The organism is Pseudoxanthomonas indica (genome assembly GCF_900167565.1).
Taxonomy (GTDB): Bacteria; Pseudomonadota; Gammaproteobacteria; order Xanthomonadales; family Xanthomonadaceae; genus Pseudoxanthomonas_A; species Pseudoxanthomonas_A indica.
The window spans coordinates 1,944,308-2,000,075 of the sequence record NZ_FUZV01000001.1 but is presented as its reverse complement, the minus strand read 5'-3'; the positions used below and the strand labels follow the sequence as shown (position 1 = coordinate 2,000,075).

General features: G+C 65.5%; 51 protein-coding genes and 3 pseudogenes (2 of these 54 cut by a window edge). 22 read left to right on the top strand and 32 right to left on the bottom strand.

Annotated features, from left to right (window positions below):
* A protein-coding gene (locus B5X78_RS09280; protein WP_079724115.1) for a TonB-dependent receptor crosses the window boundary here: on the bottom strand, positions 1–1,536 show its 5' portion. 735 nt of this gene lie to the left of the window's left edge; only the first 1,536 of its 2,271 coding nucleotides appear in the window; it begins with the start codon at positions 1,534–1,536; its stop codon lies off the left edge, out of view.
* Between the two features lie 428 nt (positions 1,537–1,964).
* On the opposite strand from B5X78_RS09280, the gene B5X78_RS09275 reads away from it, so the two are divergent.
* Positions 1,965–2,996 carry a patatin-like phospholipase family protein gene (locus B5X78_RS09275; RefSeq protein ID WP_139381479.1) on the top strand — a complete coding sequence of 344 codons (1,032 nt, stop codon included), beginning with the start codon at positions 1,965–1,967 and terminating at the stop codon, positions 2,994–2,996.
* Positions 2,997–3,010: 14 nt separating this feature from the next.
* Here B5X78_RS09275 and B5X78_RS09270 read toward each other — a convergent pair whose 3' ends face one another.
* The 4 genes from B5X78_RS09270 to B5X78_RS09255 all read right to left on the bottom strand — a co-directional run bounded on the left by B5X78_RS09270 (position 3,011) and on the right by B5X78_RS09255 (position 5,125).
* A complete protein-coding gene (locus tag B5X78_RS09270) occupies positions 3,011–3,502 on the bottom strand; it encodes a hypothetical protein (RefSeq protein ID WP_079724113.1) in 492 nt (163 codons plus the stop codon).
* Complete coding sequence (locus B5X78_RS09265) at positions 3,499–4,143, bottom strand: HD domain-containing protein (protein ID WP_079724112.1); 645 nt, start codon at positions 4,141–4,143, stop codon at positions 3,499–3,501. The genes B5X78_RS09270 and B5X78_RS09265 overlap by 4 nt, the downstream gene beginning before the upstream one ends.
* 78 nt (positions 4,144–4,221) lie before the next feature.
* Positions 4,222–4,593: a VOC family protein gene (locus B5X78_RS09260; RefSeq protein WP_079724111.1), complete on the bottom strand. Its 372-nt coding sequence runs from the start codon at positions 4,591–4,593 to the stop codon at positions 4,222–4,224.
* Between the two features lie 55 nt (positions 4,594–4,648).
* Positions 4,649–5,125, bottom strand: coding sequence for an Lrp/AsnC family transcriptional regulator (locus tag B5X78_RS09255; RefSeq protein ID WP_079724110.1), 477 nt, complete (start codon positions 5,123–5,125; stop codon positions 4,649–4,651).
* 123 nt (positions 5,126–5,248) lie between these two features.
* Between B5X78_RS09255 and phhA the strand changes: the two genes are divergently transcribed.
* Both phhA and B5X78_RS09245 read left to right on the top strand, forming a co-directional pair.
* A complete protein-coding gene (phhA, locus tag B5X78_RS09250) occupies positions 5,249–6,145 on the top strand; it encodes a phenylalanine 4-monooxygenase (RefSeq protein WP_079724109.1) in 897 nt (298 codons plus the stop codon).
* Positions 6,146–6,193: 48 nt separating this feature from the next.
* Positions 6,194–8,299, top strand: coding sequence for a TonB-dependent receptor domain-containing protein (locus tag B5X78_RS09245; protein ID WP_079724108.1), 2,106 nt, complete (start codon positions 6,194–6,196; stop codon positions 8,297–8,299).
* Here B5X78_RS09245 and B5X78_RS09240 read toward each other — a convergent pair.
* Genes B5X78_RS09240 through B5X78_RS09230 form a run of 3 tightly spaced genes read right to left on the bottom strand, consistent with a single transcriptional unit; the run spans position 8,296 to position 10,397 of the window.
* Complete coding sequence (locus B5X78_RS09240; RefSeq protein ID WP_079724107.1) at positions 8,296–8,991, bottom strand: helix-turn-helix transcriptional regulator; 696 nt, start codon at positions 8,989–8,991, stop codon at positions 8,296–8,298. The two genes, B5X78_RS09245 and B5X78_RS09240, sit on opposite strands and share 4 nt — an antisense overlap.
* A gap of 48 nt (positions 8,992–9,039) precedes the next feature.
* Complete coding sequence (locus tag B5X78_RS09235; protein ID WP_217698657.1) at positions 9,040–9,798, bottom strand: NIPSNAP family protein; 759 nt, start codon at positions 9,796–9,798, stop codon at positions 9,040–9,042.
* Positions 9,795–10,397, bottom strand: coding sequence for a hypothetical protein (locus B5X78_RS09230; protein ID WP_217698656.1), 603 nt, complete (start codon positions 10,395–10,397; stop codon positions 9,795–9,797). Before B5X78_RS09230 ends, B5X78_RS09235 begins: the two co-directional genes overlap by 4 nt.
* On the opposite strand from B5X78_RS09230, the pseudogene B5X78_RS09225 reads away from it, so the two are divergent.
* The 4 genes and pseudogenes from B5X78_RS09225 to B5X78_RS09210 all read left to right on the top strand — a co-directional run bounded on the left by B5X78_RS09225 (position 10,396) and on the right by B5X78_RS09210 (position 14,525).
* Positions 10,396–11,653: pseudogene (locus B5X78_RS09225) on the top strand (sensor histidine kinase). The gene B5X78_RS09230 and the pseudogene B5X78_RS09225 sit on opposite strands and share 2 nt — an antisense overlap.
* Positions 11,640–12,293 carry a response regulator transcription factor gene (locus B5X78_RS09220; RefSeq protein ID WP_079724105.1) on the top strand — a complete coding sequence of 218 codons (654 nt, stop codon included), beginning with the start codon at positions 11,640–11,642 and terminating at the stop codon, positions 12,291–12,293. The pseudogene B5X78_RS09225 and the gene B5X78_RS09220 overlap by 14 nt, the downstream one beginning before the upstream one ends.
* A gap of 89 nt (positions 12,294–12,382) precedes the next feature.
* On the top strand, positions 12,383–13,423 hold the full coding sequence (locus tag B5X78_RS09215; protein WP_079724104.1) for a class 1 fructose-bisphosphatase: 1,041 nt from the start codon (positions 12,383–12,385) through the stop codon (positions 13,421–13,423).
* A gap of 262 nt (positions 13,424–13,685) precedes the next feature.
* Positions 13,686–14,525, top strand: coding sequence for a transporter (locus B5X78_RS09210; protein ID WP_139381478.1), 840 nt, complete (start codon positions 13,686–13,688; stop codon positions 14,523–14,525).
* 38 nt (positions 14,526–14,563) lie between these two features.
* Here B5X78_RS09210 and B5X78_RS09205 read toward each other — a convergent pair.
* Positions 14,564–15,639, bottom strand: a pseudogene (locus B5X78_RS09205) (PA0069 family radical SAM protein).
* Positions 15,640–15,698: 59 nt separating this feature from the next.
* On the opposite strand from B5X78_RS09205, the gene cls reads away from it, so the two are divergent.
* The 3 genes from cls (at position 15,699) to B5X78_RS09190 (ending at position 18,279) form a co-directional block, all read left to right on the top strand.
* On the top strand, positions 15,699–17,153 hold the full coding sequence (gene cls / locus B5X78_RS09200; protein WP_079724102.1) for a cardiolipin synthase: 1,455 nt from the start codon (positions 15,699–15,701) through the stop codon (positions 17,151–17,153).
* 66 nt (positions 17,154–17,219) lie between these two features.
* Positions 17,220–17,486 carry a hypothetical protein gene (locus tag B5X78_RS09195; protein ID WP_079724101.1) on the top strand — a complete coding sequence of 89 codons (267 nt, stop codon included), beginning with the start codon at positions 17,220–17,222 and terminating at the stop codon, positions 17,484–17,486.
* Positions 17,487–17,511: 25 nt separating this feature from the next.
* Complete coding sequence (locus tag B5X78_RS09190) at positions 17,512–18,279, top strand: pyridoxine 5'-phosphate synthase (RefSeq protein ID WP_079724488.1); 768 nt, start codon at positions 17,512–17,514, stop codon at positions 18,277–18,279.
* Between the two features lie 9 nt (positions 18,280–18,288).
* Here the strand turns inward: B5X78_RS09190 and B5X78_RS09185 are convergent, their stop codons facing one another.
* The 12 genes from B5X78_RS09185 to dnaA form a co-directional block, all read right to left on the bottom strand.
* Complete coding sequence (locus B5X78_RS09185) at positions 18,289–18,678, bottom strand: ExbD/TolR family protein (RefSeq protein ID WP_079724100.1); 390 nt, start codon at positions 18,676–18,678, stop codon at positions 18,289–18,291.
* A 147-nt stretch (positions 18,679–18,825) separates the two neighbouring features.
* Entirely contained in the window at positions 18,826–19,236 is a 411-nt protein-coding gene (locus B5X78_RS09180) for an ExbD/TolR family protein (protein WP_079724099.1), read from the bottom strand.
* Between the two features lie 3 nt (positions 19,237–19,239).
* Positions 19,240–19,665 carry an ExbD/TolR family protein gene (locus B5X78_RS09175; protein ID WP_079724098.1) on the bottom strand — a complete coding sequence of 142 codons (426 nt, stop codon included), beginning with the start codon at positions 19,663–19,665 and terminating at the stop codon, positions 19,240–19,242.
* Between the two features lie 50 nt (positions 19,666–19,715).
* A complete protein-coding gene (gene exbB / locus B5X78_RS09170; protein WP_079724097.1) occupies positions 19,716–20,477 on the bottom strand; it encodes a TonB-system energizer ExbB in 762 nt (253 codons plus the stop codon).
* Positions 20,478–20,550: 73 nt separating this feature from the next.
* Entirely contained in the window at positions 20,551–21,225 is a 675-nt protein-coding gene (locus B5X78_RS09165; protein ID WP_079724096.1) for an energy transducer TonB, read from the bottom strand.
* A gap of 160 nt (positions 21,226–21,385) precedes the next feature.
* Positions 21,386–22,462: a tetratricopeptide repeat protein gene (locus B5X78_RS09160; RefSeq protein WP_139381477.1), complete on the bottom strand. Its 1,077-nt coding sequence runs from the start codon at positions 22,460–22,462 to the stop codon at positions 21,386–21,388.
* 305 nt (positions 22,463–22,767) lie between these two features.
* The gene (locus B5X78_RS09155) at positions 22,768–23,574 is read right to left on the bottom strand and encodes a M48 family metallopeptidase (RefSeq protein WP_079724095.1); all 807 of its coding nucleotides are present in this window, start codon (positions 23,572–23,574) and stop codon (positions 22,768–22,770) included.
* Positions 23,575–23,646: 72 nt separating this feature from the next.
* Entirely contained in the window at positions 23,647–24,465 is an 819-nt protein-coding gene (locus B5X78_RS09150) for a CPBP family intramembrane glutamic endopeptidase (protein WP_079724094.1), read from the bottom strand.
* A 2-nt stretch (positions 24,466–24,467) separates the two neighbouring features.
* Positions 24,468–26,909 (bottom strand): DNA topoisomerase (ATP-hydrolyzing) subunit B, encoded by a 2,442-nt coding sequence (gene gyrB, locus B5X78_RS09145; RefSeq protein WP_079724093.1) that lies wholly within the window; start codon positions 26,907–26,909, stop codon positions 24,468–24,470.
* Between the two features lie 104 nt (positions 26,910–27,013).
* Positions 27,014–28,117 carry a DNA replication/repair protein RecF gene (recF, locus tag B5X78_RS09140; protein WP_079724092.1) on the bottom strand — a complete coding sequence of 368 codons (1,104 nt, stop codon included), beginning with the start codon at positions 28,115–28,117 and terminating at the stop codon, positions 27,014–27,016.
* Positions 28,118–28,291: 174 nt separating this feature from the next.
* A complete protein-coding gene (gene dnaN / locus B5X78_RS09135) occupies positions 28,292–29,392 on the bottom strand; it encodes a DNA polymerase III subunit beta (protein ID WP_079724091.1) in 1,101 nt (366 codons plus the stop codon).
* A 228-nt stretch (positions 29,393–29,620) separates the two neighbouring features.
* The gene (gene dnaA, locus B5X78_RS09130) at positions 29,621–30,955 is read right to left on the bottom strand and encodes a chromosomal replication initiator protein DnaA (protein WP_079724090.1); all 1,335 of its coding nucleotides are present in this window, start codon (positions 30,953–30,955) and stop codon (positions 29,621–29,623) included.
* A 283-nt stretch (positions 30,956–31,238) separates the two neighbouring features.
* Here dnaA and rpmH point away from each other — a divergent pair, with 283 nt between their 5' ends.
* The 5 genes from rpmH to B5X78_RS09105 all read left to right on the top strand — a co-directional run bounded on the left by rpmH (position 31,239) and on the right by B5X78_RS09105 (position 36,324).
* Positions 31,239–31,379 (top strand): 50S ribosomal protein L34, encoded by a 141-nt coding sequence (gene rpmH / locus B5X78_RS09125; RefSeq protein WP_079724089.1) that lies wholly within the window; start codon positions 31,239–31,241, stop codon positions 31,377–31,379.
* An 88-nt stretch (positions 31,380–31,467) separates the two neighbouring features.
* Positions 31,468–31,899: a ribonuclease P protein component gene (rnpA, locus tag B5X78_RS09120; protein WP_079724088.1), complete on the top strand. Its 432-nt coding sequence runs from the start codon at positions 31,468–31,470 to the stop codon at positions 31,897–31,899.
* Between the two features lie 13 nt (positions 31,900–31,912).
* Positions 31,913–33,634, top strand: coding sequence for a membrane protein insertase YidC (gene yidC, locus B5X78_RS09115; RefSeq protein ID WP_079724087.1), 1,722 nt, complete (start codon positions 31,913–31,915; stop codon positions 33,632–33,634).
* 109 nt (positions 33,635–33,743) lie between these two features.
* On the top strand, positions 33,744–35,081 hold the full coding sequence (gene mnmE, locus B5X78_RS09110; RefSeq protein WP_425478701.1) for a tRNA uridine-5-carboxymethylaminomethyl(34) synthesis GTPase MnmE: 1,338 nt from the start codon (positions 33,744–33,746) through the stop codon (positions 35,079–35,081).
* Between the two features lie 232 nt (positions 35,082–35,313).
* On the top strand, positions 35,314–36,324 hold the full coding sequence (locus B5X78_RS09105; RefSeq protein ID WP_079724085.1) for an energy transducer TonB: 1,011 nt from the start codon (positions 35,314–35,316) through the stop codon (positions 36,322–36,324).
* Between the two features lie 74 nt (positions 36,325–36,398).
* On the opposite strand, the gene B5X78_RS09100 is transcribed toward B5X78_RS09105, so the two are convergent.
* The 4 genes and pseudogenes from B5X78_RS09100 to B5X78_RS09085 form a co-directional block, all read right to left on the bottom strand.
* On the bottom strand, positions 36,399–37,580 hold the full coding sequence (locus B5X78_RS09100; protein ID WP_079724084.1) for an ABC transporter permease: 1,182 nt from the start codon (positions 37,578–37,580) through the stop codon (positions 36,399–36,401).
* Positions 37,577–38,323 carry an ABC transporter ATP-binding protein gene (locus B5X78_RS09095; protein WP_079724083.1) on the bottom strand — a complete coding sequence of 249 codons (747 nt, stop codon included), beginning with the start codon at positions 38,321–38,323 and terminating at the stop codon, positions 37,577–37,579. The genes B5X78_RS09100 and B5X78_RS09095 overlap by 4 nt, the downstream gene beginning before the upstream one ends.
* A 52-nt stretch (positions 38,324–38,375) precedes the next feature.
* The gene (locus B5X78_RS09090) at positions 38,376–39,899 is read right to left on the bottom strand and encodes an alpha/beta hydrolase (RefSeq protein ID WP_079724082.1); all 1,524 of its coding nucleotides are present in this window, start codon (positions 39,897–39,899) and stop codon (positions 38,376–38,378) included.
* Between the two features lie 117 nt (positions 39,900–40,016).
* Positions 40,017–40,825 (bottom strand): annotated as a pseudogene (locus B5X78_RS09085) (ferredoxin--NADP reductase).
* Between the two features lie 52 nt (positions 40,826–40,877).
* Between B5X78_RS09085 and B5X78_RS09080 the strand changes: the two are divergent.
* From B5X78_RS09080 to panE, 3 genes are read left to right on the top strand one after another with little or no spacing between them, the layout of a single operon-like run.
* The gene (locus B5X78_RS09080; protein WP_079724081.1) at positions 40,878–41,843 is read left to right on the top strand and encodes an ABC transporter ATP-binding protein; all 966 of its coding nucleotides are present in this window, start codon (positions 40,878–40,880) and stop codon (positions 41,841–41,843) included.
* Complete coding sequence (locus B5X78_RS09075; RefSeq protein ID WP_079724080.1) at positions 41,840–42,634, top strand: ABC transporter permease; 795 nt, start codon at positions 41,840–41,842, stop codon at positions 42,632–42,634. The genes B5X78_RS09080 and B5X78_RS09075 overlap by 4 nt, the downstream gene beginning before the upstream one ends.
* Position 42,635: 1 nt before the next feature.
* The gene (panE, locus tag B5X78_RS09070) at positions 42,636–43,574 is read left to right on the top strand and encodes a 2-dehydropantoate 2-reductase (RefSeq protein ID WP_079724079.1); all 939 of its coding nucleotides are present in this window, start codon (positions 42,636–42,638) and stop codon (positions 43,572–43,574) included.
* A gap of 4 nt (positions 43,575–43,578) precedes the next feature.
* Here panE and B5X78_RS09065 read toward each other — a convergent pair whose 3' ends face one another.
* On the bottom strand, positions 43,579–44,373 hold the full coding sequence (locus tag B5X78_RS09065; RefSeq protein WP_079724078.1) for a TatD family hydrolase: 795 nt from the start codon (positions 44,371–44,373) through the stop codon (positions 43,579–43,581).
* Between the two features lie 70 nt (positions 44,374–44,443).
* Here B5X78_RS09065 and hrpB point away from each other — a divergent pair, with 70 nt between their 5' ends.
* The gene (hrpB, locus tag B5X78_RS09060) at positions 44,444–46,936 is read left to right on the top strand and encodes an ATP-dependent helicase HrpB (RefSeq protein ID WP_079724077.1); all 2,493 of its coding nucleotides are present in this window, start codon (positions 44,444–44,446) and stop codon (positions 46,934–46,936) included.
* 159 nt (positions 46,937–47,095) lie between these two features.
* Complete coding sequence (locus B5X78_RS09055) at positions 47,096–47,485, top strand: hypothetical protein (RefSeq protein WP_079724076.1); 390 nt, start codon at positions 47,096–47,098, stop codon at positions 47,483–47,485.
* Between the two features lie 115 nt (positions 47,486–47,600).
* On the opposite strand, the gene B5X78_RS09050 is transcribed toward B5X78_RS09055, so the two are convergent.
* Both B5X78_RS09050 and B5X78_RS09045 read right to left on the bottom strand, forming a co-directional pair.
* A complete protein-coding gene (locus B5X78_RS09050) occupies positions 47,601–48,146 on the bottom strand; it encodes a pseudouridine synthase (RefSeq protein ID WP_079724075.1) in 546 nt (181 codons plus the stop codon).
* A gap of 64 nt (positions 48,147–48,210) precedes the next feature.
* Entirely contained in the window at positions 48,211–49,056 is an 846-nt protein-coding gene (locus tag B5X78_RS09045; protein WP_079724074.1) for a class I SAM-dependent methyltransferase, read from the bottom strand.
* 108 nt (positions 49,057–49,164) lie between these two features.
* Here B5X78_RS09045 and B5X78_RS09040 point away from each other — a divergent pair, with 108 nt between their 5' ends.
* The gene (locus B5X78_RS09040; RefSeq protein ID WP_079724073.1) at positions 49,165–49,869 is read left to right on the top strand and encodes a hypothetical protein; all 705 of its coding nucleotides are present in this window, start codon (positions 49,165–49,167) and stop codon (positions 49,867–49,869) included.
* On the opposite strand, the gene B5X78_RS09035 is transcribed toward B5X78_RS09040, so the two are convergent.
* The 3 genes from B5X78_RS09035 to B5X78_RS09025 are packed head-to-tail and all read right to left on the bottom strand — an operon-like array spanning position 49,866 to position 55,223.
* Entirely contained in the window at positions 49,866–52,586 is a 2,721-nt protein-coding gene (locus B5X78_RS09035; RefSeq protein ID WP_079724072.1) for a bifunctional acetate--CoA ligase family protein/GNAT family N-acetyltransferase, read from the bottom strand. The two genes, B5X78_RS09040 and B5X78_RS09035, sit on opposite strands and share 4 nt — an antisense overlap.
* Before the next feature lie 52 nt (positions 52,587–52,638).
* Positions 52,639–54,348 (bottom strand): bifunctional isocitrate dehydrogenase kinase/phosphatase, encoded by a 1,710-nt coding sequence (gene aceK, locus B5X78_RS09030; protein WP_079724071.1) that lies wholly within the window; start codon positions 54,346–54,348, stop codon positions 52,639–52,641.
* Positions 54,345–55,223 carry a LysR substrate-binding domain-containing protein gene (locus B5X78_RS09025; protein WP_079724070.1) on the bottom strand — a complete coding sequence of 293 codons (879 nt, stop codon included), beginning with the start codon at positions 55,221–55,223 and terminating at the stop codon, positions 54,345–54,347. The genes aceK and B5X78_RS09025 overlap by 4 nt, the downstream gene beginning before the upstream one ends.
* A 183-nt stretch (positions 55,224–55,406) precedes the next feature.
* Between B5X78_RS09025 and B5X78_RS09020 the strand changes: the two genes are divergently transcribed.
* Positions 55,407–55,631, top strand: coding sequence for a hypothetical protein (locus B5X78_RS09020; protein WP_079724069.1), 225 nt, complete (start codon positions 55,407–55,409; stop codon positions 55,629–55,631).
* 110 nt (positions 55,632–55,741) lie between these two features.
* Here the strand turns inward: B5X78_RS09020 and icd are convergent, their stop codons facing one another.
* Positions 55,742–55,768, bottom strand: the 3' end of a protein-coding gene (gene icd / locus B5X78_RS09015) for an isocitrate dehydrogenase (NADP(+)) (protein ID WP_079724068.1). It continues 1,302 nt past the right edge of the window; only the last 27 of its 1,329 coding nucleotides appear in the window; the start codon falls outside the window, past its right edge; it ends in the stop codon at positions 55,742–55,744.

Below are 55,768 nucleotides of genomic sequence, written 5' to 3'. Positions count from 1 at the left end.
CTGCACCGACGGGGCGCGGAAGCCGGTAGCCACGCGGGCGAACAGGTTGATGTCGTCATTGGCGGCGTAGACTGCGCTCAGATCCCAGCTGACATTGTCCTTGTCGGTGTTGACCGTGTACGGGCCGCCCACCGGCGCGCCGAACGGGGCGCCTTCCAGCACGCTGGCGCTGAAGTCCTTCTCGTCCTGGGTGTAGCGCACGCCGCCACGCAGCTTGAGCTTGTCGGTAGCCTGGTATTCGCCGGAGGCGAACACCGCCCACGCATCGTTCTTCTGGGTCTGGATCGCATGGCCGGCCTGCGGATTGCCGTTGCTCAGCGAGTCGTAGTTGAAGCTGTCGATGGTGATGTCTTCCTTGTAGAAGAACAGCCCCGCCTGCCAGTTGAACGCGCCCTGGTAGTCCGACTCGATGCGGAATTCCTGGGTGATCTGCTTGTGATCCGGCAGGCCGTCGGCCGATTCGGAAGCAAACGGAATCACGCCCGGGCCGGAGACCGGCAGGAACACGGCGCCGTAGCCACCGTCGATGTCGCCGCGGTTGAGCGACTCGGCGGTTTCATAGCCGGTAATCGAATACAGGTTGTAGTCGCCCAGATCCCAACGCAGGCGCGCGCTGCCGCCCCAAGTGTCGAGTTCGGAGAAGTTGACGCCGTCGGTGCTGACCTTGTCCTTGTCGAAGCCGGGCACGAAGTTGTTGGTGCCCTTCTGGATGATGTTGGCGCGGAACAGGCGCGCGGTGCCGTTGAGGTGGCGCTTGTGCAGGTTGAACAGCGCTTCGAACGCGTCGCCTTCGTACAGGAACTGCACGCGGGCGGCGGTTTCGTCATAGCCTTCGGCGCCGCGATCCGGGCCCGGCTCGTAGGTGTTGGTGACCCAGTCTTCCTTGCGCTGGTACAGCGCCGACACGCGCGCGGACCAGCGCTCGCTCAACGGACCGCCAATGGCGCCTTCGAAGTTGTACATGTCGTCGGTGCCGTACGAGAGCTGGGCGTAGCCGTCCAGTTCGCGGGTCGGCTTGGCCGATTCGAACTTGACCACGCCAGCCGGGGTATTGCGGCCGAACAGGGTGCCCTGCGGGCCGCGCAGCACTTCGATGCGCTCCAGGTCGAACACCGGGAAGCCCTTCAGAAGCGGGCTTTCCTGGACCACTTCGTCATAGATCAGCGAGACCGGCTGCGAGGCGTTGAGATCGAAGTCGGTATTGCCCAGGCCACGGATGTAGAAACGCGGGAAGGCGCGGCCGTAGGAGGATTCGATGTTGAGGCTGGGCACGCGTGCGGACAGGAAGCGCACGTCGTTGCCACCGGAACCCAGCACGTCAAGCTTCTCGCCGCTGACGCTGGAAATGGAGACCGGCACGTCCTGGATGTTCTCGACCTTGCGCTGCGCGGTCACCTGCACGGCGTCCAGGGTCGAAGCTTGGGGCGTGGTGGCGGGCGGTGCAGCGTCCTGGGCCAGGACGGGGCCGAACGGCAACAGGGCGGCGATGGCGAACGCAAGACGATGCGGTCGCGCGGCAAGGCGGGACTGGGACATGGCGGTGGCTTTTCCGGAGGGTGGTCGGAGGCGGCAGGCTGGCCGCATTGTTAATGTTGCATTACAGCAACCCACCCCGGCAATGGCCGGAAGTCCTGATCGTTACAACCGTAATCGTGATGTTGCCAATTCAGTTTCATAAGCCGGGCACGGCCGTACGCCAGAGGCCGCGCGGGTATGTTCCGCGGCCTTGGCCGCCCTCGCCTTCCCTGCTTCCCAGCCCTTCCCCCGCGAGCGGGGAACGTGCCCTCTTTCCTTCCCCCGCGAGCGGGGGAAGTTGCCCGAACGGCGGATGGGGGGCAGACGCGCGCGCCATGCCGGACGACAACCGCGCTTGTCTGAATCAACGAAACGACCAGCCACCTGCCCGCCGCCGCCCGCGTAATGCCCGCGTTATGCTGCGCGGCCTCACATTCCTGCGCGCCCCGATGAAACGCCGACCTCTGTTGCTGCTGCTGCCGCTGGCCCTGCTCGCCGCGTGTGGCGACAACGCGAAGCCGACAACGCCTGCCGCCACCGTGGTGGCACCGCCGGTGACCGCTGCGCCGCTGCCGAAGATCAAGGTGGGCATTGCCCTGGGCGGCGGCGCTGCCAAGGGCTTCGCGCATATCGGCGTGATCAAGATGCTGGAAGCCAACGGCATCCAGCCGGTGGTGGTGTCCGGCACCAGCGCCGGCAGCGTGGTCGGCGCGCTGTACGCCAGCGGCATGGACGCGTTCCAGATGCAGCGCGTGGCGTTTGATCTGGATGAGTCGCGGATCCGCGATGTGCGCCTGTTCTCCGGTGGCCTGGTGCAGGGTCTGGCCTTGCAGGATTACGTCAACGAGCAGGTGGGCAAGCGACCGATCCAGGATTTGAAGAAACCCTTGGCGGTGGTGGCCACCCAGCTGGAAACCGGCGAGCGCGCGGTGTTCGTGCGCGGCAATACCGGCCAGGCGGTGCGCGCCTCCAGCAGCATTCCCGGCGTGTTCGAACCGGTGACGATCGGCAAGGCGACCTACGTGGATGGCGGCGTGGTCAGCCCGGTGCCGGTGGACGCGGCGCGCCAGCTGGGCGCGGACTTCGTCATTGCGGTGGATATATCCAGCAAGGCGCCGGGTACGCGCCCGGGCAACATGCTGGGCATCGTCAACCAATCCATCAGCATCATGGGTCAGAAGCTGGGCGAGCAGGAGCTGGCGCGCGCCGACGTGGTGATCCGGCCCAAGGTCAACGAGATTGGCGCGGCCGATTTCGCGCAGAAGAACAACGCGATCCTGGAAGGCGAACGCGCCGCGCTGGCGGCGCTGCCGCAGATCCGCGCGCGCCTGGAGCTGCTGCAGAAAAACCGCCTGGCCGCGCAGGCCGCGCGCAAGGCCCCGCTCGCGCCCCCTCCCCCGCCGCCCTGCGACGACAGCAAGTTCCGTCTGGGCAAACTGTGGGGATCGGACAAATGCGAAGACAAGGCGACCGTGCAGTAACGGCGGCCTGAGAATCAGCCCAGCGCGCGGATGGCGCGCGGAATGGACAAGGCCAGGACCAGCGCCGACACACCGAATCGCCAGAGCGCGCCGACCAGATCCACGCCGTCGGCCAGCCACCACAGCGCGGTGGCTGCGGCCAGCGCGACCGAAACAAAGGTGACCATGGCTATGGCATTCATTGCCAGGCTGAAGCGTCGCTCGCTTGCCGTGGTCGGCACGCGCGCCTGACGTGGATCGCGAACGCGCTGGATCAGTTGCAGCACCGCCCAAGGCGCCAGCACGGTGGCCACCAGCACGCGCACCGAGCCGTACGCGCAGACCAGCGCGGTCAGCAGCAACACCGACCCCATCCACGCCGCACCGTGCAGCTGCGGCGCCGCCGCCTTGGCGGCCCACGCGCCCGCCATCAAGGTCAACACGGCCTGCCCCAGCAGCAGGAAAAGATCGGTGCGCGCCTGCTGCGCGGCCGCTTCGCTGCGCGATTCAACGGTAGGCGGAATCATGCCGAGGCCCCTGCCCTGACACGGCGACCGGCAATGGCGGCGCTCAGGTTGGCACGCGCACGTTGTTCCAGCGCATCGTGGAAAAGCGCGGTGCTGTAGAGACGCGGGCGATCCAGGAACGATGACAGGATGGCGCGGCGCTTGCGCTTGAACAGCCAGCCGGGCACGAAGGCGTATTCGCGCCGGATTTGATCTTCGTATTCCGCGAAGCGCTCGGCGTCGGCGCCGAGGATCGACAAATCGATATCAATCAGCAATTGCTCGTCCTGGCCGGACGGGATGGCGGTATGGCGGGTGGCCATGATCAGTGCATGCACGCGATCGGCCGCGGCCGCTTCCACATCGGCGCCACGCAGCACCTCGCGCGCCCAGTCGGCGCTGCGCTGCTCGTTGTCGGCGGCGCGGACTTCATAGATGGCATCGTGAAACCACAGGGCCATCTCCACTTCATGCGGATGCGCCGCTGCAGCGCGGACATGCTCGAAATGAGTGAGGCATTCCTGGAGGTGCTGCAGCGTGTGGTAATGCCGCTGCGGCTCGACGTAGCAATGCAGCAGCTGGGCAAACCAGGCACGACCGTCACCGCTGGCGGCCAGACCATGCCAGGCGCGGTTCCAGGAAGGCAGCAGGGAGTGGTCCATGCCGGCAGTGTACGCCGGCCGCTGCACGCCACCTGCACGTCGGTCACCGGCTGTCCGCGCTGCCCTGCCCTGTCGTTTTCAGCTATGCGCCAGCAGCAGCACGTAGTCGTCGGGATCGTGCAGGCGGAACTCGCCCTGCGGGCAATAGAACGGAAACCGCAGCGGCCCGACCGGCAGGCCTGCGGCAGCCAGTTCGGCGTGGGTCGCTTTGACGTCTTCGAAGTAGAGGTAGAACAGCACCGCTTGCTGACCCGCGTCGATGGGACCACTGGACTGACCCAACATCAGCTGGCCGTGCCCGCCTTCGAGCCAGGCCCAGATGGGCTGGGTGGTGCCGGGTTCGGCATGGGTCTTCTGCAGGACGAAGCCCAGCTTTTCGTAGAAGGCGATTGAACGCGCAACGTCCTGCACGTGGACGAAGGGAACCAGGTTACGCAAGCCAGCCGTCATGTCGGGGATCTCCGGGTCGCGACTGATGATGGACCGATCCGGCCCGCCGCGCAGCTTAGGACCGCGGCAGCGGCCAACCGGCAAAGCCCTTGACCGTGCGCAGCACAAAACTGGAGTTGACGTCGGCCACGCCACTGGAGTTGAGCAGGCGATCGAGCAGGAAGCGCGAGAAATGCTCCAGGTCGCGCACCACCACATGCAGCAGGTAGTCCATGTCGCCGGTCAGCGCGTGGCAGGTGACCACTTCTTCCCAGGCCTGCATGTTCTCGGCGAAGCGGTCGATGCTGTCGGGGCCATGCTTTTCCAGCTGCACGCGTACGAACGCCTGCAGACCCAGCCCCACCGCCTGCGGGCTGACCCGCGCCGCATAGCCATCGATGACGCCGGCCGATTCCAACCGCTGGATGCGGCGCAGGCAGGCCGAGGGCGACAGGTTCACCTGTGCGGCGATGTCCGAATTGGCGGCGCGGCCCTGGGTCTGCAGCAGCGCCAGCAGGCGCAGGTCGATTCGGTCCAGCGGGGTCGATTCCATGGTTTGTTGCCTCGCAGCACGCAGTCACGCAATAGTATTGCGTGAAATCTCATTTGTCGCGCAACTTTGCAAGCCTATTGCGTGCCTGCGGGGCTAGCATGGTTTGTCCTTTGGAGCCCCGCCATGAACGAACCGCGCCGCGTCGAACGCCAGCAGACCGACAAGGGCTACGTGCCGGTCTATACGACGGCGATCATCGAGCAGCCGGCCGATTACCCGGCCGCCGACCACGACACCTGGGGCAAGCTCTACGAGCGCCAGCGGGAGCTGCTGGTCGGGCGCGCCAGCGACGAATTCCTGCAGGCGCAGGACGCGATGGGCATGAGCCCGGATCGGATTCCGCGCTTCAGCGAGCTCAATGAAATCCTCGGCAGGACGACCGGCTGGACCATCATCGGCGTGGAAGGCCTGCTGCCGGAACTGGATTTCTTCGAGCACCTGGCCAACCGCCGCTTCCCGGTCAGTTGGTGGATTCGCCGCCCGGATCAGATCGACTACATCGCCGAACCGGATCTCTTCCACGATCTGTTTGGCCATGTGCCGCTGCTGATGAACCCCGTGTTTGCCGACTACATGCAGGCCTACGGCGCAGGAGGCGTGAAGGCGCATGCCATCGATCCGCAGGCGCTGGTGCATTTGACCCGCCTGTACTGGTACACGGTGGAATTTGGCCTGATCAACACGCCGCAGGGCCTGCGCATCTACGGTGCGGGCATCGTCTCGTCCAAGGGCGAATCGCTGTATTCGCTGGAAGATGACGCCCCCAACCGGATCGGCTTTGATCTGGAGCGCATCATGCGCACGCGCTATCGCATCGACACCTATCAGAAGACCTACTTCGTCATCGACAGCTTTGAACAGCTGATGCAATCCACCGCGCCCGACTTCACCCCGATCTATGCGCGCCTGCATGCGCGCCTGCATGCGCAGGACGCCATTCCGGCTGGCGAGGTGCAGGGCACGGATCATGTCTTCCATCGCGGCTCGGGCGAAGGTTGGGCCACCGACGGCGACGTCTGAAGCATCGGCTTCATCGAGTGCGCGCGGATTCTTGCCTAGAATCCGTGCATGACCCGCTCGCCCCGCGCCTTGTTGGCGCTCGCCATCGCCGCCGCCGTTCCGGCCCAGGCGCAACAAACTCCCTCCACCTTGCCGCGTGTCACCGTTGAAGCCGCGCGTTTGCAAGGGGTATCGGCATTCGATACGCCGGCATCGCTGGATCGCGTGGATCTGCGCGCCGCCAACGCCTCGCCCGGAGTGAACCTGTCCGAACGACTGGCCGGCATGCCCGGCCTGTTGGCGCGTGATCGCCAGAACTATGCGCAGGACACCCAGCTCTCCATCCGCGGCTTCGGCGCCCGCGCCACGTTTGGCGTGCGCGGCGTGCGGCTGTACGCCGATGGCGTGCCGGCGACCATGCCGGACGGGCAGGGCCAGCTCTCGCATTTCAACCTGATGGGGGGCGACCGCGTGGAAGTGCTGCGCGGCCCGTTCTCGGCGCTGTACGGCAATTCGTCCGGCGGCGTGCTGCAGTTCTTCAGCGCCGATGGCGCCAGCCCGGATGAAGTGGACGTGCGCGCCGGCGCCGGCAGCCACGGCAGCCGCAGTCTGGGCGCGCGCTGGCTGGGTCGCCAGGGCAGGGTGGATTACAACCTCGCCGCCAGCGTGTTCGATACGGACGGCTATCGCGAACACAGCGCGGCGCGGCGCGAATCGTTCAACGGCAAGCTCGGGGTGAGCCTGGGCGAGCAGGGTCGCCTGCAGCTGGTGGGCAATCATGTGAACTTGCCGGATGCGCAGGACCCGCTCGGCTTGAGCCGTGCGCAGTGGCAGGCCGATCCGCGCCAGGCCACCGGGGTGGCCCTGCAGTTCAACACGCGCAAGTCGGTACGCCAGGATCAACTCGGGCTGGTGCTGGATCTTCCCGTTGCGCAGCGCCAGAAGGTGCACGCCGTGGCCTACGGCGGCCAGCGTGAGGTGCGCCAGTACCTGGCGCTGCCGGTCGCGGCGCAGGCCAATCCGTTGAACAGTGGCGGCGTGATCGATCTGGCCAACGACTATGGCGGGCTGGATGCGCGCTGGTCCTGGCAGGGGCAGTGGGCCGGGCGCGACGTGGAGGCCACTGCAGGCGCCAGCGCGGATCGGCAGATCCAGCAGCGCCGCGGCTACGAGAATTTCGTCGGCGATCAGTTGGGCGTGCAGGGCGCGCTGCGACGCGACGAGCGCAACCGGGTGGAGAATCGCGACTTGTATGCGCAGCTGTGGTGGCAGCTGGCGCCCGCCTGGTCCGTGCTGGTGGGCGCGCGCCGTAGCGCAATCGATTTTGCTTCGGTGGATCACTACGTCCGCGGCGCCAATCCCGATGACAGTGGCAGCGTGCGCTACGCCGAGACCACGCCCGTGGCCGGCGTGATGTTTGCGCCGACCGCAGACTGGCGCGTGTACGCGTCGCTCGGTCGCGGCTTCGAAACACCGACCTTCAACGAAGTGGGCTATCGCGCCGACGGCGGCGCCGGTCTCGCGCTCGATCTGCAGCCGGCGATCAGCCGGCATGCGGAGCTGGGCAGCAAGTGGCGCGGCGATCAGTGGGAATGGGATCTGGCGCTGTTCCGTGCCGATACCGATGACGAGCTGTCGGTGGCCAGCAACCTGGGCGGGCGCAGTACGTATCGCAATGTCGGACAGGCACGCCGGCAAGGCATTGAGACGGCCGTGAACCTGTCGTTCGGCCAGGACTGGCAATGGCAGCTGGCTTACACGTGGCTGCAGGCCGAGTTCCGCGATGGCTTCCTGACCTGTGCACGCAGCGGCTGCGCCACGCCCGACACGCCGGTGGCCGCGGGCGCGCGCATACCTGGCACCGCGCGACATCAGTTCTTCAGCCGACTGGCCTGGCAGCCCGCGGTCTGGTCAGCGGCGGCGGAAGTCATTGCGATCGGCGATGTGTCGGTCAACGATATCGGCAGCGAGTCGGCGCCAGGCTACGCGCTGGTCAATCTCGAAGCTGGCCGGCGCTGGCAGTGGGGCGCATCTTCACTACGAGCCTTTGCCCGCGTGGACAATGCGCTGGATCGCGATTACGTGGGCTCGGTGATCGTCAACGAAGGCAATGCGCGTTACTACGAGCCCGGCCCCGACCGCAGCGTCTGGCTGGGCCTGGAGTGGCGACGCTAGCCTTGCCCGGGCGGCGGCGCGACCCGTTCGAAGTAGGCCTGCAGGCCGCGCGCGGGATCTTCGTCGAAGGTCTCACCCGGCTCTTCCAGTTGTTCGATGCGGTCCGGACGGAAACTGCGGAAGTCGGCGCGATGGCGACACCAGGCACCCAGTGTCCAGCTGCCGCCCCAGAAGGCCAGGCACAACGGTTCGATATCGCGGCGTGAGGGCTCGCCGGATTGATCCCGGTAGAGCAGCCGCAGCACCCGACGCGCCTCGATGGCTTCATGCAGGCGATCCAGCAGGCCGCTGGACTCGAAGCGGTCCTTGAGTTCCGGCGCGTAGATGCGCGTCCGCTCGGCGCGCGCCTGCAGTTCGGGCGGTAGCACGGCCTGGATCTTCAGCAGGGCCGAGCGCGCGCCTGCCGCCAGGCGCTGGCCACCAAACGCACGCACGAAGCGCGTGCCCACCACCAGCGATTCGAGTTCGTCGGCGTTGAACATCAGCGGCGGGATATCCGCACCCTTGCGCAGCAGGTAGCCGACGCCCGCCTCGCCCTCGATCGGCACGCCGGACAATTGCAGGTCGGCGACGTCGCGATAGACCGTGCGCAGCGAGACGGCAAGCGTCTCGGCCAGGGTCCGGGCGGGCAGGGCAGTGCGGCGTCCACGCAGGGCATGGATGATCAGGAAGAGGCGGTCGGCGCGGCGCATGTCGGCATCATCGCGTGTCGACGGCGCTGCGTGCAAAGACGGTCCATGTCAGCGTCCCAGTCGCGAAAGCGAGGTGGGGGCCAGCCGCAGCAGCTCGTGCCGGCGCGGTTGCGAACCAATGTGCCAACTCGCCTGCAGCTGGCGGTCGCAGCGCTCGTGGTCGGCTTCGCTGGCAAAGCGCAGCACGCAGGCAAACACGTGCTCGCCTTCGCGCACCGGCAGCGCGGGAAAGTCGTTTGGCGCGTACTCGCTGACCAGCGTGGCTACCACCTGAGCGCGCAGATCCTCCAGCCAGGGGCGTTGCACCTGCTCGAAGTGGCTCAGCCAATCCTCGCCGACCGGTGCGTCGAAGTAATGCAGACCAATGACGATGCGGCTTTCATCGGGCTCGCCGGACTGGCGCAGGGGCAGGGCGATGCCCGATGCGATGTCGGCGCCCGGACGCAGCAGCAGCACGTTGTCGGAATCGATCATGGTGGCGTTGGCGGCGTTGCGGTGCTGCTGCCAGGCGGCGCCTTGATAGAACGCGGCGAGCGATTCGCGGCGATGGTCCATGTCGGCAAAACCGCGCAGCCAGACGAAGCGATCCGGATCGTCCAGATCACGGAACTGCCCCAGCAGGGTCATGCCGGTGGCTTCCTGCGTGTCGATGAACTCGGACTCGAACAGGGAGATGAGCTCATCGCGACGACCGGGATGCAGCGTGTACTGACGCAGCTCGATCACGCCCAGCGCGTGCTGGCTTGTCGCGGCGGCACCGGCCCGCATGCGCGGGGCGACGGCCATGTCCTGAAGTTGCGCGTTCATGCCGCCACCCGGCTGAAATGCATGTGCCAGTTGGTTTCCCAGGTATCGCCACGATCCGTCGAGAAGGCCTGCTCCCAATGCGCGCTGTCGGGCTGGATGTCATGCCAGCGGAAACGCACCTGGACCTCGCGGCCGTGCACGCGATCGCGACCAAAGAACCGGCCCACGCCATGCTCGAAGCGACCGACCACGGGCGGCTCCAGCACGCCGTCTTCGCGATTGGCCCAGTACAGGCTCCATTGACGCTGGTGCGGGTCGTACAGGCGCAGCGTCATGCCGCGATAGCCGCCCGCCCAGTCGGTGACGAACTGCTCCTGGTTGCCGCCGCCGTCGAGCACGGGTCCGCAATCGACCCGGGCCTGGAACTCGTCCCAGTCGGTGCAGCCGACCAGGCGTTCGCGCAGGCGCACGTTATGGACCTGCCAGCGGCCATGCAGGAAATCGAAGTCGTGGCGGCCGTCGGCGATGACGTCGCGGGTTCCAGCGGGATAGATCAGTTGCTCGCCGCTGACCAGGCTGCGCTGCAGGCCCGCCACGTAGCCGCCCAGTACGCGCGGCCACCAGCCGGCGCGCGGGGCAGGGATGGATGATTGCGACATGGCACACCTCCTCCGTGATGGGAGGTCATCGTGCGCGGGGCCTGCTGACAGCGTGGTGTCAGCAGGCCAGTGCGACCTGCCGGAAGTCATCATTTGCCGTGCAGGCATTGCTGCGCGGGCTTCGGGACGGGCAGCATGGACGCATGATCGAACGCCTCCGACATCTGCTGCAGCCCTTGAACCTGGCCGGCCTGCTGACGTGGACAGCCGTCCTGCTGTCCTTGCGCGCAGAAGCCGGTGGCTTTACCCCGGAGCGGCTGGGGTTGATGGTGATCTTTCTGGCTGGCTTCCTGGTGCTGGACCTGCCGGGCCTGCGCAGGCGCGTGCAGAATCTGTGCGTCTGGGTGGAACTGCTGGCGGCGCTGGGCGTGATTGCCGCGGCCCCGCGCACCGGCACCGCCGCGGTATTGCTCGTGATCCTCGCAGCCCAGGTCGCGATGTTGTGGCAGGCGCGGCAGGCGCTGTTGATGATGGCGCTGGCCAATCTCGGCTTCATCGGCTTGGTGCTGCATGCGCATCATCCGGCGCCGTGGTTGTTCATCACCATCTACCTGGGCTTCCAGGCCTTTGCCGCGCTGACCGGCCACTACGCCCGCAACGCCGAGCGCACCCGCGATCAACTGGCGCTGGTCAACGCCGACCTGCTGGCCACGCGCGCGTTGCTGGCCGACAGCGCGCGCGATGCCGAGCGGTTGCGTGTGGCGCGTGAGCTGCATGATGTGGCCGGACACAAACTCACCGCGATGAAGTTGAACCTGCGCGCGCTGGCGGCCGACCCTGCGCTGGCCACGCACCCGCATGTGGCCACCAGTGAGCGCCTGGCCAGCGAACTGCTCGAGGACATCCGCAATGTGGTGCAGGCATTGCGCGATTCGCGCGGTGTGGATCTGCAGACCGCCTTGCGTGCACTGGCGGCGCCGTTGCCGTCACTGCAGCTGTCCTTGCGGATTGACGATGCCATCACCGTGCGCGACCCGGCGTTGGCCGAGACGCTGCTCAGAGTCGTGCAGGAAGCGCTCACCAATGCCGTGCGCCATGCACATGCCTCGTTGTTGTCGGTGCACCTGGCGCAAGCCGATGATGGACTGGCCTTGCGTATTCACGACGATGGTCAGGCGCCGGCGGTGATGCGCGAGGGCAACGGTCTGGCCGGCATGCGCGAGCGGGTGGAGCAACACGGTGGCCGCTTGTCGATTGAACGCGGCCATCTCGGTGGCCTGGTCCTGGAAGCGAGGTTTCCGCATGAATTCCTTTGATCGTGCCACCCCGGTACGGGTCGCCCTGGCGGACGATCAGGCCCTGGTTCGCGCCGGCCTGCGCGCCCTGCTGGAAGGGCAGGCCGGCATCGTGGTGGTGTTCGAGGCCGAAGGCGGCGGCGAGTTGCTGGAACGCCTGCACGACACGCCGGTGGATGTCGTCCTCAGCGATATCCGCATGCCCGGCATGGACGGCATCCAGGCGCTGCAGGCACTGCGCGCCCGCGGCGATGCCACGCCCGTACTGTTGCTCACCACCTTTGACGACAGCGATCTGTTGCTGCGCGCCAGCGAAGCCGGCGCGCAGGGTTTTCTGCTCAAGGATGCCGCACCCGCCGACCTGAGCCAGGCGATTCGCCAGGTGGCGGCAGGGGCCACGCTGCTGCAGCCGGTCAGCACCGACCCGGTGCGCGCGCGCTTCCAGTTCCAGGATCAAACCCAACCCAGCGAACCCTTCAACGAGCGCGAGGTCGCCATCCTGCGACTTCTCGCCGGCGGCTATTCCAACAAGGAAATCGCGCGCACCATTTTCCTGGCCGAGGGCACGGTGAAGAACTACGTCTCCAACATCCTGGACAAGCTGGGCACCCGCGACCGCACCCGCGCCGTGCTCAAGGCGATCACCCTGCGGATCATCTGAGCCCGGGGGCACCGCCCGCCCCTGGATTGGTATTGCATTGGTAGTGGCAATCCGGACAATGCGCGGGTCGCCGCCTTCCGGACCCTGCCATGCCCCAGCTGCACGCCCAGACTGTTTCCCTCAGCCGCTACCTGATTGAGGAACAGCGCGCCGGCCGCATCGACGCCGAGTTGCGCCAACTGATTGCGGTGGTGGCACGCGCCTGCACCAGTATCGCCATTGCGGTGGGCAAGGGGGCGCTGGGCGGCGTGCTGGGCGATGCCGGCACCGGCAACGTGCAGGGCGAGGCGCAGAAAAAACTGGATGTACTGAGCAACGACATCCTGCTGGAAGCCAACGCCTGGGGCGGACACCTGGCCGCCTGTGCATCGGAGGAAATGGATCACAGCCAGCCGATTCCGGACGCCTATCCGCGCGGCGGCTTCCTGTTGTTGTTTGATCCGCTGGATGGCAGTTCCAACATCGACGTCAACGTCTCGGTGGGCACCATCTTTTCCGTGCTGCGCTGCCCGGAGGGTGTGACTCGACCTGGCGACGAGCATTTCCTGCAGGCGGGTCGCCAGCAGGTGGCAGCCGGCTACTGCATCTATGGGCCGAGCACGATGCTGGTGCTGAGCACCGGCCACGGCACACACGCCTTTACCCTGGATCGCGAGCAGGGTGTCTTCGTGCTGACCCAGCGCGGCATGTGCATTCCCGGGCAGACGCGCGAGTTCGCCATCAACGTGTCCAATCGCAGGCACTGGGAGCCGGCCATGCAGGCCTATGTGGATGACCTGATGGCCGGCAGCGAAGGACCGCGCGGCAAGGACTTCAACATGCGCTGGATCGCCAGCATGGTGGCCGACGTGCATCGCATCCTGACCCGCGGCGGGATCTTCATCTACCCGTGGGACAACAAGGACCCCGGCAAGGCCGGCAAGCTCCGGCTGATGTATGAGGCCAGTCCCATGGGCATGCTGGTGGAGCAGGCCGGCGGCGCCGCCAGTACCGGACGCGAGGCAATCCTGGAACTGCAGCCGCAGCACCTGCATCAGCGCGTACCGGTGTTCCTGGGCTCACGTCAGGAGGTGGAAGAAGCAGTGGCGTACCACCATCGCCACGATCTGAGCATGCCGCGCCGCGCGTAAGCGCCGGGGTTTTTCGGAGCATTCCTATGCAAGGGCCGGCAGACGCTCGGCATGGTCGGTCAGACCACCCTTGCCGGAGTGCCCCATGTCGCATCGATGCTTACCCACTTGCCGTGCAGGCTTCCCGCCGTTGCACCTGTCCATCGCCGCTGCGCTTGTCCTGGCTGCGAGCTGCGTCACCACGGGCGAATGCCGGGCCGAGGATGCCGCAACGGCCCACGAACTTCGCTTCACGGGGCCGTTGGTCAGCTCTTCGCCGCCGTTGCCCACAGGCGTCTGGATCATCGAGCCCTATCTCATCCAGACGCATGTCACCGGGCGCTACGACACCGATGGCCACTATCAGGGAGCACCGACGCTGCGCGACGATTGGCAGGTGGCGTTACCCATCATGTATGGCGTCAGTGATCGCCTGACCCTCAGCCTGGGCCTCAATGCGGTGCAGGCGCGCGAGGAAAGCGGCAACTGGCATTGGGCCACCAGCGACTCCAGTGTGAGCGCGAACTGGTTGCTGGCGCAGGGCAAGGGGCCGCACACGCCGGCGGTGACGCTGGTGCTCAAGCAGAATCTGCCCACGGGCGAACACGACCTGCTGGAGCAGGCGGGCCTGCTCGGCGCCACCGGCAGCGGCGCATACACCACCACGGTCGGCGTGTACGGACAGGCCTACTTCCTGCCAGGCAGAAACCTGCGCGGTCGCCTCAACCTGACCTGGCGCCTGCCCGGCGCCGACGTCAACGTGGATGGCCGCAGCGCCTATGGCACGGAGGTGGGATTTCATGGCAGCGCCACCCTGGACGACGCCATCCAGGCCACCGGCTCGCTCGAGTACAGCATCAACCCGCAGTGGGTGCTGGCGACCGACCTGGTGTACGAAAAGGAACATGGCGCACGCGTACGCGGCACCGGGATCGGCAGCGGAGTTGAGCGGACACCGATCGATCACCGTCTTGCATCGTCATGGCGCCTCTCGCTGGCGCCGGCCGTGGAGTACAACTGGTCGGATCGTGGCGGGGTCATCGTGGGGGCGCTGGTGTCATTGCGAGGTCGCAACAGCGCCGCCATCGTGTCGCCGCAGGTGGCCGTCAACCTGGCCTTCTGAACGGTCGGTCGTGGCGAGGTGAGGGACCGGCGAGTGGGCTAGAACAGCTCGCCTTGTGCCGCAGGGGCCCGGGGCGGGGTGAACTGGCTGCTGTCCAGGCCTTGACGCTTGCGGCGATCAAAGCCCAGTCGCTGGCTGGCAAGGGCGAAACGGCGGGCCAGCAAGTCCGCATAGACGCCGTCGCCACTGAAGCGTTTGCCAAATCGCGCGTCATAGTCCTTGCCGTCGCGCAGCTGCTGGATGGTGCTCATGACGTGATCGGCGCGCTGGGGCAGGTGGGTCTGCAGCCAATCGCGGAACAGCGGCGCAACTTCGTGCGGCAAGCGCAGCAGCACATAGCCGGCGGAGTCTGCGCCCGCATCACGCGCGGCTTCCAGGACGGCTTCCAGCTCGGCATCGTTGACCCAGGGAATGACCGGGGCAAACATCACGCCCACCGGCACACCGGCCTGGCTGAGGCGCCGCATCGCACGCAGGCGGGCATGTGGCGCCGAGGCACGTGGTTCCAACCGCGCCGACAAACCATTGTCCAGCGTGGTGACCGAGAAATAGACCTGCACCAGGTTCGCTTTGGCCAGCGGTTCCAGCAGGTCCAGATCGCGTTCCACCAGGGCGTTCTTGGTGATGAGCGAGAACGGGTGGCGGGTTTCCGCCAGCACTTCGATGATGCGCCGGGTCAGCTGCAGCTTGCGTTCGCTCGGCTGGTACGCATCGGTGTTGATGCCCAGCGCGATGGGTTCGGGCCGGTAACCGCGGCGGGAGAGTTCCCTGCGCAACTGCTCCGGTGCATTGGTCTTGGCGAAGATCCGGGTCTCGAAGTCCAGGCCCGGCGACAGGTCCAGATACGCGTGGGTGGGCCGCGCGAAGCAATACGAGCAACCGTGCTCACAGCCGCGATAGGGATTGAGTGATTGCGAGAACGGGATATCGGGCGAGCTGTTGCGGCTGATGATGCTGCGCGCGCGTTCCTCGTGAGCTGGGTCCGGGGTGAACTGGCGATCTCGTCTTCGCGGTCACGTTCGTGCCAGCCATCATCCGCCGCTTGGGCGGTGGTTGCGGCAAACCGCCCGGGCAGATAGCCCGTTGACCCTCGACCCTTGATGACATCGCCCATGGTGGGCGAGGCTGCTCTCCAACCGTCTCAAATCATGAGACTACGCATAGAATCGGCGCATGCTCGAAACCGCCCGACAGTGGTGGGACGCCCTGGCGTCGCTGCCCAATCTGCAGACCTGGCTGACCGTGGCCTGGCTGCTCTATCTGATTCCACTCTGTGCCTGGATCGTGCTGCAGAAGCGCGAACCCGTAGCGACGTTGAGCTGGGTGTTGTCGCTTTCGTTGCTGCCCTATCTGGGCTACCTGATCTACTTCCTGCTTGGCCCGCAGAAGATCAAGCGCCAACAGCTGCGCCGCCATCTATCCCGCACCGGTCTGGATACTTACGAGACGTTCTGCCCCGCCGACCAGGACTGCACCGAGCTGGCGATGCTGGCGCAGACCACCACCGGTCTGCCGCCTGCTACCGCCACCTCCGTGCAGTTGCTGGTGGATGGCTCGGCAACCTACGACGCCATCGTCGATGCGGTGAAGCAGGCGGAAAACCATATCCACCTCGAGTACTACATCTTCAATCCCGACCGCTGCGGACAGCGTCTGCTCGACGCGCTCGTGGAGAAGGCCAGGCAAGGCGTGACGGTTCGCTTGCTGCTCGATGCGGTGGGCTCGTCCCGGGTCGGCAAGCGGTTCCTGCAACCGCTGCACGACGCCGGTGGCCAGAGCGCGTGGTTCCACCCCACCCGGCTGCGTCCTTTCACCCGTCCCTGGGTCAACCTGCGCACGCACCGCAAGATTGTGGTGGTGGATGGGCGCATCGCCTTTACTGGCGGCATCAACATCACGGACGAAGAGGACGAGACGCTGCGCGCCGACGCCTACCGCGATTTGCATCTGCGCCTGGAAGGGGAAGTGGTGCGGAGCATCCAGCAGGTGTTCGTGGAGGACTGGGTCTACGCCACGGGGCAGACGCGCAAGGACTTCCACGGCACCCGCTTGTGGAGTGCGCTGGAGGCCAACATCCAGGGGGGCATCAATGCGCAGACCCTGGTATCGGGGCCGGATTCGTCGTGGGAGCCCATCCATCGCCTGCAGGTCTCGGCGATTCATGACGCCCGCTCGCGGGTCTGGCTGGCCACGCCGTACTTCGTTCCGGGCGAGGCGGCGCGGATGGCGTTGACGTCGGCTGCATTGGGTGGCCTGGACGTACGTCTTCTGGTGCCCAAGCTGAGTGATTCGCGGCTGGTGACGTTGGCGGCGCGGTCGTATTTCGATGAGCTGCTGGCGGCAGGCGTCAAGGTCTATGAATACGGACCGCGCATGCTGCATACCAAGGCGCTGCTGTGCGACGACAATCTCGCGCTCATCGGCAGCGCCAACTTCGATCACCGCAGTTTCCGGCTCAATTTCGAGATTTCCATGTTGTTCCGCGATGCCGGCGTGGCCGGCACGCTGACGCAGCTGCTGGAGGGTGAGCTGGCCATCTCGCAGCCGGTGGACACCTCGCGCAAACGTTCGCTGTGGCGCCATCGCCTGCCCGAAGCCTTGGCCCGGCTGACCTCGCCGTTGCTGTGAACCAGCGCCGGTTCCGCGGCGCTCCGGACGCGGTACACTCGCGCCGATCCCGGGGAGGTAACGTCCATGCATTGGCTCTATTTGCTGCTGGCCATCGGCGCTCTGCTGTTGTCGATGCGGACGACGTCACTGCTGCTGATGGCGCTTTGCCTGCTCACCTCGTTGGGGCTGATGGTGGCCTGGATCATGGGCTGGTATGCCTCGCGCATGGGCGACCGGCAACGCGACGAATCACAGATGATTGACCCCGCCGAGCTGCGCCGCTTGCGTGAGCTTGCGGAAGCGCGCAAACGCGGCGATCAGTCGACACCTCCGGGGCCGCCGCCGCTGTGAGACCATGGCGCACATGGAAGTCGGCATGACGGCGCTTAGCGTCAACGTCAACAAGATTGCGGTCTTGCGCAACTCGCGTGGTGGCGACGAGCCGGATGTGGTGCGCGCCGCCCGCGCCTGCCTGTACGCGGGCGCGCACGGAATCACCGTCCATCCGCGACCCGACCAGCGTCATGTTCGCGCTGACGATGTGGATGCCTTGGCGGACCTGACCCGCGAGGCCGGCGTTGAACTGAACCTGGAGGGCAATCCCTTCGCGCCGCCGCGCGAGGGCTATCCGGGATTCCTGGAGTTGTGCGAGCGCGCGCGGCCGGCACAGGCGACGTTGGTGCCGGATTCGGATGGTCAGATCACCTCCGACCACGGATTCGATTTCGATCGTGATGCCGACCGACTGCAACCGCTGATTGCCCAGCTCAAGGCGCTGGGGAGCCGGGTCAGTGTCTTCGTCGATTCCGACTGCGCGTCGTTGGAGAAGGCGGCTGCGGCCGGTGCGGATCGGATTGAAATCTATACCGGCCCCTTTGCCGAGGCTGTGGACAAGGGAGATGCTGAGGCGGAGCTGGCCCGCTGTCGCAACGTCGCCCGGCAAGCCCAGTCCCTGGGTATGGGCGTCAATGCCGGCCATGATCTTAGCCAGGCAAATCTGCAGGAGTTCCTCGAAGTGGTACCTGGCGTGCTGGAAGTGTCCATCGGCCACGCGCTGATCAGCGAGGCGCTCTACGCCGGCCTGCATCGCACCGTGCAGAACTACCTCGCGATCATCGAAGCGGTGCGTAGCGGCAACCGCTGAACCCCGGGTTCAATCCAGCCAGCTGACCTGCTCGACGCCTGCCCGTCGAACGACGGACAGTGCGCTGACCACCTCCTGGTAGTCGGCATCGGGTGACGCTCGCAGGGTCAATACGGTGCGCGGGTCGCTGCGCAAGGCATCCTGCAGGCGCTCGTCCAGTTGGGTTCGCGACAGCGGCCTGTCATCGAGCGTGAGGTCGCCTTGGCTGCCTACCTGCAAAGTCAGGATGCTGGCCTTCGATGGATGGTCCGATCGCTGTGGCAGCGCCAGATCCAGGGGGCGGGACAGCAGTGGCGCGGTGACCATGAAGATGATCAACAGGACCAGCATGACGTCGACCAGCGGCGTGACATTCATTTCCGCCAGGGCGGCGGGACGGGCGGATGCGGAGAAAGCCATGGCGTACTCCTTTCGCGTGGGTCGATTCCACGCTACGCCCGGGCGCCCCGGTCTGGCAAGCCCCCCACCCGGGTCCGGCTCAAGATGCCTGGGCCACAAAAAGAAACGCCGCCCGAAGGCGGCGTTCAAAGGTAAGTGTCGTGCGTGTTACTGGACGAAGCCGATTTTTTGCATCTGCGCGTTCTTCGCAGCTGCCAGGACTTTCGCCATTACGTCGTACTGCGACTCGGGGTCCGCATCAATGCGGAGCTCCGGCTGGTTGGTTGGATCGCGCTGGATTTCGGTTTCCATGCGCTGCTGCAGATCCTGCACGTTCACCGGCGACGCGTTCCACGTGACCGAACCACCCGCGTCGATGCGCAGGTCGATCGGCGGCGGCGGTTCGCGCAATTGCGGCGGCGGGTTGATGACTCGCTGCGGCAACGCCACGTCGATCGGGTACGTCATGATCGGCGCAGTCACGATGAAGATGATCAACAGCACCAACATCACGTCCACGAGGGGCGTGACGTTGATGTCGGCCATCGGGCCCTTGCTTCCACCACTACTGAATGCCATGGCTTACTGACCCTTCTGCTTGGTGGCGACGTAGCCGATGTCCAACATGCCCTGGCTCTGCGCGATCTTGGTGACTTCGGCGATCGTGCGCATCTTGGTGGTGCGATCACCACGCAGATTGAGCTTGGGCTGCGGCTGCAGCTGTGCGGTGCTGGACAGACGCGATTCCAGGATTTCCTTGGTGATCGCTTCGTCATTCCAGAACAGCGATCCGTCTTCCTTCACCGAAACGGTGATCGGCGGAACGGGTGGCGCAACCTGATCCTTTTCCTGGATGAGGTTGGCTTCCGGCAACTCGATCTTCACCTTATGCGACATCAGCGGCGCGGTGATGATGAAGATGATCAGCAGAACCAACATCACGTCCACGAGGGGCGTGACGTTGATCTCGGCCATCGGGCCACTGCTATTACCACTACTGAAAGCCATTTTCGGGCTCCGTCAATGCTTGTCGATATGCGGGGACTGACGACGCTGGCTTAGCGAACGCGCGAGCCGGTGGCGAAGAAGTCGTGCAGATCGTGGGCGAACGTATCGAACTTGGCGATCGTCGTGCTGTTGGTCTTGCTGAAGAAGTTGTAGGCGAACACCGCCGGGATGGCGACGAACAGACCGATGGCGGTCATGATCAGCGCTTCACCCACCGGGCCGGCGACGGCGTCGATGGAGGCCTGGCCGGTGGCGCCGATGCGGATCAGGGCGCCGTAGATGCCCCACACCGTACCCAGCAGACCCACGAACGGAGCGGTTGCGCCGACGGTGGCCAGCAGGGTCATACCGCTCTGCAGGCGCGAGCTTTCGCGGGTCACGGCCTGACGCAGGGCGCGATCAACGAATTCCGAACGGCTCAGCGACTCGCCAACGCCAGTGCCGGTACCTTCGGCGCGCTGGTGGTGGGCGGCAGCCTGGGCGGCGTCCAGGGCGATCTTGGAGAACGGCTCGTTCTTCGGCTGCTCTTCCATCAGACGGATGGCGTCTTGCGCGTTCGGGGTTTCCCAGAACGTGCTGACGACGCGGTCAGCCTGGCCCTTCAGGCGGGCGCTCTTCAGTGCATTGATGACGGTCCAGTACCAGGACATGGCCGACATGGCGACCAGAATCAGAAGCACAGCCCAGGAGACGGCGTACTCGCCGGGCTTTTGCACCATTTCGGTGATCAGGTGCTCGAAGCCCATATTGGTCAGGGCGCTTGCAGCGTTGTTGCCCCCGGCTGCGGCGGCGATGATGGTTTCCTGCAGCATGACGCTTACCTTTATTTAAGTGTTGATTGATTGGAAGTGTTGCGGGTGACGTAACTTTTACGGAATGGGCGGCTTAGCCGCCCATCTTGAAGTCCACCGGGACGCGGACGCGACCGGCGGCTTTCTGACCGTTGACGACCGACGGATTGAAGCGCCACTTGCGGGCAGCTTCCATCGCGGCGCGATCCAGGTCGCGATTGCGGCTGGACTTCTCGACCGAGACATTGGTGACGTTGCCGCCAGCGTCCACGTCGATGATGAGGATGACAGTTCCTTCGATGCCTGCACGTGCCGCGGCCGGCGGGTAGCGCGGCGGGTTCATGTTCTTCGAGGAAATGTCGACGCTGGCGCCGATGTCCGACACGGCCGCCGGCGGGGCCGGCGGTGACGGCGGCTGGTAGACGTCAGCCGGGCGGGGTTCGGAAACCTCGATCGGCGGCGCTTCCGGCGGCGGCGGCAGCGGGGTGGTCTTGGGCGGCGCCAGGTTCTTGACCGGCGGCGGCGGGGTGTCCTGCTTCGGCGGCGGCGGCGGCGGCGGCGGCGGAGGCGGCGGCGCGTCGATGATGGTCACCGTCACGCGGTCCTTCTGTTCCTTTTCCGCCGGCGGGGCCACAGCCGGGATGAGCAGCAGCAGCAGTGCGGCCGCGTGCAGCGCGATCACGAAAGCAATGCCGATGATCCGGGGCCAGTTGAGGCTGTTGTCCTCTTCTTCTTCCCGATATCGATTAATGACCAGTTGTTCAGCCATGCGCCAATTAACTCAAAGTTGGGGCTGGACGCAGAAACGTCCGCATCGTGTTAGGCCCCCGGACGTCGTTTCGTCAGGGGGAACCCTCAGCTTATAACATTCTCAGTGCCTAAAACCATAATTTCTTGTGGTTTTTGACCTGCGATGTGAAGTTTTCCCGTTAGGGTAGAGCCAGAATCTTCTTGGCCTCTTCGGGCTTCTTCAGGCCCTTGGCCAGGCCAGCCTTGGCGGCTTCCTTGGCTTCGGGAATGCGGTCTTCCTGCCACAGCACCTTGGCAAGGTTCAGGTAGGTCTCGCCGTCCTTGGACAGGGGTGCCGCTTTCCGCCAGGCCTCGATGGCCTGTGGGATCTGCTCGGAGTAGTAGTAGGACTGGGCCAGGGCCAGGTTGACCTGGTAGTCATCCTGCTTGAGGACGCCCTTCTGCAGGCCTTCGTTGATGACCGAGATGACTTCCTTTTCCTTGCCGTCCAGGTTGGCGTACATGGTGTAAAGCTGCTTGTACTCACGCTCGTCGGTCAGCTGACCGCCCGTGCGCAGCTTTTCCATCACGCCTGCAGCCTTTTCGGTCTGGTCCGCTTGCGAGTACACGGAGGCCAGATTGATTTGGGCCTTCTTGTCGGTGGGATTCTTGGCGGCCAGCGACTCGGCCAGCTTGACCGCCGCATCGTTCTGGCCCGCTTCCGCGTAGCTGGCCAGCAGCAGCTGCATCCACTCGTTCTTCGGCTCGGGCGAGGATTCCACCGCCTGCTTGAGCACCGGAATCGCGTCCTGGTAGCGCTCCATGCGATAGAGGATGTTGCCCTTGACCACCAGTTCTTCCGGCTTCTGCGACTTGGTTTCGGTCAGGAAGCGGTCAATCGTGCTCAGGGCTTCGTTGTACTGGTCATCCTGGCTGTACAGCTGGGCCAGGAACAGCATCGTGCCGTAGTGGTTGTTGTTGTCGAGGCCGTTGAAGTCGATGACCTTCTGGGCCAGTTCCTTGGCACCCTTCGTGTCATCGGTGTTGTAAGCGGCCTGAGCAGCGAGCTGGGCTGCCACCGATTTGTCGTAGGGGCCGGCCTTGTCGCTGGCCATCAGTTCATTGGCCAGGGTCAGCACTTCGGCTTCGTTGCCTTCTTTCTCGTTGGCCTTGAACAGCTTGCTCAACTGACTCTGGGCTTTGGACGTGGTCTTCGGCGCTTCGCGAGTTGCTTCCGGGTATTTTTCGGCTTCCGCACCACCTCTTCCATCGCGCATGCTGCGTTTGTTGCGATTGTTATCTGGGTTTTGCGCGCTGCGGGCATTGTTCGTCTTGTTGCGCTCCGAAGTTGCGGCGTCTCGCCCAGATTGCGAAGAAGACTGAGCAATCGAGCTTGCGGGAGCCAAGAGACCCGCGATGACGACGGAGAGCACAACGAATTGGTACTTACGCAGCATGAAGTTCACCTCGGGGGAGCCAGCAACTCGGACCCGGAAAGTCGTCCGGGGGCGGCAAAACTACCAGAAAGTGTGACGGAACTGGTAAGGATTTTGTTGCTGCGAAGCAGCAATGGCGGGCCTTTTCAGCCGCATTTGGGGGTGTTGCCGGCCTTGCGGGCGGCTTCGTAGGTGGGCAGCAGGGCGGGCGCGTCCCGCTCCAGTTCGCGGATGCGATTGGTAGGGTCGGGGTGGGTGGACAGCCACTGGGGTTGGCGGGCGCCGCCGGCCGAGATCATGTTCTGCCACAGGTTGACGGCCTGCCGGGGGTCGAAGCCTGCCTGGGCCATGATGCGCTGGCCGACGATATCGGCCTCGCTTTCTTGGGTGCGGGAATTGGGCAGCAGGATCAGACCTTGCGCTCCCAGGCTGCCGAACTGGCTGACGGCATCCATGCCGGTCTGCCCATACTTGGCGCCGGCCAGGGCACCGAGGATGCCGAGCCCCGTTTGAGTCCCCATTTGCCGCGTAATCCTCTCCTCATGGTGGCGACTGATCACGTGCCCGATTTCGTGACCAAGCACGGCGGCGAGTTGGTCCTGGTTCTTGGCTACGGTGAAGATGCCCGTGTTGACGCCTACCTTGCCGCCCGGCAACGCGAACGCATTGGGTTCGGCATCGACGAAAACCGCGGTTTCCCAAGCGACCTGGCGCTGCTCTGGCGGTAGCTGGCGGACAAGTGCATTGACCACGCAGGTGACATAGGCGTTCTGCTTGGCGTCACGGCTGGCCTGTTCCTTCGCCTTGGTTTCGGCAAAAGCCTGCGCACCCAGTTGATCCAGCTGTTGCTGCGAGACGCCCCCTACGACCTGCGTGCGTCCGGTCGGCGAGGTGGTGGTGGCACAGGCGACAAGCAAGGCCGCGATGGACGCGGACAGCAACCAAGGCTTCATGACGGCACTCCATTCCGGGATGGCGATAGTGTCGGCAAGAAAGTCTTAACTTCCCGTCAATCCGGGTTGAACTCAGGGACCGGAGACCAGCAGCACGGACAGGGCCAGGGCGTTGTTGACCGCGTGAGCCAGGACCGCCGCCCACAAGCTGCCCGTTTTCTTGTACAGCCAGGCAAAGCTCGCCCCCATGGCCGCGTAGACCAGCAGCAGGCAGAGGGTTGCGGCCAGCGGACCCTGCCCCAGGCCAGGGACCTCGTGCGACAGGGCAAAGGCGAACCCGCTCAACCACATCCCCAGGACCGGCCTGCCGGCCTTCCACAGGCGCCCGAACAAAACCCGGCGGAACAACAACTCCTCATACAGGGGCGCCGCCACGACGGTGAAAAGCACGACAAAGGTCGGGCTCTGCGCGAGCGCCGCACGGATCACGGCGAGGTTGGCGGGGCTGGGTGCCATGCCCCATGTGTGCAGCAGCCACGTGACCAGGGTGGTGCCAGCGAACAAGACGACGGCCGTTGCAATCGCGAGCGCCCAGGTCTGAGGTCGGCGCATTTGCTGATACGCGTACCGGCGCTCGGCGGACGTCGCCGGTTGACGCCACACATAGATGAGCAGCGCGGTCGTGGCGGATGCCAGCAAGACCATGCCGATTTGCGCCAACGCGCCTGGCGATGCGATGGCCGCTCCCACTGCGTCGGCATCCGCGCCTTGCAGCGCGGAGCGAGTGCCCGTCAGGACACCCCACATCAGGCCTGCCAAGGTCATCAAGGCAAACCCGATGACCAGCGTCAGTACCACATCGAGCAACCATCGCGGCAACACGCCGCGCAGGGGTTGCACGGCGTGGGTGGGCGTCACGCGCCCGTCGAAGGAGGCGGGCGTGTTGTCCATCCTCAAACGTCGAGGTTGGAAACCTTCAAGGCATTGGCTTCAATGAAGTCGCGGCGCGGCTCCACCACATCACCCATCAAGGTGCTGAAGATTTGATCCGCAGCCACGACGTCTTCGATCCGAACCTGCAGCAGGCGACGCGAGTCCGGATTGACCGTGGTGTCCCAGAGCTGCTCGGGATTCATTTCACCCAGGCCCTTGAAGCGCTGGATGCTACGACCCTTCTTGGCTTCCTCGAGGAGCCAGGCCTGGGCCTCGGCGAAACTCTCGATGGCCTGGGTCTTGTTGCCGCGCACGATGGTCGCGCCTTCGCGAACCAGACCATGCAGGAGCACGGCCGCTTCGCGCAGTGCGCGCAGCTCGCCCACTTCAAACACGGAAAGCGGAAGGACCTGGGTCAACTCTTCGCCCATGTGGCGGCGCTTGGCGAGCAACGCAGCGGGGCGCTGATCGTTGCCCGGCTGCAATTCGAGCGCGTAACGCGGGCTGCCCAGGTTGCCACGATTGAGCTTGGCTTCCAGCGCTGCCAGATCCTGGCGCTCATCCTGGTTGCGCGCCACGAAGTCCGCATCGAGAGGGGCGAAATCGAGCAGGGTTTCGAGCAATTGCGGATCAAACCGGTGCGCATTGCGTGCAATGGCATCGCGTGCATTGGCGTAGACCAGCAACAATTTTTCCAGCGCTTCGCTCGCGATCGGCGGTTCGCCATCAGCCGGAATCAGGGAAGCCCCTTCGACCGCGCTGTTGGCAAGGTAGACATTGAGTGCCGCGTCGTCTTTCAGGTACAGCTCCTGCTTGCCCTGCTTCAACTTGTAAAGCGGCGGCAGGCCGATGTAGACGTGTCCACGCTCGATCAGTTCCGGCATCTGACGGTAGAAGAACGTCAGCAACAAGGTGCGGATATGCGAACCGTCCACGTCGGCGTCGGTCATGATGATGATGCGGTGGTATCGCAGCTTGTCCGGGTTGTATTCGTCCTTGCCGATACCCGTGCCAAGCGCGGTGATCAGCGTGCCGACTTCGGCCGACGAGAGCATGCGATCAAAACGTGCACGCTCGACGTTGAGGATCTTTCCGCGCAGCGGCAGCACCGCCTGGTTCTTGCGATTGCGACCCTGCTTGGCCGAACCGCCTGCGGAATCACCCTCGACGATGAAGAGTTCGGACAACGCCGGATCCTTCTCCTGGCAATCGGCGAGCTTGCCCGGCAATCCTGCGATATCCAGGGCGCCCTTGCGTCGGGTCAGTTCGCGCGCCTTGCGTGCGGCCTCACGTGCGCGCGCCGCGTCGACGACCTTTTCCGCAATGGAACGGGCTTCCTGCGGGTGTTCCTGCAGGAACTCCTCCAAACGTGCACCGAACGTGGCCTCAACTGCCGGCTTCACGTCGGAACTGACCAACTTCTCCTTGGTCTGCGAGGAGAAGCTGGGATCCGGCACCTTCACCGACAGCACTGCAATCATGCCTTCGCGCATGTCGTCGCCGGACAGGTTGACCTTGGCCTGCTTGGCGATGCCGTTCTGTTCGATGTAGTTGGTCAGTGTGCGCGTCAGAGCTGCACGGAATCCAGCCAGGTGGGTGCCGCCATCCTTCTGCGGGATGTTGTTGGTGAAGCAGAACATCGTTTCCTGGTAGGCGTCGGTCCATTGCAGCGCCACATCGACCACGATGCCGTTGGCTTCGCCACTCACCGAGATGACGTTGGGGTGCAAGGGTGTCTTGAGCTGGGCCAGATGCTCGACGAAGCTGCGGATGCCGCCTTCGTACTGGAACAGGTCCTGCCGGCCCTCACCGCGCTCATCGATCAGAGTGATCTTGACGCCGGAGTTGAGGAACGAAAGTTCGCGCAGGCGGCGCGCCAGGATGTCGTAGTGGAACTCGACGTCCGAGAAGATTTCCTGCGCAGGCTTGAATCGCAGGGTGGTACCGCGCCGGTCCGAGGCTTCCAGCTGCTTGAGCGCGTAAAGCGGCTCACCCAGCGAGTATTCCTGCTGGTAATGGAACCCGTCGCGCCAGATATCCAGCCACAGATGCTCGGACAGGGCGTTGACCACCGATACACCGACGCCGTGCAGGCCGCCGGAGACCTTGTAGCTGTTGTCGTCGAACTTGCCGCCCGCGTGCAGCACGGTGAGGATGACTTCTGCGGCCGAACGGTTTTCTTCCTTGTGGATATCCACCGGGATGCCGCGGCCGTTGTCGGAGACCGAGACCGAGCCGTCCTCGTGGATCTTGACCACCACGTCGTCGGCATGTCCGGCGAGCGCTTCGTCAATCGAGTTGTCGACGACCTCAAACACCATGTGGTGCAGGCCGGTGCCATCGTGAACGTCGCCGATGTACATACCGGGACGCTTCCGGACCGCTTCCAGGCCCCGGAGGACGGTGATCTTGCTGGAGTCGTAGTTGCCGTTCGGTGCTGCAGGAATCGTTTCGTCGGTCATTCGCTTCTGGTCGGATGCACAGCCAACGCTCGCCTTCTGCCAGTGCGGCGGAAGGGCATGCCAGCTGTAGGGAATCGTGCGGAAATTATAGCACTGACGGGGCTTTAGCCGCCCGATGCCGGGGATTGGGGCCCGCTTACCCGTCCCTGTTCCACGTGAAACACAATGGGACTCGCCGCGAGGTCTTCCAGAGCGGCCGGGGCTTCGGTACCCGTAATGAAAACCTGGGCGCCACTGGCCACTAAGCGGTCCAGTACCCGCCTCTGGTGTTGCCTGTCAAGCTCGGATGCCAGATCGTCCAGGGCAATGACCGGCCACTCCGCGCGAAGCAGGGCATAGTCCTCGGCTTGCGAGAGAAGACAGGCCAACGCGGTCAGCTTGGCCTGGCCCCGGGAGAGCGCCTCACCGTTGGGGGTTGACGCGTATTCCACCTTCCAGTCCGCTCGATGTGGACCCAGGGAGGTGTAGCCCATTTGGCGATCGCGCTCCCGGGCCAGCAACAGCGCATCTGCCAGCGACAATTCGTGACGTTTCCACCCCGGCAGGAACTCGATGCTGGCCGCGCCCAGGCTGGGCACGAGCTCACGGGCCGTGATGACGAGCCGGTCCTGCAGACGCTCCATGTAGTGCGCGCGTCGTTCGGTCAGGGGTTCACCCGCTTCCGCCAGCTCGTTGTCCCAGGCGTTGAGCTGCGCTCCCGCCACCCCGGACTTCAAAAGGGCGTTGCGTTGCTTGAGCGCCCTTGAATATCGGCGCCACAGGTTCAGGAAATCCTGTTCCACGTGGAACAGGCCCCAGTCCATGAACCGGCGCCTGGGCTCGCCGCCGCCGGTGACCAAGGCGTGGCTACCGGGCTCGAAGCTGACTACTGCCAGTGCGGCACACAAATCGCCGAGGTGCTGCACGTTGTCACCGTCAAGCCGGCCGACCCAGCTCTGGCCGGTGTGCCGCAGGCCGGCACGGCGAGCGCGCCCCGCCGCCTCGTTCCATTCCACAAAAACTTCCACGGCTTCCGCGCCCGTGCGCACCAGCCCGTCCCGCACCCGCCCCCGAAAGCTGCGGCCATACGCCATCAAATGCAGGGCCTCAAGCAAACTTGTCTTGCCCGCACCGTTGTCGCCCACAAGCAGGTTCAAGCCTGCTGCGGGACGAAGCTCCACCTGCTCAAGCTTGCGGAGGTGTGAAACAGACAGACGCACCACCCTCATGCCGGTCGCCCATACTGCAAAGAGTCAAAGCGCGACGCCAGGAGGCAATAACAGGCGGGGGAATGGGTAGGCATCAAGGAATTCTACTTAGGGACTCGCAGCCATGCGGGTTTCGAATCTACAAAAGAAAACGCCCGGCGATGCCGGGCGTTCCATGTTTCACGTGAAACCCAATCAGAGTCGCAAGGGCATGACCACGTGGCGGGACTTTTCGCTGCTGGCTTCGCGCACCAAAGCCGAAGAATTGGCGTCGCGAAGCTGGATCACGATGTGCTCATCACGCAGGGCGCTCAATGCATCCAGCAGGTAGTTCACGTTGAAGCCAATGGCCAGGCCATCCACCTTGGTGTCAGCCTCGATCTCTTCCTGGGCTTCTTCCTGTTCGGGATTGTGCGCGCTGATCTTGACCTGACCTGGCGAGACTTCCACACGGACGCCGCGGTACTTCTCGTTCGACAGGATGGCCGCACGCTGCAACGCCGCCCGCAGCACCTCGCGGTCCAGACGCACCTCCCGGTCGGCGCCGATCGGAATCACCGCGCCGTAATCCGGGAATCGGCCGTCGATCAGCTTTGATGTAAAGCTGACGTCGTCGCGCTTCACGCGGATGTGACTGCGGCCGACTTCCAGTTCCAGCGCGCGGTCGCCGCCTTCCAGCAAGCGCTGCAGTTCGGTCACGCCTTTGCGGGGCACGATCAGCTGGCGCTTGGAGAGCGGCGCGCCCTCCAGCTCGGCTTCGCACAATGCGAGGCGATGTCCATCGGTTGCCACGCAGCGCAGGGTCCGGTCCGCCAAATCGAACAGCAGGCCGTTGAGGTAGTAACGAACGTCCTGCTGCGCCATGGCGAACGCAGTGCGCTCAATTAGTTCCTTCAACGTGGCTTCGGTGACATCGATGCGCTCGGTTGCCTCGACTTCATCCACCGAGGGGAAGTCATTGGCTGGCAACGTCGCCAGGCTGAAGCGGCTGCGTCCAGCCTGCACGGTCACCTTGTCGCCCGTCTGGCTGACGGTGACCTTGCTGCCGTCGGGCAGGGCTCGCACGATCTCGAACAACTTGCGCGCCGGGATGGTGGTTTCGCCATCCTGCGCGTCATCGACTGCGCAGCGCGCAATCATCTCGACTTCCAGATCGGTACCGGTCAGTGACAACTGGCCGTTCTGCACCTGCACCAGGAAGTTTGCCAGGACCGGCAGGGTCTGCCGGCGTTCGACCACATTGACCACTTGGGCCAGCGGCTTGAGAAAGGCTTCGCGCTGAAGGCTGAAACGCATGTCGGTGGTTGCCCCTTGTGCCTTGTGCTTCTAAAAGAAGGAAAGATCTTAAAAACTGGTGGTGATGGTTTCGGCCAAATCGGTGGGAAAGCATCACAAACAGCTGAATTACAAAGATTTTCCGCTAGTTCTAACCCTTGGACAAGCCCGGCGGAAGGTGTACTGAAACCTGTGGATAAAAATCACCGGAATTTCCAACCACAGATTGTCCACAGGACTGCAGGTGGCTTACTCACTGAGTTTACGGATCAACTTATCCCAATCCTCGCGGAGTTTGCCATCGGTCTCCATCAGGCTGCGGATCTGGCGGCAGGCGTGCAGCACGGTGGTGTGATCACGGCCGGCAAAGGCATCTCCGATTTCGGGAAGACTGTGCTCGGTCAGTTCCTTGGCCAGCGCCATCGCGACCTGGCGCGGGCGCGCCAATGAACGAGTACGGCGCTTGGACAACAGGTCCTTCATCTGCAGGCCGTAGTAATCGGCCACGGTCTTCTGGATGTTGGGAATGCTGATCGCCTGCTGCTGGGCGCGCAATAGATCGCGCAGTGTCTCCTGTGCGAATTCCGGGGTAATCGCGCGGCCGGTGAAATTGGCACGCGCCGCCAGCGTGTTGAGCGCCCCTTCCAGGTCGCGCACGTTGCTGCGCATCTTCTTGGCCAGCAGAAACGCCACTTCGTCCGGTATCTCGGTGCCGCGCTCATGGGCCTTGGCCAGCACGATTGCCGCGCGGGTTTCAAAATCCGGCGGTTCGATGGCGACCGACAAGCCCCAGGCAAGGCGCGACTTCAAGCGCGGCTCCAGGCCTTCGACTTCGCGCGGATAGCGATCGCAGGTCAGGATGATCTGCTGGCGACTGTCGAACAATGCGTTGAAGGTGTGGAAGAACTCTTCCTGCGTGCGGTCCTTGCCGGCGAAGAACTGGATGTCGTCGATCAACAACGCATCCACCTGCTGGAAGCGTCGCTTGAACTGATCCATCGACTTTTCAATCAGCGCCTTGGTCATCGCGCTGAAGAACTGCTCGGAGCGCAGGTACAACACACGCGCGGCCGGATTGTGGCGACGCAACTCGTTGCCCGCGGCGAACATCAGATGGGTCTTGCCCAGGCCGGTGCCGCCGTACAGCAACAGGGGATTGTGGGCGCGGTCGCCCGGCTTCTGCGCGGCTTGCCAGGCGGCGGCACGTCCGAGCTGGTTGCTGCGGCCTTCGACGAAATTGTCGAAGGTGTAGTGCGTATCCAGATTGCCAGCAAACGCCTCCGCCGGCGCGACCGAAGCATTCGCTGCCGCAGAAGGGGCGGTGGCAGGCTTGCCGGCATCGGCTGCGCGCACACGCGAGCCAATTTCCAGCGACACGTCCGAGGCGCCGACGAAGTAGTCCAGCAACTCGCGAATCCGTCCCAGGTAGCGCTCGCGCACCTGCTCGACGATGAAGGCGTTGGGCGCATACAGGACGACGGCGTCATTGCGCTGTTCGGCCTGCAGCGGCTTCAACCAGGTGTGGACATCTTCGGCCGGCAGTTCGGCTTCCAGGCGTTCGAGGCAGCGGGGCCAGGCATCCATCGCGCGGGACAACTCGATTCTTGACAAGGTGTGGAAAACTGCAGGCTCCGCACGACCGTTTGCACGGGTCCGGGGCCTGAAAGAAGGGGTCGGCCAGACTACCACCGCCACCGGGCCGCGCCAACGATCCTGTGCATAAGATGTGGATGAATGCGCCCGGGCAGCCCTTGTGGAACACGCCTTTGCGACGCGCAATTCGATCCCGCTCACCGGTGTTGACCGTAACCGGTGGATACCTATAGAATTTCCGGTTCTTTCCACCCGCAAACCGCACGAGGGCCCCATGGCCACCAAGCGCACTTACCAACCCAGCAATCTCAAGCGCAAGCGCGACCACGGTTTTCGTGCGCGCATGAAGACCGCCGACGGCCGCAAGATCCTGTCGCGCCGTCGCGCCAAGGGCCGCACGCGCCTCTGCGCCTGATGGCTTTGCCGCGCTCAGCGGCCAAGACATCTTTGATGCGAACCCTTTGCCAGAAGCCCGCACATCGCAGTGCGGGCTTCTTGCTGTCATGAGCACTGCCACTTCGGCATTCCCGCGTCAGGCCCGCGTTCGTAGCGGGTCCGACTACCGGCGTGTCTTCGAGGGGGCACGTCGATGCTCCGATCCTCTGTTCGCTCTGCATTGGCTGCAGAGTGAAACGCCTGCGCGCCTCGGTTTGGCTGTTTCGCGCAAGGTCGACAAACGCGCGGTCGGTCGCAACCGCATCAAGCGTCAGTTGCGCGAGCAGTTCCGTTGCGTGCGCATGCAACTGGCTGCAGGCGACTACGTCATCGTGGCGCGTTCAGCCGCCGCTTCCGCCAGTGCGGCGGAGCTGCGTGCCAGCTTCCAGCGCCTGTTGAGTCGTGCAGGCGCGTTGCCCGCATCCTCGGCGGAGGTCACAATGCCGCGCATCTTGAATTCCCCTTCCACCTCCACCACACCGGAAGCCAACGCCGGTTGAGATTGCCTGTCCGATGAACCAGACCCGAGTTTTCCTGATTGTTGCGTGGCTGATGGTGGCGGTGCTGCTGTGGATGGAGTGGGGCCGCTTCAACGCGCCGACCGCTCCGGCCGTAGCCACCCAGACCACGGCCACCACGCCGGTTGCAGCGCAGGCCGGCAGCGTGCCGAACCTGCCCAGCGCAAGCAGCCTGCCGCAGGCGCCTTCGCAAGCCTTGCAACCCAGCAGCAGTGCGACCACGCCGGTCGGTCAAAATGCACGCGTGGTGGTCAGCAGTGATGTGTTGCGACTGACCCTGGATGGCGGCTCCGTGCTGGAAGCCGAGCTGCTGCAGTTCCCGCAGGACAAGAGCAACGCCAGCACCCCGGTGAAGCTCTTCACCCAGGATCCCGCGCATTACTACGTGGCGCAAAGCGGCTGGCTTGCCACCGGCGCCAACAAGCAGGCGCCCACGCACCTGCATGGCTTCGTACCCGAAGCAGGTAATGAGTTCGCCTTGGCCGCTGGCGCCGATGAAGTGGTTGTGCCCTTCATCTGGCGGGGCGACGACGGCCTGGCGATCCGTCGCAGCTTCATCCTCAAGCGCGGCGACTACGCGCTGACGGTTCGCGACGACGTGATGAATGCCGGCAGCTCGCCGTGGCAGGGCATGGTCTACCGCCAACTGCAGCGCAAGCCGCCGCTGGTCAAGACCGGCATGACCAATCCCGAGTCTTTCAGCTTCAACGGCGCTACCTGGTACGACAACGGTTATCAGCGCCGCAAGTTCAATGACGATTTCCTCGATGACGGACGCATCGAGAAGCAGGTGACGGGAGGATGGATCGCCATGCTCCAGCATCACTTCTTCACTGCCTGGATTCCGCTGGCCCAGGACGCCACCACCATCTCGCTGGGTGAGCAGAACACCGCCACCGGCAAGCTGCCGCTGATCAACGAAGTGGGCCCCGGCGTCAACGTCGGCCCCGGCCAGCAGGCCACCACCAGCGCGCGCCTGTGGGTGGGCCCGAAGCTGGTGTCCAAGATCAAGGCCGAGAACGTGCCGGGTCTGGATCGCGCAGTGGACTACAGCCAGTTCGCCATCTTCGCGATCATCGGCCAAGGCCTGTTCTGGCTGCTCAGCCATCTGCATTCGCTGTTCGGCAACTGGGGCTGGTCGATCATCGGCCTGGTGGTGCTGGTCAAGCTCGCGCTGTATCCGCTGGCCGCCAAGCAGTACAAGAGCATGGCCAAGATGCGCCAGGTGGCGCCGCGCATGACCCAGCTCAAGGAACGTTACGGCGACGACAAGCAGAAGCTCAATGTCGCCATGATGGAGCTGTACAAGAAGGAGAAGATCAACCCGGCCGCCGGCTGCCTGCCGATCCTGGTGCAGATGCCGATCTTCCTGTCGCTGTACTGGGTGTTGGTGGAGTCGGTGGAGTTGCGACAGGCGCCGTGGTTTGCCTGGATCCAGGATCTGACCGCACGCGATCCGTACTTCATCCTGCCGGCCTTGAACATGCTGGTGATGTTCCTGACCCAGAAGCTCACGCCGGCCCCGGGCATGGACCCGATGCAGCAGCGCATGATGCAGTTCATGCCGCTGGTGTTCGGCGTGATGATGGCCTTCTTCCCTTCCGGTCTGGTGCTGTACTGGGTTACCAACGGTGCGCTGGGTCTGCTGCAGCAGTGGTGGAACACCAAGCAATACGGTGGCGTGGCCACTACCGCCAAACCCAGCAAGGCGAAATAAGCCAAACAGGAAACCCGCTTCGGCGGGTTTCTTTTTGCCAGCGGATTTGCGAGGGAGCAGGCAGTTCGCGCTACGCTTGCCGCCTTCGCAAGTGCACCCTATGGCATCCATGCACAACACCCAGACCATCGCCGCCATCGCCACTGCGGCCGGAGCCGGTGGCGTCGGCATCGTGCGTCTGTCCGGTCCGTCCGCATTGCAGATTGGCCGGCAGATTGCCGGTCGAGCGCTGTACGCACGCCGCGCGTTTCACGTGCGCTTTCGCGACGAGCAGGGGCAGACACTGGATGATGGCCTGGTCATCGCCTTTCCCGCGCCGCACAGCTTTACCGGCGAGGACGTGGTGGAACTGCAGGCACACGGCAGCCCCGTCGTGCTTCAGGCCTTGGTCGATCGCGCGGTAACGCTGGGCGCTCGCCGAGCCAGGCCTGGCGAATTCAGTGAGCGCGCCTTCCACAATGGCAAGCTGGATCTGGCCCAGGCCGAAGCCATCGCGGATTTGATCGCGGCTTCGGACACACGTGCCGCGCGCGCGGCCCGGCGTTCGCTCGACGGCGTGTTCTCGAAACGCGTGGATGCTATCGGCGCCGCATTGCTGGGCCTGCGGGTGCATGTGGAAGCGGCGATCGATTTCGCCGACGAATCCATCGACACACTGGGTGGTGAACAGGTCCGCCGTGGACTGCAGGCAGCCCGCACGCAACTGGCGCAACTGCTGGCCGATGCCGAACGTGGCCGGAAACTTCGCGATGGCTTGCACACGGTGATCATCGGCCCACCCAACGCCGGCAAGAGCTCACTGCTCAATGCACTGGCCGGGCGTGATCGCGCCATCGTCACCGATGTGGCGGGCACCACCCGCGACACGCTGCACGAGACCATTCGGCTCGATGGCCTGGAACTGCACCTGGTGGATACCGCCGGCCTGCGCGAAGGCGGCGACGCCATCGAACGCGAAGGCATGCGCCGGACGAGGGCCGAACTGCTGAAGGCCGACTTGGCCTTGATCGTAGTGGACGCCCGCGACGTGGAATCCGGTCGCCAGGCCTTGGCCGACGTACTGCATGACGTTCCCCAGCGCCTGTGGATCCACAACAAGGTCGACTTGCTGCCCTCATACCCGCTGGAGGATCCCGGGGCCATCGCGGTCTCGGCCACCACCGGGCAAGGCCTCGACGCCTTGCATCAACGCCTGCGCGAGCTGGCGGGAGCAGGGCAGGGCGAAGGCAGCGACGGCGAATTTTCCGCACGCGCGCGTCATGTCGATGCATTACGGCGCGCGGCTGACCACGCTCAGCTCGCCGATGGCCAGCTGTCGCAGGAGCACCTGGAGCTGGCGGCCGAAGAACTGCGCCTGGCCCACGACGCCTTGGGCGAAATCACCGGCCGCATCAGCGCCGATGAGATGCTGGGCCACATCTTTTCGACCTTCTGCATCGGCAAGTAGGCCGCACTGCCGCGAAAACCGGGCAGATCGACGAACCGTGAACCACGTCACGAAAATTCACAACCGCCTGCACAAAGAATGCATGCAGCGGCATGGCTACCGCGGACCTGGGGAGGTCAACGGTAGAGTTCGCCACGCCCAACTTGCCCGGGCCGATTGACATTGCGGAACAGATCCCGCGTGCTAGCGGTCTGGGGTTTTGCAGACTTACGATTCAATTAGGGGAATCATCATGTTGTCGAACACGTTGAGTGCCAGGCCACGCCTGTGGCTGCCGCTGTTGCTGACGCTCGCCATCGCCGCCTGCTCCAAGGACGAAACCGCAGCGCCGGCCACCGCTGGCCAGCCCGCCGCCACGACCGCCGCCACGCCGCCGCCGCCGGCTGTCTCGGCCGAAGTGCAGGCCATGAACGTTGATCAGCTGCGTGACGCGGCCACCAACGCACTGCGCGAAAACCGCATCTACGCGCCCGGCGGCAACAACGCCATGGAGTACTACCTGGCCCTGCGCGACAAGCTGCCGACCGATCCGGCGGTGACCAGCGCGCTGACCGATCTGTTGCCCTATACCGTGATCGCCGCCGAGCAGAGCATAACGCGCGAGGAATTCACCGAAGCCCAGCGCCTGGCCGCAATCATCGAGAAGGCCGACGCCAAGGCGCCGTCGCTGCCGCGACTGAAGCAGAGCATCGCCAGCTCGCAGCAAGCCGTGGCGCAGCGTGCGCTGGACACCGAGGCCCGCACCAAGGCGGCTGAAGAAAACCGCGTCAAGGATCAGCAGCGCCTGGCCCAGCAGGCCGAACAACAGAAGGCCACCGAAGCGGCAGCTGCCTTGCAGCTGGCCCAGCAACAGGAAGCCGCACGCCAGGAAGCGGCGCGCCAGGAAACCGCACGCCGCGAAGCCGAACAGCGCGAAGCCGCCGCTCGCGCCACGGCCCAGCAGGCGCCTGCCGCCGGCGCACCGGCGGCCGCACCGGCAGCCGGCTCCAACCAGCTGCGTCCGATCAGCACGCCGGCGCCGCGCTATCCGCCGGAAGCCCTGCGCGCGGGTACTGCCGGTGAGGTGCTGGTGGAGTTCACCGTCGGCGTGGATGGTTCGGTCACCGCCGCTCGCGTGGTCCGCGCCACCCCGGCACGCGTGTTTGATCGCGAAGCCGTGGCCGCTGCCAAGCGCTGGCGATTCCAGCCGGTCAGCGAACCGGTCACCACCCGCCGCACGATTGGCTTTAACCCCGGCGGCTGACGCCGGCACGAAGGTCAGGCAACAAAAAAGGGGCGGAGAAATCCGCCCCTTGTCTTTTGCATCGCGTTGATCACTCAACCGGAGATGGCGAGCTTCTCCTGCTGGTAGCGCCGCACCGCGGCAAACCACAGCAGCGCCGCCAAACCAAAGGCACTGGCCAGGTAGACGCCCCACATCGCCGAGGTGATCGCCTCGTTGCGGATGACCTTGAGGATCAACTGGTTCTGCGCCAGGAACGGCACCGCGAACTGCCAAAGCTGGCTCTTCACCGGGCTGGCCATCAAGGCGAAGGTCGGCACCATCGGCAGGAGCAGCAGCCAGGTCATGTGGCTCTGCGCTTCCTTCATGCTTTTGGCGCTGGCCGCCAACCAGGTCAGCAGCGAGGTGCCGATGAACAGCATCGGCAACAGCACCAGCAACATCTGCGCCATCGCCGGGAAAGACACGTTCAACTGGCGTCCCACGCCCGATGAAATCTGCGCGCTGATGCGGAAGGCCAGCAAGGTCAGCACCAGCGTGGCCATGCCGATCACGCAGGCCGCGGCGATCTTGCCGCTGACAATCGCACCGCGTGGCGCGGGCGTGGCCAACAGCGGCTCCAACGACTGCCGTTCGCGTTCGCCCGCCGTCGCATCCAAGATCAGGTACGCGCCACCAATGAACGAGGTCAGGATCAGCAGGTAGGGCAACAGCACCGACAACAACACGCCACGCTTGGCTTCCACGGTCGCCAGATCCTGCGTACCCAGGTTGATCGGTTTGGAAATCGAAGCATCGATGCCGCGCGAAAGCAGGCGCAACGCGCCGGCTTGCTGGCTGTAGGCATTCAACACGCTCTCCAGGCGCCGGCTGGGAATCTCGGCATCGCGTCGCGTGCTGTCTTTCAGGATCTCAACCAGCGCCGGCTTGCCGGCGCGCCAATCGGCGGGAAACTCGGGGCTGATGCGCAGCGCCACATCCACTTCCTGCTTGCGGATCGCAGCGGTCAGGTCGGCCGGCGGCGCCACGGCCTTCAAGCCATAGCCCTGCAGGAAGGCCACCAGGTTGGGCGCGTACTCGCGACCCACCACCGGAATCTCCAGCTCCTTGTCGATCTGGGTCTTGGCGCGCTTCTCCGCCAGCGAGCCCATGCCGAGCATCAGGGCCGGATACAACAGCGGTCCCAGGAACAGGGCCAGCGCCAATGTCCGGCGATCGCGCGCCAGATCCTTGAGCTCCTTGCGCATCACCGTCATTACGGTACGGAACACGTTCATGCCTGCAGTCCTTCTTCCGAGCCGATGATCTTGACGAAGGCTTCTTCCAGATTGTCCTCGCCCACCTGTGCGCGCAAATCGTCGGCGGTGCCCGCGGCCACCACCCGACCCTTGGCAATCACCACGATGCGATCACACAACGCGGCCACCTCCTGCATGATGTGGCTGGAGAAGATCACGCAGCGGCCTTCGTCGCGCAGTTGGCGCAGGAAGCCGCGCATCGCGCGGGTCGTCATCACGTCCAGGCCGTTGGTGGGCTCGTCCAGGATGACGTTGCGCGGGTCGTGGATCAGCGCGCGCGCAATCGCGGTCTTGGTGCGTTGGCCCTGCGAAAAGCCCTCGGTCTGCCGATCCAGGATGTCGTCCATGTCCAGCGCCTGCGACAAGGCCTGCGTACGCGCCGAGATCTGCTCGCGCGACAAGCCATGCAGTTCGCCGAAGTAGGCGATGTTCTCGCGCGCGGTCAGGCGCTTGTACACGCCGCGCGCATCCGGCAACACGCCCAGCGAACGCCGCACCGTCACCGGTTGTTCGCCGGCATCCACGCCATCCACCAGCACCTGCCCGCGATCCGGCTTCATCAGCGTGTAGAGCATGCGCATGGTAGTGGTCTTGCCGGCGCCGTTGGGTCCGAGCAGGCCGGTGATCTGGCCGTCATTGGCCTGGAAGCTCACCGCGTCGACCGCGTTCACCAGGCCGGTCTTGGTCTTGAAGGACTTGTGCAGATCCTGCGCGACAATCATGAAAGAACTCCCTGCAAGTCAGTGCGATGGATGGGGCGGAGCGGAGCGCGCATCACGGCTCCCATCCGTTGAAGCCGGTGAACGCCGGCGTGCCGTCGATGCTGTCCAGGCATTTGCCATCCAGCGCCTTGGCGTCGCCGCTCTCGATGAACTGGCCCACCAGCTTGGGCATGCAGCCCTGGGCGATCACGTTGTGGCCCTGCCCGTGCAGGACAAAATGGCGACCCTTCGGCAAGCCCTGCAGCACCTGTTCGGCATAGGACGGCGGCGTCACCGGGTCCAGTTCGCCGGACATCAACAACGCCGGTACCGGCGACTTCAGCGGCGCAGTGAAATTCGCCGGACGCGCGCCCTTCGGCCAGGCGACGCAGGGTGAAAAGAACAGGCGCGCCATGTCCGGGCCCATCACCGTGCCGGCGTCGGCCGGGTCCGGCTGATAACGGTCGGCATCTTCGGCGCAGATCACCGACAACTGCATGCCACGCGCCATCTGTCCGGAGACCTGGCCCTGCATGAACTGCGACAACGACATCAGCGGCCCGTAGCGACCCTGATCGGCTTCATCGATCACCAGCGGCAGCAGCGACATCGTCGCCGGCATGTAGGAAAAGGCGTGGCTCAGGCCGGTGACGGTGGAGCCGGTCAGGGTGCCGTGCTTCTGCTCCCCGGTGGAGGGATCGCGGTAGTCCACTTCCACCGGCGACTGCGCCAGGCGCTGCTTCAAGGCCAGCAGGCGCGCGCGCAGATCGGTGGGATAGCGCTTGTGGCAGGCCGGGTCGGCGGTACACGCCTGCGACTGGCGAACCAGGGATTCGTCGAAGCGACGCGCAAATTCGCCCCCCACCACCAGCGAGTTCGGCGCCACACCATCCAGCACGATGCTGCGGGTGTGGGTGGGATGGGTCGCCGCGTATTGCTGCGCCACGCGCGTGCCGTAGGACACGCCCACCAGGTTGATCTGATCGGCGCCGATGGCGGTACGCACGGCATCCAGATCGCGGACCGCGTCGGAGGTGGTGTAGAAGCGCAGATCGGCGCGCTTGGACAGTGCGTCCACGCAGCGTTGGGTCTCCATCCGTACCGCTTCGTCGGTCATCGACTCAATATCGCTGGCCGACGGCGATTGGCCTTCGTCCTCGCTGCAGGTCAGCGGATTGGACTTGCCGGTGCCGCGCTGATCGACCAACACCACATCACGCTGCTTGCGCACTTCGCGCAGCGCCATGTCGATCAGCACCGCATGCTCGCTGGCGGCCTGGCCCGGGCCACCGGCCAGGAAGAACACCGGATCCGGCGTCGCCGAACCGTCGTCGGTCGCCGGCAACCAGGCGATGTTCAGCGCAATCTTGCGGCCCTGCGGCGCCTGCGGGTTCTCCGGTACCTCGAAGGTGCCGCACTGTGCCTCCAGATTGCCATTGGCAAACGGCGAGGCCAGCGTGCAGGGTTCAAAGGCCAGCTTGCCCAGATGGCGCACCGCGCGCGCCTCGGTTGTCTCGCTGGCGGGCTTGCCGGGTTGGCAGGCCGCCAGGGTCAGCAGGCTGGCAGTGGCCAGCCAGGTAGTGCGGGTCAGTCGCATGGTTCGGTTCCTGGTTGCGATCCGTTTCAGGATGACATGACGAGGCCCGGCGACGGATGTGACCAACGAAGGATCGGGCAGGCCCATCCGCGCCCGCAGGCCGGTGGGCCGTGCCGGTCACTTGGAGGAGACGTACTTCTCGCGGCGGACTTGCGGAATCGGCAGTCCCGCCGCCTTCAGGGCCTCGAAACAGGTATCCACCATGTCTGGGTTGCCGCACAGATAGGCGATGTCGCGGGCCGGGTCCGGAGCGAACTCGGCCAGGTGCTGCTGCACATAGCCCTGGCGCACGTCCGGATGCGGATTGGCGGGCAGTCCGCGCGAGAAGCAGGGGACGAAGCGGAAATTCGGATGCGCGTCGGCAAAGGCGCGGAAGTCCTCGCCATACAGCAGCTCGGCCGGCGTGCGTGCGCCAAACAGCAACACCACCTCGATGCCGCGCTCGGCGATCGCCTGCGCCAGCTGCGGCAGCATGGCCCGGTACGGGGTCACGCCGGTGCCGGTGGCAATCAGCAGGTAGCGCTGGTTGTGGTCGTTGGGCATCAGGCAGAAACGCCCGAACGGGCCGCTGGCCTGCACATGGCCGCCCGGGGGCAGGCCCTCGAACAGGGCCGTGGCCGCGCCGCCGGGCACGTAACTGACCGCAATCTCGACTGCTTCGCCCGGTCCCAGGCGGTGGTCATGGATGGTCGCCAGCGAGTAGCTGCGCTTGGTCGCCGTGCCATCGGCGTACTGGAAATGGACCTGGATGAACTGTCCCGGGATGAAATCCAGCGGCTGGCCATCGTCACGCAGGAACACATAATGGCCGACGCTGGGCGCCAACATGCGGCGCTCCACGAGCTTCAACGGAAAGGGGACGATGGCCAAGGCGTGGGTGATGGAACAGTCTGGTGCCGGGAGCTTCCCGACGGGCTGCCTATAATAAGCGCTCGTTTCCCCCCTGGCGCCCGTGTCGGCGCCGCAAGGTAAATCCGCGTGACCCAAGCCGTGGTTTCCGCGAACGCCCCCGCGCTCGCCATTTCCGATCTCCGCAAGGTCTACGACAACGGCGTGCAGGCGCTCAAGGGCGTCTCGCTGGAAGTCGCCCCGGGCGACTTCTTCGCCCTGCTCGGACCCAACGGAGCGGGCAAGTCGACCCTCATCGGCATCGTCAGCTCGCTGGTCAACAAGAGCGCAGGCGAGGTCGAAGTCTTCGGCGTCAACCTGTCGCGCCATCGCGATGACGCCCTGCGCCTGATCGGCCTGGTGCCGCAGGAAATCAACTTCAACATGTTCGAGAAGCCGCTCGACATCCTGGTCAATTACGCCGGCTTCTATGGCGTGCCGCGTGCCGAGGCGCTGGTCCGCGCCGAGGAAGAGCTCAAGCGTGCGCAGCTGTGGGACAAGGCGCAGATGATGAGCCGCACCCTGTCCGGCGGCATGAAGCGCCGGCTGATGATCGCCCGCGCCATGATGACCCGGCCGCGCCTGCTGATCCTGGATGAGCCCACTGCCGGCGTCGACATCGAGATTCGTCGCGGCATGTGGAAGACGCTCAAGGACATCAACGCCGCCGGCACCACGATCATCCTGACCACCCACTACCTGGAAGAAGCCGAAAGCCTCTGCCGCAACCTGGCCATCATCGACCACGGCATCATCGTCGAGCAGGGCCCGATGCGCAGCCTGCTGGCCAAGCTGGACGTGGAAGGCTTCCTGTTCGATATCGACGGCGACCTGCCGGCGCAGCTGCCGGGCATCGAAGGCGCCGTGCTGCTGGCGCAGGACAGCCACACCCTGGATCTGGACATGCCGCGTGCGATGGACCTCAACCGGGTCTTCGACGCGCTCAACCAGGCCGGCATCCGCGTGCGCTCGATGCGCACCAAGAGCAATCGACTGGAGGAACTGTTCGTGCGCATGACTGGCAACAGCGACGCCAGCAAGGAGCAGGCCGCATGAACGCCGTCGCCGAACCTACCATCGCCCGCCGCAACCTGATCGCACTGGGCACCATCGTCCGCCGTGAAGTCGCGCGCATCCTGCGCATCTGGGGCCAGACCCTGGTGCCGCCGGCGATCACCATGACCCTGTACTTCCTGATCTTCGGTGGCCTGATCGGCTCGCAGATCCGCAACATGGGCGGCTACTCCTACATGCAGTTCATCGTGCCGGGCCTGGTGATGATGAGCGTCATCCAGAACAGCTACGGCAACATCTCCTCGAGTTTCTTCGGCGCCAAGTTCGGTCGCCATGTCGAGGAACTGCTGGTCAGCCCGATGCCCAACTGGGTGATCCTGTGGGGCTACGTCGCCGGCGCCGTGCTGCGTGGCGTGATGGTGGGCGTGATCGTGCTGGTGATCGCCATGTGCTTCACCCGTGTCAGCGTGCCGCATCCGCTGGTCACCCTGACCACGGTGCTGCTGGGCGCGACGATCTTCTCGCTGGCCGGTTTCATCAACGCCGTCTACGCCAAGAAGTTCGATGACGTGGCGATCGTGCCGACCTTCATCCTGACCCCGCTGACCTACCTGGGCGGCGTGTTCTACTCGGTCACGCTGTTGCCGGGTTGGGCGCAGACGATGACCCACGCCAATCCGATCTTCTACATGGTCAACGCGTTCCGTTACGGCCTGCTGGGCAGCAGCGACGTACCGCTGTGGGTGGCCTATGCGCTGATGCTGACCTTCGTGGCCGCGCTCAGCGCGCTGGCGCTGTGGCTGCTCCGGCGCGGTACGGGCCTGCGCAGCTGACATGCGCCTGCTCGTCCTGGGCGCCGGCGGCACCGGCGGGTACTTCGGCGGCCGACTGGCGCAGGCGGGCTTTGACGTCACCTTCCTGGTGCGCGAAGCGCGCCAGCAGCAACTGCAGCAGGCCGGCCTGCTGATCCTCAGCCCGCTGGGCGACGCCCACCTGCGGGTCAATGCGATCACCGCGCAGGAACTGAAGAACCTCAGCGGCAAGCGTCCGTTCGACATGGTCCTGCTCAGCTGCAAGGCCTACGACCTGCGCAGTTCGATGGAGGCGATCGCACCGGCGGTGGAAGAGGGCGCCGACGTGTTGCCCATCCTCAACGGCCTGCTGCATTACGACGCATTGGATGCGCGCTTCGGCCGCGAGCTGGTGATTGGCGGGCTGTGCTTCATCAGCGCCACCAAGGGCGAGCATGGCGAAATCCTGCACCTGGGCCGGCCCGCGTCACTGACCTACGGCGAGCGTGACGGCGGTGATCCGCGCCCGCGCCTGCGTTCGTTTGCGCGCGCCTGCACCGCCTCGCACCTGGAACACGTGCTCACGCCGGACATTCCACGCGAGCAATGGATCAAGTTCAGTTTCCTGGCGGCGTTGGCGGCCGGCACTTGTCTGATGCGTGCTTCGATCGGACAAATCGTCGCCAGTGAAGGCGGCGCGCAGTTCATGGCCGCCATGTATGCCGAGTGCGCGGCAGTGGCGGCAGCCGCTGGCCAGCCGATTCCACAGAGTTCGCAATCTTCCGCGCTGTTCACCCTGCGGCAGGCGGATTCGGCGCTGAAGGCCTCGATGCTGCGCGATCTCGAAGCGGGCCAGGCGGTGGAAGCCGAGCACATCGTTGGCGACATGGTCCGCCGCGGCAAACGCCTGGGCGCGGCCACGCCCAAGATGGCGGCAGCCTGGCTGCACCTGCAGGCCTACGAGGCCAACCGCAGCCGCTGACGCGTCAGCGTTCCGGCAGCCGGAAGAATTCGCGCGCGTTGCGCGTGGTGGCCGCGGCGGTCACCGCCACGTCTTCGCCACGATCGCGGGCCAGCTCTTCCACGATATGCGCCAGGTACATCGGCTCGTTGCGACGATGCGAGGGCTGCGGACGCACCGTGCGCGGCAGCAGATACGGCGCATCGGTTTCGATCAGCAGGCGGTGGGCCGGGATGTGTTTCACCAGTTCGCGCAGGTGCAGGCCGCGGCGCTCATCGCACAGCCAGCCGGTGATGCCCACGTACCAGTCCTGATCCAGGTAGTCGAACAGCTCCTCGCGGCTGCCGGTGAAGCAGTGCACCACCGCCGCTGCCAGCTTGCCGTCGAAGTTTTTCATCATCGCCATGAAGTCGGCATGCGCGTCGCGCTGGTGCAGGAACAGCGGCTTGCCGTTCTCCGCGCCCAGTTGCAGCTGCCGCTCGAAGGCGCGCCGCTGCGCCGGCCGTGGGGAGAAATCGCGGAAGTAATCCAGGCCGCACTCACCCACCGCCACCACCTCCGGATGCGCGTGCAACGCACGCATTTCGGCGTCGCATTCATCGGTGTATTCGGTGGCGTGATGCGGATGCACGCCCGCGGTGGCGAACAGTTCGCCCGGATGCGCCTGGGCCAGCGCCAGTGCCTGCGGTGAGTGCTCGCGGCTGGCGCCGGTAATCACCATCTGCACCACGCCCTGTGCGCGTGCGCGATCGAGAACCGCCGCGCGATCATGATCAAAGCTTTCGTGGGTCAGGTTGGCGCCGATATCGATCAGGTGCATGTCACGTGCCGCAGAAGAATCCGGCGCGCATTGTAAGCGGGCGCCGGCGGCCAGCCGTTATCCTTGTCGCATGTCCCTGCCCGAATTCCCCATCACCGAGCTGCTGCCGCGCATCCGCCAGAGCCTGGTCGAACATCCGCGGCTGGTGCTGGAAGCGCCGCCGGGCGCGGGCAAGACCACCCAGGTGCCGCTGGCCCTGCTCGATGAAGCCTGGTTGCAGGGGCGTCGCCTGATCATGCTCGAACCCCGGCGTGTGGCCGCACGTGCCGCCGCCGGTTTCATGGCCCGGCTACTGGGCGAGCCGGCCGGCGAGACCGTGGGCTATCGCATCCGCTTCGAAAGCAAGGTGTCGGCGCGCACCCGCATCGAGGTGGTGACCGAAGGCATCCTGACCCGGATGATCCAAGACGATCCACTGCTCGAAGGCATCGCGGCGATCGTGTTCGACGAATTCCACGAGCGTCACCTGGCCGCGGATCTGGGCCTGGCGCTTTCGCTGGACGTGCAGGCGCAATTGCGTCCGGACCTGCGCATCGTGGTGATGTCGGCCACCTTGGATGGCGAGCGTCTGGCGCGCTTTCTGGATGCGCCGCGCCTGAGCAGCGAAGGCCGCAGCTTCCCGGTCAGCATCAGCCATTTCCCGGCGCGGCGCGAAGAAAGCGACGAGGTGCAGGCACGCCGCGCGATCGAACAGGCGCTGCTCCAGCATGCCGGCGACGTGCTGGTGTTCCTGCCTGGCCAACGCGAAATCCAGCGGGTGGAGGCGATGCTTGCGCCGCTGCCTACGGTCAGTTCGGGCGAGGTGGTGGTGCTGGCGCTGCACGGCGATCTGCCGGTGGAAAAACAATCCGAAGCGCTGCAACCGGATCCGCAAGGGCGCCGACGCATCGTGCTGGCGACCAACGTGGCCGAGTCCTCGGTGACCTTGCCGGGCGTGCGCGTGGTGATCGACAGCGGGCAGGCGCGCGAACCGCGCTATGACCCCAACAGCGGTTTTGCCAGGCTGGAAAGTGTCGCCATCTCGCAGGCTTCGGCGGATCAGCGTGCCGGCCGCGCCGGTCGCGTCGCCGAAGGCTGGGCCTATCGCCTGTGGCCGCAGTCGCAGCGGCTGGAGCCGCAACGCCGTGCAGAGATCGCGCAGGTGGAGCTGGCCGCACTGGCGCTGGAACTGGCGGCGTGGGGCAGCGATCACCTGCGCTTCGTCGATCCGCCGCCGCCCGGCGCCCTGGCGGCGGCGCGCGAGTTATTGCAGCGGCTGGGCGCGCTGGAAGGCGGCACGATTACGGCGCTGGGCAAACGCATGCTTGCGCTCGGCACGCATCCGCGCCTGGCGGCGATGCTGTTGAGCGCGCCACCCGGCGTGACGCGTGCGCTGGCCTGTGATCTGGCGGCGCTGGTGGAGGCGCGCGATCCGCTGCGCAGCGGTGGCGATGCGCTGGCGGCACGCTGGCGCGCGTTGGCGGCTTTCCGGCACGGACGCGCGCCTGCAGAGGCACACCGATCTTTGTTGGCAGCCATCGATGCCGCCGCCAGGCAGTGGCGTCGCCGGCTGCGCGAAGACGCGCCGCCGCCCGACGACAGCGCGGCCCATGGGCTGGGCGACCTGCTGACCCATGCGTATCCGGACCGCATCGGTTACCAGCATCCCCTGGATCCGCGCCGCTACGCCCTGGCCAATGGACGGATGGCGCAGCTGTTCCATGACACCGCGTTGTTCGGTGAGCCGTGGATCGTGGCGAGCGAATTGCGCCACGAAGCCAAGGACGCACTGGTGCAGCGTGCCGCGCCGGTGGACGAAGCCTTCCTGCGCCGCGAGTTCCCGCAGCGTTTCATCACCGAGGACGTGGTGCGCTGGGATGCCGGCAAGCGCGCGCTGGTGGCGCAGCGCGAAACCCGCTTCGATCTGATCGTGCTGGACACCCGCCCGGCCGGCCGCGTGGATCCCGAACGCGCCGCCACCGCCCTGACCGATGCCGTGCGGGAGTTGGGCCTGGCTGCCTTGTCGTGGAGCCCATCGCTGTTGCAGTGGCGCGAACGCGTGCGCTGCCTGCGTGAGTGGATGCCGGAACTGGGCCTGCCGGATTTCTCCGATGAGGGCTTGCTGGCCAGCGTGTCCCACTGGTTGCGGCCGGCGTTCATCGGCAAGACGCGACTGGATGCCCTGGGCGAATCCGATCTGGCCGACGCCCTGCGCGGAACGCTGGACTGGTCAATGCGTCAACGCGTCGACCAGCTTGCCCCCACGCGCATCACCGTGCCTTCGGGCATGGAGCGAGCGATTGAATACGCGCACGGGCAGCCACCGGTGCTGGCAGTCAAGCTGCAGGAATTGTTCGGCCTGGCCGAAACGCCGCGCATCGCCGAAGGCCGTGTGCCGCTGACCCTGCACCTGCTCTCACCCGGTGGCAGACCCCTGCAGGTGACCCAGGATCTGCGTGGCTTCTGGGAGCGCACCTATCCGGAGGTCAAGAAGGAAATGAAGGGTCGCTACCCCAAGCATCCCTGGCCCGAAGACCCCTGGACCGCGCAGGCCACGCATCGCGCCAAGCCGCGCGGCACCTAGACTCGCATCGGGCGGGGAGAACGGGCACGCGCCTGCGTGACCGGTTCTGTCCGGTCGCCCCCATTCAGCGCACGGCCGGCTCAAGCGCGGGCTGCTAACGCGCCGTAAACATCGAGCGCGGGAGACTGACTGCGTCGACCCCACCCGAGATTTCCTACGATGAGCAAGCTCACCATCATCACCGACCGCGCCCTGGACCTGGTCAACCAGGCAGGCAGCGGCATCGTCAACGCCGGCCAGAGCCTCAAGCACGCGGTACCCGAGGCCGGCAAGCTGCTGCAGACCGGCGCCGCGCTGGGCGTGGCCAAGACCGGCGCCCGCACCGCGATGACGTTCGTACGCCGCAATCCGGTAGTGGCCGTGGCCGCTGCGGCCGGCGTGGGCCTGCTGGCGTTCGCCGCCTACCGCAAGCGCAAGCGTGATGCCGCAAACGCACCGGTGGAAGGCAAGTCGCGTCGCATCGAAGCGCGCAAGGTCAACGGCACCGGCCGCGCTGGCCGCGCCCGCACCACCGCGCGCAAGTCATCGAGCGAGTCCGCCTCGCCCTGAGCAAGGCCGCAGCTGTTGTTGTAGGAGGGGCTTTAGCCCCGAACCTCGGATGGTTTCCGAGCTTCGGGGCTAAAGCCCCTCCTACATTCTGTCGATGGATGGCGTGACAGTTTGATCAGTTTCGCGGCACTTCGCGCCACTGGCCCGGCGCCAGGCCGTCGAGCCGCGCCGATCCCATCGCCACGCGCACCAGCCGCAGCGTCGGCAATCCTACGGCGGCGGTCATGCGCCGCACCTGGCGATTGCGACCCTCGTTGATCGTCAGTTCCAACCAGCTGTCCGCCACCGTCTTGCGATAACGCACCGGCGGATCGCGTGGCCACAGGGTCGGGGCGGTTTCCAGCAAACGCGCCTGCGCCGGTAGCGTCGGCCCATCGTTCAACACCACGCCGTTGCGCAGCGCCGTCAGCTGTTCGGGCGAAGGCTCGCCTTCCACCTGCGCCCAATAAGTCTTGTTCTGCTTATGGCGCGGATCGGTCAGGCGATGGGCGAGCGCGCCGTCATCGGTCAACAGCAGCAGGCCTTCGCTGTCGTAGTCCAGGCGACCGGCGGCATACACGCGTGGCGGCAAGCCGAACTCGGCCAGAGTGCGCCGAGCCGGTTCACTGCGATCAGTGAACTGGCACAGCACGTTGAAGGGTTTGTTGAAGGCAATCAGCATCGTTGCTTGGATCCGACACCGCGCGGCCGAAGCACGCGCGGTGCGGTGGTGTTACCGGTCGTGATCAGGGTTTGACGAAGCGCAGCGTCATCCGATCACTTTCGCCTATCGCCTGGTACTTGGCGTCGTCCTTGGCGTCGTGCTGATTGGTCGGCGGCAGCGTCCACACGCCATTGGGATGATCCTTGGTGTCGCGCGCATTGGCGTTGACTTCGCTCTGCCCGGCCAGCTTGAAGCCCGCCGCTTCGGCCAGGGCAATCACCTGCGCCTGACCCACATAACCGGTGTCGTCATCGGCCGGCACGTCCTTGCTCGCACGATGCTCCACCACGCCCAGCACGCCGCCCGACTTAAGCACGTTATAGAAGCCCCTGAACATGCCCTCGGCCTGGCCGGCCTTGCGCCAGTTGTGCACGTTGCGGAAGGTCAGCACCAGATCCGCCGAACCCGGCGCGCCAAACATGGGCGAGGTGGGCGAATACGGCGCCAGCTGCACCTTGTCGAACTGCGCCGGTGCGCCTTCGAACTTCTTCTTCAACGAATCAAAGCTGCGCTGCTGGTAATCGCGACCGCCGCCCGCCGGCACGGCAGACGGATCCACCACGGCAGCGACATACGTGCCGTGCTCACGCAGATACGGCGCCAGGATTTCGGAGTACCAGCCGCCGCCCGGGGTGATCTCGATCACCGTCTGATCCGGCTTGAGCTGGAAGAAGCCGAGCGTCTCGCGCGGATGGCGATACTTGTCCCGCAGTACATTGGCCGGCGTGCGCGTGCCTGCGGCAATGGCCTGATCCAGGGCGGAATCGGCAGCGGCTTGGCTGGCCGCATGGGCGGCGTGCTGGGCGTGCACGAGTGCCGGCGTGCCCAGTGCTGCAAGCATGACTAAAGACAGGGTGCGGAAGTTCATGTTGCGTCTCCACGGGAAGTGGCGCGAGCCTAGCACGCAGTCGGTCACGGGCGTGGCCTGCCTTGGCAGCCGCGCGCGTTGTCCTTCAGGAACCGGAGAAACTTCCCCATGTCGATGCACCGCACCACGCAGCTGGCGGCGAGCCTGCTGCTGATCCTTCCCTTGCCCGTGTTCGCACAGGCCGCCGGTTATGGCGACGACTTCGGCATGGGCATGGGCAGCATGCCCAGCGTCGCCAAGATGAGCGATGGCGATGCCAGCTGCGAACAATTGTTCGCCGAATCCGAACAGCTGCAGAAGGAAATCGCCGCGCTGCCACAGCCGGAAGATCCGATGGTCATCAGCCAGAAGATGACCGACGACATCATGAACTCGCAGCGCAAGGCAGCGCAGGGCGCGCGCGCCAAGAGTCTTGCCAGCAGCGTATTGAGCATGGTGCCGGGCGTGGGCGGACTGGCGGCATCGGCGCTGCGTCCCGGCATGGGCGGCATGCCGGATACGAGCAAGGACATGCAGAAACACATGAAGGCGCTGCAGGAAAGCACCGCCGCCAACATGGCGATCTACCATCGCCAGGCGCGCCAGCAACACGTCACCGATCTGTTCCTGGATCGCAGTTGCAAGGTGTCGCAGCTGCAGCCCGATGCATTGGCACGCGCGCGCACGCAGTTCTCGCCAGGCGCCGCCGCGGCAGCCGCACCGGCGGTGGGTGAGCCGGCTTCGGCACCCGCCGCCACGGCCGGACCGGCAAGCGCCGATGCGATCGCGCCGGCGACCGTTGATGCCAGCGCTACCCCTGCCAGCACGCCTTAGGGCGATGCCCCGGTCGCGTCAGCGTGATCGACCGGCAGCGTCACATCCATCAAGGTCGGGTCATCGGGATCCGGGCGGATGCTGAAGCCCAGGTGTTCGCACATCGCCAGCATCGTGCGGTTGTCACGCAGCACCTGGCCTTCCACGGTCTTCAGGCCCAGCCAGCGCGCGTACTCGATCATGATGCGCATCAGCCGCCAGCCGATGCCGTGGCCTTTCAGATCCGAGCGCACCAGGATGCCGTACTCGCCACGATCGTAATTGGCGTCGGCGTGCAGCCGCACCGCCCCGAGCATGTGGCCGTGCTCGGGATGCAGCGCCACCAGCGCCATCGAGCGGGCGTAGTCGATCTGGGTGAGGCGGGCGATGAACTCGTGGCTGAAATGACGCACCGACTGGAAGAAGCGCAGGCGCAGATCCTCATCGGTCACATGGGTGAAGAACTCGCGGAACATCGCATCGTCTTCCGGTCGTACCGGGCGCACGAAGGCGTGGCTGCCATCGGCCAGATCCAGCGTGCGTTCCCATTCCTTGGGATACGGGAAGATCGCAAAGCGCGGATGGCCACGGCCCTTGTGCAACTGCCGTCCGCGCGCCACGGCGATGCGCGCGTCCACCGCGATCACGCCCGACGCGTCGGCCAGCAGCGGATTGATGTCCAGCTGCCGCACTTCCGGCAGGTCGGCGGCCAGCTGCGCCAGCTTCATCAGCACCAGCGCGATGGCGCCTTCGTCGGCGGCCGGCACGTCGCTATAAGCCTTGAGCACGCGTGACACGCGCGTGCGCGCGATCAGCTCATGCGCCAGGCGCAGATCCAGCGGCGGCAGCGCCAGCGCACCGTCGTTGATCACATCCACTGCGGTGCCGCCGCGCCCGAACACCAGCACCGGGCCAAACACCGCGTCATCGGCAATGCCGGCAATCAACTCGCGCGCCTTCGGCCGTACGACCGTCGACTGCACCACCAGGCCGCTGATGCGCGCCTGCGGTCGCGCCGCGCGCGCGCGCTGCAGGATGCCCTGTGCTGCTTCGCGCACGGCGGCCTCGCTGCCCAGGTTCAGGCGAACGCCGTCGACTTCGGACTTGTGCGGGATATCCGGCGACAGGATCTTCAACACCACCGTCTGCCCGCCGGCCAGCAGCGGCGCGGCCAACTGCACGGCCTGTTCGGCATCGCGCGCATGCTGCACCGGCGCCATCGGAATGCCGTACGCACCCAGCAAGCGCGCCGTATCCAGGGGATCCAGCCAGCGCTGGCCTTGCCGCAACGCGTTGTCGACGAGGGCGCGTGCTGCCGCCGCATCGACATTGAAATCTTCCGGCAGGCTAGGCGGCGTCTCCATCAACGCGGCTTGCGCCTCGCGGTAGCGCACCAGATGCATGAAGCCGTTGACCGCATCGGACTCGGTCGGATAGTTGGGAATCCGCGCCTGATCCAGCACCTCGGCGGCGGCGGGATCATGGCCCAGCCACACCGCGAACACCGGTTTGTGCCGCGGCGACTGCGCACGCTTGCGCAGCACCTGGGTCATGGCGTCGGCGGTTTCCACCGCCGACGACAACACCGTGGGCACGTTGACCGCCAGCAGCGCATCGTTGGCCGGGTCATCCAGCAGCGCTTCAATCGTGCCGGCGTAACGCTCGGCATCGATGTCGGTGACCAGGTCCACCGGATTGGTCCGCGACCAGCCGGCCGGCAACATCGCATCGAGTCGATCGCGCGTGCTGTCGGACAGCTCGGCCACCGTGCCGCCCAGATCGCGCAGCCGGTCAACCGACAAGGCGCCGACGCCGCCACCGTTGGTCAGGATCGCCAATCGCCGTCCCGGAAACGCGCGCAGTCGTCCCAGCGTTTCAGCGGCCGAGAACAGTTCGTCCAGCGAACGTACCTGCAACAGGCCGGCGCGCCGGAATGCCGCGTCATAGATCGCGCGTGAGTCGGCCAGATGTTGCGCATGGGTGGCGTCGGCGGCGGAATCCAGCGCCAGCGCACGCCCGGACTTCACCACCACCACCGGCTTGGTGCGCGCGGCGGCACGCGCGGCCGACATGAACTTGCGCGCATCGCGGATCGCTTCGACATACAGCAGGATGGCGCGGGTGCGGTGGTCGGTGGCGAAGTAATCCAGCAAGTCGGCAAAGTCGACGTCCAGCGCATCGCCCAGCGACACCACCGCGGAAAAGCCGACCGAACGTCCCACGCTCCATTCCACCAGGCCACCGGAGATGGCGCCGGATTGGGATATCAGCGCCAGATCGCCGGCCTTGGGGAAACGGCTGGCCAGGCTGGCATTCAAGCGCACATGCGGGGCGATCACGCCCAGGCAATTGGGGCCCAGCACGCGCAGGCCCTTCTCACGCGCCACCGCTTCCAGTTGCGCAGCCGGTGAATCCGGGCCTTCGCCCATCGCCACCGTCAGTACGGCCACTGCGCCGGCGCCACGTTCGGCAGCTTCGCGCGCCACCGCGGGCACGGTGGCCGGCGGCGTGGCAATCACCACCAGATCCGGCTTCCACGGCAGATCGCGCAGGCGCTTGACCGTGATGACGCCAGGCATGGGCTGCACATGCAGGTTCACCAGCGCCACCGGACCGGCGAAGCCGCCGTCGAGCAGATTGTTGATCACCGCGCGCCCCACCGAGCGCGGACGCGACTGGCTGCCGACCACCGCGACCGAGGTGGGCCTGAAGATCGAAGACAGGCGATAGGTGCTCATGACGCGGCTAGCATAGCGCTGCCGCGCGAGCGGAAGCGTTGAGGCAGATCACTCACGCCAGCTTCAATGCCTGCGCATAAGGCGGCGTGTCCGGATAGTCGCCCGCGACCAGCCGCGCCTGCAGGTCGCGCCACCAGCCCGCATTGAACAATTCGCTGTGCGTTGCCCGCAGCGCCTTGGCCAACGGCTCGGGCAGGCCGAGGAACTGCGGGAAGCGTTCGGGGAATACATCCTTGGGCCCCACGTAAAACCATGGCCCGCTGGCAATCTCCTCTTCGTAGCTGGCCGCCTTGGGCCAGTCGCGGAAATGGCAGTCGGTCACCAGGCACAGCTCGTCGTAGTCGTAGAACACCGCGCGGCCGTGGCGCGATACGCCGAAATTCTTCAGCAGCATGTCGCCGGGGAAAATGTTGTTGCGCGCCATGTCCTTGATCGCCTGGCCGTAGTCGATCGCCGCCGCGCGCGCGGCTTCGGCGGTTTGCTCGCGCAGGTACAGGTTCAAGGGGCGCATGCGCCGTTGCACGTAGCACAGGTGCAGGATCAGATCGTCGCCGTCCTCGGTCAGGCTGCCGGGGCAGCTGGCCAGCAGCTCTTCCAGCAGCGCGGGCGAGAAGCGCCGACGTGGAAAGCGCAGCGAGCGGTAGGCCTGGGTATCGAGCAGACGGCCGACGCGATCCAGATGGAACACCAGGTCGTACTTGGCCTCCACGTCCTGCCGGCTCATCTCCTTGGGATAGGCGAAGCGATCCCGGATCACCTTGAACACCAGCGGATAGCTGGGCAGGGTGAACACCGCCATCACCATGCCCGGCGTGCCCTCGGCCTGCACCAGCTGCTCGCCGGCCTGCGCATTGAAATGATGGAAGAAGGTGCGGAAGCGCTCGGTCTTGCCCTGCTTGGCGCGGCCCAGCACCGTGTAGATCTCGTCGATCGGCTTGCCCGGCAGCAACGAGCGCAGGAACACCACGGCATCGCCGACCGTGGCCAGATCGGCATGGAAGTAGCTGCGCGACGTGCCGAACAGATGCGCCACATCGGCGCGACGGGTCAGCACCGCTTCCACCTTCAACTGGCCCTGATCGTTGACCAGCGCAATCACGCACGGCGAGAAGCGATGCTCACCGAACACGCGTCCCACCAGATAGGCGCGGCGTTCGCGGTAGAACACGGTGTCCAGCAGCTCGATGCCGCGTACCGGGTTATCGCCCCAATGCGCCAGGTCATCCTGCAGGCGCACGGCGATCGATGCGGCGCAGCGGGTCCGGTGCGCATAGGGCACATCGAAGCGGTAGTCACCCAGCACCCGCATATAGGTATCGGTGGGTCGCAGTTCCGATACCGCATAGCTGTGGCGGGCGACCGGATGGGTGATTGCGTCGGTGGGCTCGATGTCCAGCGCGACGAATTCAATGGCCGGGTCGACGCCACGCGTCTTGAAGAAGCGCCGCGTCAGCGTGTTGTAGAACGTCTTGTACAGCTCGCGATCGATCAGTTCACCCAGCAACTGCTCGTAATGGTCGCGCACCGCTGACCACAGTGCGCGATCATGGGCCTGGTTGAGCAGTGCGGCCTGCAGGCGCAGGGCGCACTCGGCGATGCACTGGTCGTACAGCTCGATGCGCTCGACCGCATCGGCGCGCGCGCCAGCCCAGTCCTGGGTTTCAAAGCGCAGGCGGGCACGCTGGGTGACCTCGGCGAAGCGCGCGTGGTAGTCGGCGAAGGCGTCGCGGATCAGCGCGGCCAGGATGCCGGCGCGGATCATGGCGCGCGGCCCGCCTGTTCCAGCAGCCAGCGGCGCACGGTCTGGAACTCCGGATGACCCAGGCTGCGCTCGGGATAGACCAGGTAGTGGGCAAAGTCGACCTGCAGGCGCTTGCGAGTGAGCGGCACCAGCCGACCGGCGCGAATCAGCGGCTCGGCCAGGGTGGCGCGCGCCAGCGCCACGCCCATGCCTTGCGCCGCGGCCTGGTGCAGCGTCTCGGTATCATCGAAATGCGCCACGTAGCGCCGCGGCGCTTCGCCTCCGTGTTGGCCAAACCATTCCTTCCAGCGATCCGACGGGTCGCCGAGCAGCGGCAGCTTGGCCAGCGAGGCCGAATCGCCCTTGGGCTTGCCGTGGCGCTTGATGAACTCCGGACTGGCCACCGGCGCGATCCATTCGTGGAAAAGCAGCTCGGACGTCACCCCCGGCCACTGGCCACCGCCCAGACGCAACGCCATGTCCACCGACTCGCGATCAAAGTCCACCACATGCGTGCTGGATTGCAGGTTCAGGCCCAGCTCGGGATTGGCCACCAGGAAGGCCGACAGGCGAGGCACCAGCCAGGCCGTGGCCATGGAAGGAATCAGGCTGAGCGTGATCACCCGGTCGCTGCGCGAGGACAAACGCGTGAGCGCATGACCGATGGCATCCAACGGCGTGGCCACCGCGTCGAACAGGCGCTGGCCCTCCGGGGTCAGTTCGACGCCGCGCGGTCCGCGCAGCAGCAGGCGATGGCCCAGGCGATCTTCGAGCAGGCGCATGCGATGACTGAGCGCACTGACGGTCAGGTGCATGGCTTCGGCCGCGCGCGTGAGGTTCTTCATCCGCGCGGCGGTGACAAAGGCGTCGATCTGGTCCAGGGGAAGGCGGCTCATCCGTGCTCCAGGTTGGCGTGGTCAGGCAGATTCGAAGTCCCGGTCGCGGCAGGCGTGGCTGGCAGGCCCCCACGTTGAACCAGGCTCAAGTCTGGCTTGCCCAGCTTTCGCTTTTTCGGTGTCCAGCATGGGACTAACTTGGCACTCGTTCAAGCCGGAGCCCCCGGCGGCAAGGAGAGACCCATGCGTACCGAGACGAAATCCTCGTGGTGGCGGCAACTGGGCAGCATCAGCCAGGGAATGCTGTTCCTCGACGGCCACGTGACCCATCCGGACGCCTTGTCCGGCCAGCACCATGCCGTCCACGGCGCGCGGTGCGCGCACCGCACCGACCTGCATCGACGCGCCCTGCAGGTGCTGCAGGCACGGCGCCTGCGCCAGGCGACCGCGCTGTCGCTGTTCCGCTGACCGTTCCTCCCCCCGGATGCGGAAAAGAAAACGCCCGGCGATGCCGGGCGTTTTCCTTGCGCCCGGCGATGCCGGGCGTTTTCCTTGCGTCGATGTGCCGCGATCCGGCCTCAGAGATGCTTGATGATCTCGTCGGC

What these genes read in the sequence shown, in the direction of transcription:
- B5X78_RS09275 (WP_139381479.1), top strand. Translation starts at nt 1,965, where the DNA reads ATGAAACGCCGACCTCTGTTGCTGCTGCTGCCGCTGGCCCTGCTCGCC.
- B5X78_RS09270 (WP_079724113.1), bottom strand. Translation starts at nt 3,502, where the DNA reads ATGATTCCGCCTACCGTTGAATCGCGCAGCGAAGCGGCCGCGCAGCAG.
- B5X78_RS09265 (WP_079724112.1), bottom strand. Translation starts at nt 4,143, where the DNA reads ATGGACCACTCCCTGCTGCCTTCCTGGAACCGCGCCTGGCATGGTCTG.
- B5X78_RS09260 (WP_079724111.1), bottom strand. Translation starts at nt 4,593, where the DNA reads ATGACGGCTGGCTTGCGTAACCTGGTTCCCTTCGTCCACGTGCAGGAC.
- B5X78_RS09255 (WP_079724110.1), bottom strand. Translation starts at nt 5,125, where the DNA reads ATGGAATCGACCCCGCTGGACCGAATCGACCTGCGCCTGCTGGCGCTG.
- phhA (WP_079724109.1), top strand. Translation starts at nt 5,249, where the DNA reads ATGAACGAACCGCGCCGCGTCGAACGCCAGCAGACCGACAAGGGCTAC.
- B5X78_RS09245 (WP_079724108.1), top strand. Translation starts at nt 6,194, where the DNA reads ATGACCCGCTCGCCCCGCGCCTTGTTGGCGCTCGCCATCGCCGCCGCC.
- B5X78_RS09240 (WP_079724107.1), bottom strand. Translation starts at nt 8,991, where the DNA reads ATGCGCCGCGCCGACCGCCTCTTCCTGATCATCCATGCCCTGCGTGGA.
- B5X78_RS09235 (WP_217698657.1), bottom strand. Translation starts at nt 9,798, where the DNA reads ATGAACGCGCAACTTCAGGACATGGCCGTCGCCCCGCGCATGCGGGCC.
- B5X78_RS09230 (WP_217698656.1), bottom strand. Translation starts at nt 10,397, where the DNA reads ATGTCGCAATCATCCATCCCTGCCCCGCGCGCCGGCTGGTGGCCGCGC.
- B5X78_RS09220 (WP_079724105.1), top strand. Translation starts at nt 11,640, where the DNA reads ATGAATTCCTTTGATCGTGCCACCCCGGTACGGGTCGCCCTGGCGGAC.
- B5X78_RS09215 (WP_079724104.1), top strand. Translation starts at nt 12,383, where the DNA reads ATGCCCCAGCTGCACGCCCAGACTGTTTCCCTCAGCCGCTACCTGATT.
- cls (WP_079724102.1), top strand. Translation starts at nt 15,699, where the DNA reads ATGCTCGAAACCGCCCGACAGTGGTGGGACGCCCTGGCGTCGCTGCCC.
- B5X78_RS09195 (WP_079724101.1), top strand. Translation starts at nt 17,220, where the DNA reads ATGCATTGGCTCTATTTGCTGCTGGCCATCGGCGCTCTGCTGTTGTCG.
- B5X78_RS09190 (WP_079724488.1), top strand. Translation starts at nt 17,512, where the DNA reads ATGACGGCGCTTAGCGTCAACGTCAACAAGATTGCGGTCTTGCGCAAC.
- B5X78_RS09185 (WP_079724100.1), bottom strand. Translation starts at nt 18,678, where the DNA reads ATGGCTTTCTCCGCATCCGCCCGTCCCGCCGCCCTGGCGGAAATGAAT.
- B5X78_RS09180 (WP_079724099.1), bottom strand. Translation starts at nt 19,236, where the DNA reads ATGGCATTCAGTAGTGGTGGAAGCAAGGGCCCGATGGCCGACATCAAC.
- B5X78_RS09175 (WP_079724098.1), bottom strand. Translation starts at nt 19,665, where the DNA reads ATGGCTTTCAGTAGTGGTAATAGCAGTGGCCCGATGGCCGAGATCAAC.
- exbB (WP_079724097.1), bottom strand. Translation starts at nt 20,477, where the DNA reads ATGCTGCAGGAAACCATCATCGCCGCCGCAGCCGGGGGCAACAACGCT.
- B5X78_RS09165 (WP_079724096.1), bottom strand. Translation starts at nt 21,225, where the DNA reads ATGGCTGAACAACTGGTCATTAATCGATATCGGGAAGAAGAAGAGGAC.
- B5X78_RS09160 (WP_139381477.1), bottom strand. Translation starts at nt 22,462, where the DNA reads ATGCGCGATGGAAGAGGTGGTGCGGAAGCCGAAAAATACCCGGAAGCA.
- B5X78_RS09155 (WP_079724095.1), bottom strand. Translation starts at nt 23,574, where the DNA reads ATGAAGCCTTGGTTGCTGTCCGCGTCCATCGCGGCCTTGCTTGTCGCC.
- B5X78_RS09150 (WP_079724094.1), bottom strand. Translation starts at nt 24,465, where the DNA reads ATGGACAACACGCCCGCCTCCTTCGACGGGCGCGTGACGCCCACCCAC.
- gyrB (WP_079724093.1), bottom strand. Translation starts at nt 26,909, where the DNA reads ATGACCGACGAAACGATTCCTGCAGCACCGAACGGCAACTACGACTCC.
- recF (WP_079724092.1), bottom strand. Translation starts at nt 28,117, where the DNA reads ATGAGGGTGGTGCGTCTGTCTGTTTCACACCTCCGCAAGCTTGAGCAG.
- dnaN (WP_079724091.1), bottom strand. Translation starts at nt 29,392, where the DNA reads ATGCGTTTCAGCCTTCAGCGCGAAGCCTTTCTCAAGCCGCTGGCCCAA.
- dnaA (WP_079724090.1), bottom strand. Translation starts at nt 30,955, where the DNA reads ATGGATGCCTGGCCCCGCTGCCTCGAACGCCTGGAAGCCGAACTGCCG.
- rpmH (WP_079724089.1), top strand. Translation starts at nt 31,239, where the DNA reads ATGGCCACCAAGCGCACTTACCAACCCAGCAATCTCAAGCGCAAGCGC.
- rnpA (WP_079724088.1), top strand. Translation starts at nt 31,468, where the DNA reads ATGAGCACTGCCACTTCGGCATTCCCGCGTCAGGCCCGCGTTCGTAGC.
- yidC (WP_079724087.1), top strand. Translation starts at nt 31,913, where the DNA reads ATGAACCAGACCCGAGTTTTCCTGATTGTTGCGTGGCTGATGGTGGCG.
- mnmE (WP_425478701.1), top strand. Translation starts at nt 33,744, where the DNA reads ATGCACAACACCCAGACCATCGCCGCCATCGCCACTGCGGCCGGAGCC.
- B5X78_RS09105 (WP_079724085.1), top strand. Translation starts at nt 35,314, where the DNA reads ATGTTGTCGAACACGTTGAGTGCCAGGCCACGCCTGTGGCTGCCGCTG.
- B5X78_RS09100 (WP_079724084.1), bottom strand. Translation starts at nt 37,580, where the DNA reads ATGAACGTGTTCCGTACCGTAATGACGGTGATGCGCAAGGAGCTCAAG.
- B5X78_RS09095 (WP_079724083.1), bottom strand. Translation starts at nt 38,323, where the DNA reads ATGATTGTCGCGCAGGATCTGCACAAGTCCTTCAAGACCAAGACCGGC.
- B5X78_RS09090 (WP_079724082.1), bottom strand. Translation starts at nt 39,899, where the DNA reads ATGCGACTGACCCGCACTACCTGGCTGGCCACTGCCAGCCTGCTGACC.
- B5X78_RS09075 (WP_079724080.1), top strand. Translation starts at nt 41,840, where the DNA reads ATGAACGCCGTCGCCGAACCTACCATCGCCCGCCGCAACCTGATCGCA.
- panE (WP_079724079.1), top strand. Translation starts at nt 42,636, where the DNA reads ATGCGCCTGCTCGTCCTGGGCGCCGGCGGCACCGGCGGGTACTTCGGC.
- B5X78_RS09065 (WP_079724078.1), bottom strand. Translation starts at nt 44,373, where the DNA reads ATGCACCTGATCGATATCGGCGCCAACCTGACCCACGAAAGCTTTGAT.
- hrpB (WP_079724077.1), top strand. Translation starts at nt 44,444, where the DNA reads ATGTCCCTGCCCGAATTCCCCATCACCGAGCTGCTGCCGCGCATCCGC.
- B5X78_RS09055 (WP_079724076.1), top strand. Translation starts at nt 47,096, where the DNA reads ATGAGCAAGCTCACCATCATCACCGACCGCGCCCTGGACCTGGTCAAC.
- B5X78_RS09050 (WP_079724075.1), bottom strand. Translation starts at nt 48,146, where the DNA reads ATGCTGATTGCCTTCAACAAACCCTTCAACGTGCTGTGCCAGTTCACT.
- B5X78_RS09045 (WP_079724074.1), bottom strand. Translation starts at nt 49,056, where the DNA reads ATGAACTTCCGCACCCTGTCTTTAGTCATGCTTGCAGCACTGGGCACG.
- B5X78_RS09040 (WP_079724073.1), top strand. Translation starts at nt 49,165, where the DNA reads ATGTCGATGCACCGCACCACGCAGCTGGCGGCGAGCCTGCTGCTGATC.
- B5X78_RS09035 (WP_079724072.1), bottom strand. Translation starts at nt 52,586, where the DNA reads ATGAGCACCTATCGCCTGTCTTCGATCTTCAGGCCCACCTCGGTCGCG.
- aceK (WP_079724071.1), bottom strand. Translation starts at nt 54,348, where the DNA reads ATGATCCGCGCCGGCATCCTGGCCGCGCTGATCCGCGACGCCTTCGCC.
- B5X78_RS09025 (WP_079724070.1), bottom strand. Translation starts at nt 55,223, where the DNA reads ATGAGCCGCCTTCCCCTGGACCAGATCGACGCCTTTGTCACCGCCGCG.
- B5X78_RS09020 (WP_079724069.1), top strand. Translation starts at nt 55,407, where the DNA reads ATGCGTACCGAGACGAAATCCTCGTGGTGGCGGCAACTGGGCAGCATC.